Consider the following 42,053-nt stretch of genomic DNA (forward strand, 5'->3'; position numbering starts at 1 on the left):
CGGTGACTGACACTCCGCATTCGCGAGCAAGCCCGCTCCCACATTAGATTTGTTTTTGATTGAGGATTTTCTGTGCGTTCATTGTTCTGGCGTATTCTCGCGAGTTTCTGGCTGGCCATCGCTCTGGTTGCAGGGCTTTCCATTCTGCTGGGGCACATGCTCAACCAGGACGCGTGGATCCTCAGCCGCCATCCGGGTCTGAACACCCTGGCTGCCGACTGGACGCAGACCTACGAAGCCCAAGGCGAGGACGCCGCCCAGAACATCCTCGAACAACGCAAACGCCAATACCACATCGACGTGCAAGTGCTGAACGAGAGCGGCGACCCGGTGGTGCGTGGCACCTTCCCCCGTCGCGCGGCAGCCTTTGAAGCACGACAGAACAACGACGACCGGCGCCTGCCATGGCGGCGGTTGACCGATGAGTTCACCAGCGAAAAAAGCGGTGACACCTACCTGTTCATCTACCGCATCCCACACCCGGAACTCGATGCCTGGCACCGCGAAAGCCTGCTCTGGCCATTGAGTGCGCTGGGGATCGCATTGGTGGTGCTGACCCTGTTCAGCCTGCTGGTGACCTTCTCCATCACCCGCCCGCTCAGCCGTTTGCGCGGTGCGGTGCACGATCTGGGACAAACTACCTATCAGCAGAACAGTCTGGCGAAACTGGCCAACCGCCGCGATGAGTTCGGCGTACTGGCCAACGACTTCAACCGCATGGGCGCACGCCTGCAAAGCCTGATCGGCAGTCAGCGGCAGTTGCTGCGCGACGTATCCCACGAATTGCGCTCACCGCTGGCACGGCTGCGCATCGCGCTGGCACTGGCCGAACGGGCGAGCCCGGAAGAACGGGAAAAACTCTGGCCACGCCTGACCCGCGAGTGCGACCGACTGGAAGCGTTGATCAGTGAAATCCTGGTACTGGCACGGGTCGACGCCGACAACGCCAGCGCCGAAGCCGTGGATCTGAATGCGTTGCTGGGCTCTCTGCAAAAGGACGCACAACTCGGCTCGCCGGAACAGACCGTCCGCCTGGAGGCCGAGCCGCAACTCAACATGACGGGGTGGCCGACCATGATCGAGCGCGCCGTGGACAACCTGTTGCGCAATGCCCAGCGCTTCAATCCAGCGGGGCAGCCGATCGAAATGCAGGCTTCACGTCAGGGTGAGCGAATCGTGGTCAGCGTGCGCGACCATGGGCCGGGCGTGCAGGCCGAGCACTTGAGCCAGTTGGGCGAGCCGTTTTATCGGGCGCCGGGGCAGACCGCCGCGGGTCATGGCCTGGGACTGGCGATTGCCCGGCGAGCGGCGGAGCGGCATGGCGGGACATTGGTGCTGGCCAATCATCCGCAGGGTGGGTTTGTGGCGAGTCTTGAGTTGCCGCTGGAGCCTGGGATTGTGGTTCAACCGTAAGAGCCCTCATCGGAACGCCGCCCGCCCAGCCCTCTCCCGGAGGGAGAGGGAGCCGACCGAGTAGTCTTACGTCAGACATCGACCTGAAAAATCGAGTCGATTATGGTTCTGTAAAAGCACTCGAACCGAGTCAATTCGGATTCGGCCAGGTTCTTTCAGGTCGGTGGACCTCGGGAGCATCCCCCAATCAGTCCCCTCTCCCTCCGGGAGAGGGCTAGGGTGAGGGGTTGCTTTTGACGCCCTTTAAGCCTTACCCGGCCAAGCGCTGACAAACTCCACCAGATCAACCTTCTCCGCCACCCGCGGCTCCTTCTGCGGCGTCCCAAGGTACAGAAACGCAATCACCTCTTCGCCATCCGTCAGCCCCAACCCCTTGGCAACATGTTTCGAATAAGCCAGATCACCGGTACGCCACACCGCACCAATCCCCTGCGCGTAAGCCGCCAGCAGAATCCCGTGGGCTGCACAACCCGCCGCCAGCAATTGCTCGGCCTTCGGGTATTTGACGTGATCCTGCAATTTGGCAATGACCACGACCACCAGCGGCGCCCGCAATGGGCCATTGCGCGCCTTGTCGATCATCGCTTCGGTGACTTCGCCTTCCTGCATCTGCGCCGCTTCGGCCAGCAACTCGCCCATCTGCTCACGCGCCGCGCCTTCGACGGTCAGGAAGCGATACGGCTGCAAATGGCCGTGATCCGGAGCTCGGGTCGCGGCGGCGAACAGCACTTCGCGCTGTTCGGCGGTGGGGGCCGGATCGATCAGTCGTGGAACGGAAACACGGTTGAGCAAAGCGTCGAGAGCCTGCATCGGCCACCTCCTGAAAAAAATGTCCGGCTATTCTAGCTGCAAGTGATCCGGCCGCGTCGGTTTACATGCCTTGCCCCGCAGGTAGAATGGCGCCCTTCCCACATCAGCCCGAGCGGACTTCATGGCGTTGCCGACCTTACGGATCATTGGTTTCATCATCGGCATCTTCCTGATCACCCTGGCCGTCGCCATGGTCGTGCCCATGGCCACCCTGGTGATTTTCGAGCGCACAGGCGATCTGCCGTCGTTCCTCTGGGCGAGCATGATCACCTTCGTCGCCGGCCTCGCACTGGTGATTCCCGGACGCCCGGAACACATTCACCTGCGGCCTCGCGACATGTACCTGCTGACCGTCACCAGTTGGCTGGTGGTGTGCATTTTCGCCGCGCTGCCGTTTTTGCTGACCCAGCACATCAGCTACACCGACTCGTTCTTCGAAAGCATGTCCGGCATCACGGCCACCGGGTCGACCGTACTCAGCGGGCTGGACACCATGTCCCCGGGCATCCTGATGTGGCGTTCACTGCTGCACTGGCTCGGCGGCATCGGCTTCATCGGCATGGCGGTGGCGATTCTGCCGTTGCTGCGAATCGGCGGCATGCGCCTGTTCCAGACCGAGTCCTCGGACCGCTCGGAAAAGGTCATGCCCCGCTCGCACATGGTGGCGCGACTGATCGTGGCGGCATACGTGGGCATTACCATTCTCGGCAGCCTGGCGTTCTGGTGGGCGGGCATGAGCCCGTTCGATGCGATCAACCACGCGATGTCGGCGATCTCCACCGGCGGTTTCTCGACCTCCGACCAGTCCCTTGCCAAGTGGACGCAACCGGCAGTGCACTGGGTGGCGGTGGTGGTGATGATCCTCGGCAGCCTGCCGTTCACCCTGTACGTGGCGACGCTGCGCGGCAATCGCCGGGCGCTGATCAAGGACCAACAGGTGCAGGGTTTGCTCGGCATGTTGCTGGTGACCTGGCTGGTGCTCGGCACCTGGTACTGGTGGACCACCAACCTGCACTGGCTGGACGCGTTGCGCCACGTGGCACTGAACGTGACTTCGGTGGTCACGACCACCGGATTTGCGTTGGGGGATTACAGCCTGTGGGGCAATTTCTCGCTGATGCTGTTCTTCTATCTGGGCTTCGTCGGCGGCTGCTCCGGCTCGACGGCGGGCGGGATCAAGATCTTCCGTTTCCAGGTCGCCTACATCCTGCTCAAGGCCAACCTTAACCAGCTGATTCACCCACGAGCGGTGATCAAGCAGAAGTACAACGGCCATCGCCTCGACGAAGAAATCGTCCGTTCGATCCTGACCTTTTCGTTCTTCTTCGCCATCACCATCTGCGTGATCGCCCTGCTGCTGTCGCTGCTCGGCGTTGACTGGATGACGGCGCTGACCGGCGCCGCCAGCACCGTATCCGGCGTCGGCCCGGGGCTGGGCGAAACCATTGGCCCGGCCGGCAACTTCGCCAGCCTGCCGGATGCGGCCAAGTGGATTCTGTCGTTCGGCATGCTGCTCGGCCGACTGGAGATCATTACGGTGTTTGTGCTGTGTATTCCGGCGTTCTGGCGTCACTGATCACGTTCGGCGCCTCCAGCAACCGCGCCCGGTAATCGCCGGGCGTGGTGTCGAACCAGCGGCGGAAGGCACGGAAGAAATTGCTCGGATCGGCAAACCCCAGCAGATAGGCGATCTCCAGCAAGGTCATGCTCGGCTGCGCCAGGTATTGCTCGGCGAGTTCTCGGCGGGTGTCATCGAGCAATTGCTGAAAACTGGTGCCCTCCTCCTGCAAACGCCGTTGCAAGGTGCGCTGCGACAGGTGCAGCGTCTGCGCCACCGTATCGCGCTTGGGCTCGCCCTGCGGCAGCAAGCGGCACAACACCTGGCGCGCCTTGTGGGTCACGCGGCTTTCGGAAAACCTTGCCAGATATTCCCCGGCAAAGCGGTCGTGCAGCAGCGCCATCGCCTCGTTGGCGGTGGGCAGCGGCGCTTCCATGTCGGCCCGTTCGAAGATCAGCGCGTCATACGGCGCGTTGAACACCAGCGGTGCATGGAAGGCCTGTCTGTAGGGTTCAAGATCATCCGGCTCGTCGCCCTGCACCAACACTTTGCGTGGGTGCAACGTCCGCCCGGTCAGCCAGCCGCACAGCGCCAGCGCGCAGGCCAGCGAGGCTTCGGCACTTTGCCGGGTCGGCGGCAGGTGATCGCCGTGTACCGTCAGAATCAGCGCATAACCTTCGTCGAGCAGGCGAAAACTCAAGTCGGCACTCTCGGCAATGATCCGCTGATAACGCACCAACCGCTGAAAGCCTTCGGCCAGGGTGTTGCTGGACATCAGCGCATAGCCCGCCACATGGAACGAGGCCGGTCGCACCACTTTGCCCATGTTCAGACCAATGGCGGGATTACCGGACAACTCGACCGCCCGTTGCCAGAGTCGGGTCATGGAGTCCTGCGGGAAGCGAGCGTCCGGATCCTCCAGCGCCGCGTAGTCGAGCCCCAGCTGTTTGAACAGAACCCGGCAATCCAGGCCGTCCATTTCCAGTGCTTTGACAATCCCCATCGCCCAGCTTGCAGATGTCGTTCGTTCGCTCATGGCGTTTTTTTCTTGGATGACATGGTGAGCCGCATACTACGGCCAATTTCCCAAGGATAGTAAAGTGGCGCCGATTGTCACTGGCCGACGCCAATGATCACTCTAGACTCAAATAGGCTACCCGCCGAACAACTTGCAATCAGAACAATAACCACAGAGATCGCGGTCGTGGAAACCATCAAGCCTTTCAACAGCTTCGCCGAGTTCTATCCGTATTACCTCAGCGAACACAGCAACAGCACTTGCCGCCGCCTGCATTTCATCGGGACGACACTGGTGATCTTCATTCTCGCGATGACCATCGCCAAGGGCGCCTGGCTGCTGTTGCTGGCTCTGCCGCTGGCCGGTTACAGCTTCGCGTGGGTCGGGCATTTCTTTTTCGAGAAGAACCGGCCGGCAACTTTCCAGCATCCGCTCTACAGCCTGCTGGGCGACTTCGTCATGTACCGCGACATGATCCTGGGCCGCGTGGCGTTCTAGAAACCCTGACCAAGAGAATTGCCGATGAATGCCAATGCCCGTTTCACTCATATGAAGGACGGTACGCAGGAAGACTGGGCGATCATCGCGGCAGATTTCAGCGCCTACGCCCGTCAATTGCCGGGCCGGATCATGGCGCACCTGAAACTGCTCGAAGGCGATTTCGGCGGTTTCCCGGTGGATCGTCTGACCCACTCGCTGCAAACCGCGACCCGCGCCTTTCGCGACGGGCGCGACGAGGAATACGTGGTCTGCGCCCTGCTCCACGACATCGGTGACACGCTGGGTTCCTACAATCACCCGGACATCGCTGCCGCCATTCTCAAGCCGTTCGTCAACGCCGAGAATCTGTGGATGGTGGAAAAGCACGGGATCTTCCAGGGCTATTACTTCTTCCATCACCTGGGCATGGATCGGCATCTGCGCGAGCAGTTCAGCGGCCATCCGCAGTATCAGGCGACCGCGGAGTTCTGCGCGAAATACGACGCGGCGGCGTTCGACCCGGATTACGACACCCTGCCGCTGAGCTTCTTCGAACCGATGATGGAACGCCTGTTCGCCCAACCAAAAAACTCGATCTACAAAGCGGCGATGGAAGAACACACCCCGGCCTGAATGTGATGTCGGCTGTACCGGCCTCTTCGCGGGCAAGCCCGCTCCCACAGTGACCGCGTCTCTCATAGATTCTGTGTACGGCGCGAAACCTGTGGGAGCGGGCTTGCTCCGGGCGGCGATCCGACGAAGAGGCCTTCGAAAACACCAGAGATCCTAAGCCAGCTCGGCAACCTTCGCCGCTTTCAGTTCGGCCTCTCGCGCCTGCGCATCCGCCAGGCGATACAGCTCGATCGTGCCGTCCCAGTGCTCGATCAGCGCCGTGCACGACTCCACCCAGTCGCCGCAATTGAGGTAATCCACCTCGCCGACCTTGCGGATCTCGGCGTGGTGAATGTGCCCGCAGACCACGCCGTGCAGTTCACGCTTCACGCATTCATGGGCGATGGCCTCTTCGAAGTCGCTGATGAAGCTCACTGCGGTCTTCACCTTGTGCTTGAGATAGGCCGAAAGCGACCAATAACCGTAACCGTATTTCGCCCGCCAGTGATTGAGCCAGCGATTGAGGGTCAGGGTGAATTCGTAGGCCGAATCGCCGAGGAACGCCAGCCAGCGGTGATAACGAGTGATCACGTCGAACTGGTCACCGTGAATCACCAGCAAATGCCGGCCATCAGCCGTGACATGCACCGCTTCGTCGACCAACTGGATGTTGCCCAGGATCAGCTTCGAATAGCGGCGCAGGAATTCGTCATGGTTGCCGGTGACGTAAATCACCTCGGTGCCGCGCTTGCTCATGGTCAGCAAACGGCGGATCACGTTGGTGTGCGCCTGGGGCCAGTACATGCCGCCGCGCAGTTTCCAGCCGTCGATGATGTCGCCGACCAGGTAGATCTTGTCGGCGTGATAACCCTTGAGAAATTGCGACAGATGCTCGGCCTGGCAATCCCGCGTGCCCAGGTGCACGTCGGAGATCCACAAGGTGCGAACCCTTTGTTTACGGCTGGGTCTGGCGAGCTCGGCGCTGGTCATGGGCAACCCTCTGCAATGTTTTCGCCACTGTGCGCGCGCCCGGTTAATCGACCATGACAGGTGTGCGTCAGTCTTGTGACAAACGCGTCGCCCCTGCGCCGGTGTAGACTGGCGGCTCGCCCGGAGACCGCCATGCCACCGATCCTGACCCTGCGCCATTACACACACGACCTGATCGTCCACAGCCACGACCACGCGCAACTGGTGTTCGGCCTGTCCGGCGCGCTGGATTTCGAAGTCGAAGGGCACGGCAGTCAGGTATTGCAGCAGAGCTTCGTAGTGATCCCCGCCGGCGCGCATCACGCGTGCGGCAGCCCCAAGGGCAGCCGTTGTCTGGTACTGGACGTGCCGGACGAGCAATGGCTGATGCACTCGCTGGGCGATCACGCCGAGGCCAGCCGTCGTCTGCTCGATAACACCGCGCGCCTGTCACTGGATGCCGGGCAAGGTCAACTGGTCAATTGGCTGGCGAACAGTCCGGTGGACGATCCGTTGATTGCGCAACAGGGCGCGGTGTTGTTGCTGGCCAGCCTGAACCACGCACAACCTGCCGAGGTTTGCGCGCGGCGCCTGCCCTACGCGGCACTGGATGCGCACATCGAGCAATACGCGGCCTATCCGCTGCAAGTGGCAGACCTGGCTCGTGTCGCCGGTTTATCCAGCGCCCGGCTGCATGCGCGGTTCGTCGCCGAATGCGGGCAGACACCGATGGATTACATCCGCAGTCGACGCCTGCATAAAGCCCTCATGCTGTTGCGGGAAACCACGCTCCCCATCGGTGAAGTGGCCAGCTGTGTCGGCTACGGGTCGCAAAGTGCGTTCTCGGCCGCCGTCCTGCGTGAATTTGGTACCTCTCCTACACAATTACGACGCGAGGCTGACGACAAAAGTCGATAGTCTGCCGACAGACTTTTCGGCCGCTACACGCTTCAATGTGTGCCTGAAATGGTGTTTGGAAAAAGGACTGCAATGACTCCCCGTACCGCCCTCGGCGCCCTGCATATCGGCGCATTGATGTTCGGCCTGACCGGCGTCTTCGGCAAACTCGCCGCCGCAACGCCGGCGGTCATCGTCTTTGGACGAGCCGCATTTGCCGTGTTGGCCCTGGCGTTCTTTGCCCGCTTCGCCAGCCAGCACGGCTGGCAAAAACTGCAGGCGGTGGATTGGCGTCGACTCGCCCTGAGCGGCGTGCTGCTGGCCGGTCACTGGGTGAGTTTCTTCATTGCCGTGAAGGTCGCCGGTGTCGCGGTGGCCACCCTGGGTTTCGCCAGTTTCCCGGCCTTCACGGTGATCCTCGAAGGGCTGATCTTCCGCGAACGCATCCGCGCCAATGAAATCATTCTGGTGGCGCTGGTCAGTGTCGGTCTGGTGCTGGTGACCCCGGTGTTCGACCTGGCCAGTGGCGCCACCACCGGCCTGCTTTGGGCGATCCTCTCCGGCCTGCTGTTTTCCCTGCTGTCGCTGACCAACCGCGCCAGTTCCGGGCGCATCCCTGCGGTTCAGGCCGCACTGTGTCAGAACGTGGTGGTGGCGTTGTGTCTACTGCCGGTGGCGGCACCGCAACTGAGCGAAGTGCGCGCCATCGACTGGTTGTGGATCGCCCTGCTCGGTGTGTTCTGTACTGGCGTCGCCCACAGCCTGTTCGTCGCCAGTCTCGCCGTGATCAAGGCGCGAACTGCGGCGGTGGTGTTCGCCATGGAGCCGGTTTACGGCATAACCGTCGCTTGGCTGCTGTTCGATGAAAACCCGACCCTGCGGATGCTGGCCGGCGGCGCGCTGATCATCGTCGCCATCGTGGTGTCGAGCCGGATGTCAGGCAGCTCCAGCAAAAAAACCGTGGCGGCCGAGGCGGCGTCTCACTGAGTGCGGTCGTTGTGGCCGAGGTCGCGCTCAGGGTCGATCTGGTCCCGGACTCGCTGCTTGAGCACCTTGGCTTCGGGGAAGCCGCCATCGGTCTTGCGCTCCCAGATCTGTAGGCCGTCGCAGCTGATGTGGAATACCCCACCGGTACCCGGCACCAGTGAGACTTTGCCAAGGTCATCGCCAAAGGTGCTGAGCAACTCCTGCGCAAGCCATGCGGCGCGCAGCAGCCACTGACATTGCGTGCAATAGGTGATGACGATTTCCGGTTTTGTGGCGGTCATGATCGCTGAAACTCCTGAGCCAGAGGGCGCCGCTATAATAGCCGGCTTTAACGCTTGCCCCGAGACTCACAATGCGTCGTCTGCTGATCTGCCTTTTGCTTGGTTTCCTTCCGCTGTTCGTGCATGCCAGTGACGCGCCGCGGCCGAAAGTCGGCCTCGTGCTGTCTGGTGGCGCGGCCCGTGGACTGGCACACATCGGCGTGCTCAAGGCGCTGGAAGAGCAAGGCATCAAGATCGATGCGATTGCCGGTACCAGCATGGGCGCGGTGGTCGGTGGCCTGTACGCCTCGGGCTACCAGATCGACGAACTGGAAAAACTCGCCCTGACCATCGACTGGCAGCAGGCCCTGTCCGATACTCCGCCCCGGGAAGACGTGCCGTTTCGGCGCAAGCAGGACGACCGCGACTTTCTGGTGAAGCAGAAACTGAGTTTTCGCGACGACGGCAGCCTCGGCCTGCCGCTGGGGGTGATTCAGGGACAGAACCTGGCGCTGCTGCTGGAAAGCCTGCTGGCGCACACCAGCGACACCCGAGACTTCGACAAGCTGCCGATCCCGTTCCGCGCCGTGGCCACTGACATCGCCAATGGCGAAAAAGTGGTGTTTCGCAAAGGCCACCTGCCCCAGGTGATTCGCGCCAGCATGTCGATCCCGGCGGTGTTCGCCCCGGTCGAACTCGATGGCCGGCTACTGGTGGACGGCGGCATGACCGACAACATCCCCCTCGATGTGGCCCGGGAAATGGGCGTCGACGTGGCCATCGTGGTCGACATCGGCACCCCGCTGCGTAACCGCAAGCAACTGACCACCGTGGTCGATGTGCTGAACCAGTCGATCACCCTGATGACCCGGCGCAATTCCGAAGAACAACTGGCGGCGCTGCACCCGGATGACGTATTGATTCAACCGCCGCTGGCCAGTTTCGGCGCCACCGATTTCGGTCGTGCCGAGGAAATGATCGACGCCGGTTACCGCGCCGCCAAAGCCCTCGACACCCGCCTCGCCCGATTGAAACCCGCCGTGTCTCAGGACGCCGAGCTCAACGCCGCACGCGCACCGGGCCAGCGCACGCCGATCATCACCGCGATCAGGGTCGAGAATGACTCGAAAGTCGGCGACGATGTGATCCGTTACTACATCCGGCAGCCCATCGGCGAGCCGCTGGACCTCGGGCGTCTGCACTCGGACATGGGCACCCTGTACGGTCTGGATTACTTCGAACAGGTGCAATACCGCGTGGTGCACAAGGGTCAGGAGCACACACTGGTGATCACCGCCCGGGGCAAGCGCAGCGGCACCGATTACTTGCGGGTTGGCTTGAACCTGTCGGACGACATGCGCGGCGACAGCGCCTTCAACCTCGGCGCCAGCTACCGAATGAACGGCATTAACCGCCTCGGCGCCGAATGGCTGACCCGAGCACAGATCGGCGACAAGCAGGAGCTCTACACCGAGTTCTATCAGCCTCTGGACGTTGGCTCACGCTACTTCGTCGCACCGTATGCGGCGTTCGAAGCCCAAAACGTCGACTCAGTGCTCGACAACGACCCGATCGCCCAATATCGGGTCGAACGTTACGGTTTCGGCCTCAATGTCGGCCGCCAGATCGGCAACAACGGCGAAATCCGTTTTGGTGTCGGCGAGGCCTGGGGCAAAGCGGATGTGCGAATCGGCGATCAGAATCTGCCGAGCGAACACTTCAACGAAGGATTCTATGCGCTGAAGTACTCGTTCGATTCGCTGGATAACGTGTACTTCCCCCACGACGGCAAGGACATCAGCCTGACCCTGATGCAATTCGAACCGAGCCTGGGATCCGACACGCGCTACCGGCAATGGGAATTCAAACTGGACAAGGCCATGAGCAGCGGCCCGAACACGCTGATTCTGGGCGGTCGTTACGGCCGCACGCTGGACGATGCCAATGTGGTGACTTCAAGCTTCCTGCTCGGCGGCGCCCGACAGCTGTCCGGTTTCCGCGAAGACGCCATCTCCGGGCAGAACGTCAGCCTGATGCGGGCCGTGTACTACCGCCGACTGACACCCCGCGCTTACCTGCCGCTGGATTTCCCGCTGTATGCCGGTGGCTCGCTGGAGCGCGGCCGGGCCTGGAACAATGACAACGAGTTCGACAGCGGCTACATCAATGCGGCCAGCGTGTTCATCGGTTTCGACACACCGCTGGGGCCGCTGAATTTCAGCTATGGCCTGAACGATGCCAACGAACAGGCGGTTTACCTGAATCTGGGGCAGACCTTCTGACCCGGATCAGCGAATCCCGGCCAACAAGGTACGGGCCGTTTGCCTGAGAGGCTCATCGCCCTCCTTCAGCAGTTCATTGAGCAAGGCGATCGCACTGTCGAGGTCGCCGTCGTCGATGCAGGTCTGGGCCTGTTCGAGTTTTCCCGCGTTGGCTGCCTCGGTCGGGCTCGGCTCGGGTTCCGGTAATTGCAGATTCAGTGGCTCCAGTTTCAACGACTGACCGGGATCGCCAAATTCGTTGAGGAAGTCATCGTCTATCGGCTGCACCTGCGGTTCGGCGATCCACTCCAGTTCCGTCGCTTCGGCGTCATCGTTGGCGGTTTGCGGCAGCTCGAAATCCTGCGGCAGCACTTGCAGACTGGAGCCGAGTGCCGATGGGGCCGGTGACGACATGTCCGTTTTCGGGCGGCTGTCTTCCAGATCCCAACTGGAGTCCATCGACAGTTGCTCCAGATTCAACTCGAAATCATCTTCGGCCAGTGGTGTTGCAGGTGTGGCTTGCTCAACGGGTAACGCGGCAATAACCGGAGCCGCCGCAGCCAACGATTCAGTCCTGCCCAGTTTCGGATATCGGGCACGGACGTCGAGCAACCGCTGTTCCTCGACACCGAGCTGACGCAAGTGATTTTCCTGTTCGTCGTAGGCTGACAGGTCGCCTTGTCGACCCAGCACCTCAAGCATCTGCACACCCAGATCGATGCGCTCCGGCTCCTTTTGCAATGCGGCGCGCAGCAGACCGAGCGCTTCGCCGAGCCGCCCATAGGCCAGGTAAATGCCGACAGCCTCAAGCACATCGCCCGCTGCCTGTTCGTCACGGTGCTCGACGGCCTCCTGAACCACGTTATGACGAATACCCTCGGGCTCATTGAGCGCGGGCTCGCTTCGCTGGGGTGCCACCACCACAGGCCCGACAAGACTCGCTTCAGCCTGGCGTCGGCGGCGCATATACAGTCCCGCCCCCAACAAGCCCAACACCACCAGCAAACCGCCAAGCAGCGGCCAACTGACGGAGTCTTCCTGCGCCTCTACCGGCGCGGCGATCGGAGCCGGGGCTGGTACGGGTGCTACCGGAGTCGGCGGAACCTGTTGCATCTCCGCCAGACGGGCCTGCAAATCACCCAACTGCTTCTTGCCATCGGCGATCTGGATCTCTTGCGCCTGCAGCTTCACGTGAAGCTCATCGATGGTTTTTTGCAGTTGCTGGTTCTGCAGCACACTGGCTGCCAATTGCTCGGCTTGCGCGTCGTTGGCCGGAGCCGTTTGCGGCACTGGCGCAGCGGGAGGTGCAACAGGCTTGCCCTGGGTGCTGGCAGCAGGTGCCTCAGGCGTTGGAAACTCCGACGATTGCGCACGGGTGTCGGGCTCGTCGGTGGCCGGCACGATGCCCGGCGAACCCGGCGGATCGATTAGCACCGTGTATTCGCGCAGCAAGTGGCCGTTAGGCTGATTGAGCTGCACAAGAAAATTCAGGAAGGGTTCGTTGACCGGTTTGCTGGAAGTCACCCGGATCATATTGCGATTGCCACGCAGGATCGGAGTGAACTTGAGGTCGTTGAGGAAAAACACCCGCTCGACCCCGGCACGGCTGAACTCGTCCGCCGTGGCCAGACGGACCGAGAGCTCGCTTTCGCTGAGCCCGGCGACATCCACCAGCGCGATGTCGGCCTTGAGCGGCTGATTGAGGGCCGAGTGCACGGTAATGTCACCGAGCCCCAGCGCCAGTGACGCCGTGGACCAGGTGAGAACACCGGCCACCAGCAGCGAGTTGGCGCAACGCAGTACCACGTGCCGACTGTCGAGCATGAGCATCCCTTAAATAAGCAAAACCGACTTCTATGGGTTCGCACATCCGGTACGAACACGATATTGCCCAGTAGTTCTTATAGTCTGCTCAGCGCGATCTCTCAAAAAAACGGCACGCGGTTGTGCCTCAAGATTTTTCCAGGTTGGCCAGAATGTGCCCGTGAACCCGCATGCACACCTTCATGTCGGCCTCATCGATGCCCTCGAACAGCTCCGTGCGCAGTTGCGCGGCGATGGTTTCGATCTGTTCGATCAACGGGCGGGCCGGGGCGCAAAGCACGATTTTTTTCGCCCGGCGATCTTCCATCACGGACTGGCGTTGCACCAGACCCTGACTTTCCAGGCTGTCGAGCAAACGGGCAAGGGTCGGCCCTTCGACGCCGACGCTTTGCGCCAGCTCCCGTTGGGTCGGGGCTTCTTCGAAACGAGCCAGATGCAGCAGCACCAGCCAGCGCGCCTGGGACAAACCCAGACCGGCCAGCCGGCGATCCAGTTCGGCACGCCAGCCACGGGACATCTGGGCCAGTTGCATGCCAAAGCGGTGTTGATCGGTTAACGGCATAAAACACTCATGGTTAGACTGAAGAAATAGAGAAAAACTAATTATTAGTCAGCTAAGCATGACATTTGGCTATAGGCAAGGGGGGACTTGTACTGAATCGTTACATCTGAAAAGCCCCCCTCACCCTAACCCTCTCCCGGGGGAGAGGGAACCGATTGGGGAATATTCAGGAAATACGCCGACCTGAATGCTCTCAGCGGAATCCACAATCGACCAGTATTTGAGGCCGATGCATGACGCAAGACAGCTCGGTCAGCCCTCTCTCCTGAGGGAAGGGAGCGGATTGGGGAAATACTCAAGGAATACGCCGACCTGAATGCTCTGAACTGAATCCACAATCGACCCGGTATTTCAGGTCGATATAAAGCGTAAGACAACTCGGTCGGCTCCCTCTCCTGGGGGAGAGGGCTGGGGTGAGGGGAAAGGGCCGAATTACATCTCGAATTCAGATTGCAACGCAGCCCTTACGCAATACAGCACGCCTTCCGGTACGCGACCAGCAAACAGCTCCGCCACTTCAGCGACCGACGGCAACTCGCCCTCGCCGTCGAGGAATGCATCCTGGACTTCGCCCATCAGGTCTTCCGGCAAGTCCAGCGCCTGTTCCAGCGACAGCTGCTGCTTGCCGATGGCTTCGGCGAGCATGGTGTAAACGTTCTTTTCCGAGCACTGCAACTGACCGGAAATCTGCAACGGCGTCATGCCGGCACGGGCCAGGGTGATGAGTTCGTGGCGCACGTCGGCCACCACTTTCGGTGTCTCGGCTTCGCCGCCGAGCACTTCGAGGAAAGCCTCGCCGTAGCGCTCCAGCTTACGTGCACCGACGCCGCTGACCTGGGCCATTTCCGCCAGCGAAGTCGGCTGGCTGCGGAGCATTTCCAGAAGGGTCGAATCGGGGAAGATGACGTACGGCGGCACGCCGTGCTCTTCCGCCAGTTTGCGCCGCAGAGCGCGCAAGGCTTCCCACTGTTCGCGTTCTTCACCACGCACCAGTTGACTGGCCGGGCTCTTGCTGCCGCTCTTGGCAGTGACTTGCGGCTTGAGGTCGCGGCGCAGCTCCAGGCTCACTTCGCCCTTGAGCAGAGGCCGGCAAGTGTCGCTCAGACGCAACCCGCCGTAGCCTTCGTGATCGACATCCGCCAGGCCGCGAGCAACCAACTGACGGAACAGCGAGCGCCATTCGCTCTCGCCCAGCGCCTTGCCGACGCCGTACACCGACAGATGCTGATGGCCGAAACTGCGGACTTTTTCGTTGTCCTTGCCCAGCAGTACGTCCACCAGATGGCCTACGCCGTAACGCTGGCCGGTGCGATAGATCGCCGACAGCGCCTGACGCGCAGGCTCGGTGGCGTCCCAGGTCTGCACGCCGTCGGTGCAGTTGTCGCAGTGCCCGCAGGGTTCGGGCATGTCTTCGTCGAAATACGCCAGCAACGCCTGACGGCGGCAGCGGGTCTCTTCGCAGAGCGAGAGCATGGCGTCGAGCTTGTGCTGTTCCAGACGCTTGTGGCGCTCGTCGCCTTCAGAGTTCTGCAGCATCTGCTTGAGCATCACCACGTCTTGCAGACCGTAGGCCATCCACGCGTCCGCCGGAAGGCCGTCACGGCCGCCACGTCCGGTTTCCTGGTAATAGGCTTCAAGGGACTTCGGCAGGTCGAGGTGAGCCACGAAGCGCACGTTGGGTTTGTCGATGCCCATGCCGAACGCCACGGTGGCCACCATGATCAGGCCTTCCTCGTTGAGGAAGCGTTTCTGGTGATAGGCGCGCAAATCGTTGGGCAAACCGGCGTGGTACGGCAGCGCCGGGAAGCCCTGCTCGGTGAGAAACGCGGCCACCTCCTCCACCTTCTTGCGCGACAGGCAGTAAACGATGCCGGCATCGCTGCGCCGCTCGGCGAGGAACGCCAGCAACTGCTTGCGCGGCTGCTCCTTGGGCACGATGCGGTAGAAAATGTTCGGCCGATCGAAGCTCGACAGGAAGCGCTCGGCGTTCTGCAAATGCAGGCGGGTGACGATTTCTTCGCGGGTGCGCTTGTCGGCGGTGGCGGTCAGGGCGATGCGCGGCACGTCGGGGAACATTTCCGCCAACTGCCCCAGTTGCAGGTATTCCGGGCGGAAGTCATGGCCCCATTGCGACACGCAGTGCGCTTCGTCGATGGCGAACAGCGCGATGTTCAAGCCTTGCAGGAACGACAGCATGCGCGGCTGCACCAGACGCTCGGGCGCCAGATAGAGCATTTTCACTTCGCCGCGCTTGATCCGGTTGGCGAGGTCGCGCTGCTGTTCGGCGCTCAACGTGGAGTTCAATGCAGCGGCGGCCACGCCCAGCTCTTCGAGGGTGGCGACCTGATCGTCCATCAGCGCGATCAGCGGCGACACCACAACCGCCAGGCCGTCGCGCAACAGCGCCGGCACCTGGAAACACAGGGACTTGCCGCCGCCGGTCGGCATCAGGACAAGGGCATCACCGCCACTGGCCACGCGCTCAATGATTGCACCCTGACGGCCACGGAAACTGTCGTAGCCGAAGATGTCCTTGAGGACGCGTTGAGCCTGTTCGAGCATAAAAACTCCAAAAATCCACCGAAACATCCCTGCACAGGCTGGTTCAAGACAGCCGAGGCTGCTTTAAACAAAACGTAAGGGCGCATTGCATGACGCCGTACAAAATCAGCCGCGACACCGGCAGGGATCGCAAAGCGCGGCAGTATACCCGAGCCCTCCCCGGCAAAGGGCACCGCCGATAAGAAGCTTGTAGGGGCAAATCTGCCGTGCGGCTGGCTTGAGGGCTCAAGAAGGCCTAGAATTCCCGCATTGTTTATTCCCCCAAGGTAGCCCTTTAATGTCCTTCGCCGAGCAACTAACCCGCCTGCAAGTCTTCCTCGACGCCGACGAGCTGCATGAAGAGGCGCTGGACTACGTGGCCGCTCACGGTTACCTGACTGCGCTGTCGATCTGCGCCGACGTGGTCCCGGATCGTGAGTGGATCGACGCCCTGTTCGCCGAAGAGCCGCACTACAGCAGCGAAGCCCAGCGCGAAGAAATCGAAGCCACGCTGATCGGCCTCAAGGCCCACATCGCCCGCCAACTGGCCTCCGATGAAGAATTCGAGCTGCCATGCGAGCTGGACCTGGGCGATGAGCCGGACGATTCCGAACTGCGCGGCTGGTGCATCGGCTTCATGGAAGGCGTGTTCCTGCGCGAAGCGGCCTGGTTCGAAACCGCCGAAGAAGAAGTCAGCGAAATGCTCCTGCCGATCATGGTCGGTTCGGGCCTGTTCGACGAACAGCCTGAATTCGAAGACATCGCCAGGGACGCCAACCTGATGGACGACATGATCGTGCAGATCCCGGAAGCCCTGACCGCGCTGTACCTGCTGTGCCAGGCACCCGACGAAAAACCGGCGATCCTCAAGCCACGTCATCACTAAGATCCGGCCTATGGACAACCCCATAGGCAACCGCCCCCTGATGTTGCGCTACATCCTGCTGGCCATCGGCTGGCTGAGCGTGGCATTGGGGGTGATCGGGATTTTCCTGCCTGTTCTCCCCACCACCCCCTTCCTGTTGCTGGCAGCCGCGTGCTTTGCCCGCAGCTCTCCGCGTTTCTACCAATGGCTGGTCGAGCACCCACGGCTCGGGCCATGGATCCGCGATTACCTCGACGGCAATGGCATTCCGCTCAAGGGCAAGGTCTACGCGATCGGACTGATGTGGGCGAGCATTCTGTTTTCCTGCTACCTGGTGCCGCTGCCGTGGGCGCGGGGGTTCATGTTGACCAGTGCAGTACTGGTGACGGTCTACATTCTGCGACAGAAAACCCTGCCCAAACGCTGAACGCTCAGCAACCGTTGGTCGTAGAACCCTACGCACCTGTCAGATCTGACAGTAGTCAAATCATCGATTCCAACCCTTAAATCACTCCGTCGCCCATCCCACGACAGGAGTGTCCGCCATGTTGAAAAAACCTGCGAAAAGAGTTCCCGCCCTGACGCTTGTCGAGCTGGAAATCCCCGACAAGCAACCAAAGCAACTGCCTTCCGGTGAGTGGGGAATCAATCTGGCGGCTGCGATGGGGGTACATCCCGAAAAAGGCCTGCGAATTCATATCCCCCCATGGACCGTGATGTGCGTCGGCGACAAGGCCGAACTATTGCTCAATGGTAATTCCGTTGATCAGATCACCATCAAGGAAGACGCCGAGGTGGGGCAGCGTGTAACGCTGTTCGTCGCCCCCCCGACACGCACAGACAGGCTCGCATACCCTGTCTTACCGCATCACCCGCCACCTTCAAACGCCGGAAACCCAGACGCCTCCGACCAGAATATACGTAAAAATCGAGATTCCGGGTGGGCAGGATACGGATCCGGATCCGGGTCATTCCGAACTGTTCATGTATATCGATCCGGAAATCGTCAACGGCGTGGTGGACAAGGAAATAGCAGAAGACGGTGTCTTGATTGTTATCCGTCCCGCGTCTGGAACCGGCTTGCCTTACCCCAATGCAGCGATAGGTGATGTGATCATTGTGACCTGGGGGGGTCTATTCGTGGAGTCCGAACCTCTGACTCGCGAACAAATCAATGACCCAGACAACAACCCGATCGAAATCCTGATAGAAAAAGAAATCATCGAAAAGGCCGGCGATACCGACGACTCAGGTCTGGCTGTGAGCTTCATTCCAAAGGACAAAGTAAATAATTTCGCAGAAGACTGGTGCAAGGAAACCCGGATCAGAGTCTCTTTGGGCGTCGACCTGCTGCTCGCCCCAATTGTCGAACGGGCCATCAACAACGTACTTGATCTTGAGAAGCTGGGTGATGCCAAGGTCATCGTCCAAGTGGTGGCCAGGAGTCCAGAATTCAAACATGGCGACAAAATCGAACTGAAGATGCGCGGCACCACAGCAGATGGCGATCTGATCGAAGCCACGGCTCCCAGGGTAGAAATTGACAACCTGCCACACACCTACGAGTTGACTATCCAGAACTCGGATGCACGCAAACTGGCAAAAACCCAAGCGACTTTCTCTTATCGCCTCATTCGTGCTGGCAGTTTCGACCCACTGCAATCCAAAGGCCAGTTCGTACAAATCGAAGGTGAAGCCGATCAACTGGCCGCCCCGATTTTCGACGATGAGAAAGATGGCGCCATTCCCCACGACCTCCCAAGGACCGCTTTGCGGATTCCACACAATCCGATCATTGAAGTCGGCATGGCAATCGAACTTGTATGGTTCGGCCAGCGCCCCGATGGCACCATCTATAACCCAGGCTTCGAAGATGATTGGTATTTCCCGGACAAGTCCGAAGTGGAGAATCCAGAAGGTTTTGTCATTTTTATCGACGGCGAACACATTCACATCCTCAACGGCGGAAATGTGGTCGCGTCCTACATACTGCTGATGGACAAAGACGGCGAAATCGTCAAACGCCGCTCTCGACCAGCGGCCTCCATCAACATCGGCGAGCCGCAGTTCGAACTGGTCAAACCCATCGTTCTGGGAGAGCAGAATGGTGGACTGGAGCCCGGCGACCTGCCCGCCGGCACCAGCAAACTGACGGCGCCAAGACCCACCGGCACGCCAAGCAAGTCTGGCGACAGAGTGACCTATTTGTGGGATGCCGAGCTCACAGGCAAGAAGGAAGACTTCGTCGTCCTGAACGCCCTCTCGGCCGACAAGGACGTTAACTTCACACTGGATGCCAAATTCGTAGCCGAGCACATTGAGCCCAACCGCGGAAAAAAAGTGACGGCCACTTACCGGATCTTGCGCAACGAAACCGACATCACCAGCTATTCCAATCCCCTGACCTTCGTCGTCGGCAAGGCAGACCAACCACTGCTGGATCCAGCCAAGGTACTGCAAGCCACTGACGGCATACTGGACCCATCCAAAGTCCCGAACGGGGCTACCGTCGAAATTGCCGCCAACCGGCCAGAGAACGCCGGCGATCATTTCTATATGCAGTGGGCCACGACGGACGGCGTGACAGTGCACAAGGACGACAAAACCATCAGCGGAAACAACAAGGGCAAACCCGTTGAGTTCACGGTTGACCAAGCCATCGTGCTGGCCTGCCTGAACAAGAATGTGGTGATCAGTTATTACGTGGCACTGTTCGAGGGTGGCCAAACCCCGGGGGAGGATTATCCGCTGAGAGTGGAGGCGACGGAGTTCACACTGCCAGACGCCACTTTCAGAGAAGCGACCGGAGCGCAAAAGGATCAGTTGAATCCCGATGATGTTCACCCGAACGGCGCAACGGTGGTGATACCGGCATCTGCCCTTCTAAAGACAGACGACGAAATCACGGTAACGGTGGAGGGGCAAACCACTACCACGTATCCGCACACTGTGCTGGCCGGGCAAGCCGACAAAGAGCTGTCAGTGATCAAGGTGCCGCATAGCGTGATCAACGCCAACGAAGGCAGGGACATCGCCTTGAGCTACGAAATCGAGCGCAAGGCCGGCGGAACCGATGGTCCCTCCAACCCGACGGTTTACGATGTGCGCAAGGTGATTGGCAGTGGCAAGTTGCGGGTCATGGGGGCTCGCTACAACAAGGGGATTTATCGGGAGACCAGTTCCAGCAGGCTCATATCAGCCTTCAATGCAGACACCCTGCAACGCGTACAGGCCGAGTGGAAATACGCTGACGACAGCACCTGGAAAAAAGCGGAGATCTGGGCCGATACCAACCCGTACGCCCCCTTGCAAGTTCGCACCAGCGACGACCAGGTCACCTTGAACAGAGTGAATGTATTTGGCACCGGTGGCCCGGGCACTCCCGCCAATGACGGGGCATTCGTGGCGTTGCGGGACAAGAACAATCTGGCAGCCTGGGGTAACTCATCGAATGGCCAGAATATCCCGCCAACCATTCTGACGTTCACCGACAACGCCTGGGTTGCTTGTTCTGGCAGCTCTTACGCGGTGATTCGCACCAACAACTTCACTGTGGCCTGGCCCGGGACAGCAGGTCAGGGTGGAGAAATGGGCGCGGTTGTTCCTACGGACTTCAAACTGCTCGCTGGCAACAGCGTTGCTATTGCGGGCATCAAAACCAATGGAACAGTCCATGCCTGGGGCACCGCTGCCAGAGGCGGAACCCCATCTGCCGAGATACTGGCCTTGAGAAATGCAGTCGAACTGGCCCCGGCCGGAGATGCTTTCGCCGTCCTCACGGCAACCGGTCAGGTGATGGCGTGGGGGGGTGGAGCGGGGTTTGGCGGTGTTGTTCCTCCAGAGATCGCCAGCCTCACCGATATCAAACACGTTATCGGCAATGGCTTCGCTTTCGCTGCACTTCGGGAAAACGGCAGTGTGGTCGCCTGGGGTGATCTCCTGAAAGGCGGCACGGTACCCGACGATGTCGCCGGCCTGACCAACATCCAGGCACTCGCCTGCGCGAATGCTCAGGCCTTTGTCGTCATACTCACAAACCGACAGATCATGGGCTGGGGCCCCTCTGCTTATGGCGGGACAATACCGGCGGAAATCCGCTCCCTGACGGATATCATCTCGGTCGTCGCCAGTTCGAATGCGTTTGCAGCGCTTCGAGACAGCGGTCACGTCGTCGGATGGCCCGAGGCTAATTCGGGTGGCCTGATACCTGACCCGATCGCTGGCAGAGACGATCTTGTTCAATTGGCCGCCACCGCTGGAGCGTTCGCCGCAGTGTGCAGAGATGGAACCGTGGTGGCCTGGGGAGACCCATTGCTCGGCGCAGATACCACGCCCGTAGCCGCCAAACTGGTCAATGTCACCGCGATCTACGCCAACCGTCATGCCTTTACGGCACTCACGTCCGACGGCGAGGTAGTGACCTGGGGCGCGGCTCTCGCCGGCGGCGACAGCAGCGCCGCTCAAGACCGGTTGAAAGGCCAGGTGTCGTACTACGCCAATGCGGCCACCCGCGGTCTGGCGCTCAAGGCCAGTCGTTTGGCCAAACTCAATACTCCCTGACACCTTCGATGATGCCTTGCTGTGCGGCGCTCACCCGAGTGCCGCCATTCTGACTTCAGGAGAAGGTGACATGAACCAGACCAAAGACAATCTGCGGGCGCCCACCGTAGACGAAGCGCCCGACAAAATCCTGGATCCGCAAACGCTTCCACCCGAGGGAGCGACCGTCAGGATAAAACCCTGGACGCCCATGACGTTCCGCGATCACGTTTACCTGTTCGTCGGCGATACCTACACCGATGACCTGCCGATCAGCGCCGGCGCTGTCGACAAGGATGTCTTGTTCAAAGTTGAGGCCAGGGAGTTTGTTGCCGATGAGCATGACACCGTGCCGATTCGCTACGACGTGCAGCTGTATCAGAGCACACGTGAACCATCGGACACTCTCGATCTGAAGCTGTCAGCGGCTTTCGAAGCGGATGCGATGCTGAATCTGAACGGCGAAAACTATATCGCCTCCGTCGAAAAGCCTCCATTGACGATACCTTCTGCCGCCCGAATGACCCGACTTGCCAGCTGGGGTGTCGGTCCCTACAAGTACCTTTGCAGCGACTCCTCGATTGCCCTTGTCGGCGAACAATCCGGCGAAGTCACCGCGCGGCGCAATGGGCAATGCACCATCAGCGCAACCGACAGCCGGGACCAGACACGTGCATTCGCGCTGACCGTCAAAGGTATCCAGGAAGTGCACTTCCTGAGCCCCGGCGCGGATTGGCAAGGCATGGCCAGAATCTGCGCCACGGCGAACCTGAAAGCGATCACGCTGGTCCAGGCCAAACGCCTGTGGACGCGGTACTTCCCCGACACCGGCCCCGTCGCGGACTTTCTGGAATGGCTGAATTACCCGGTGTGGACCGCCGACGCCCTGGGCGCCGGCACCGCGTGGACATATGACCTCAATGGTTCTTCGGTGAACGACAACGCCAGTGGCCAGGACACAACCTCGTTCTGGCAGGTTCTGGGTGTCTCCCAGAATTGAGCACGGTGACCGAAGACCCGCGGAGAACTCCATGCAAAACACGTTGCGAATCAAGATTCTGCTGCTCGCCTTGTTGCTGTTCAGCAGTGTCGGCCAGGCTGCAACCGGTCCGGAAACCGCTCAACTGCTTAACCAACGCTACCAGAACACCCCCAGCCAATGTCCGGGTGACAATCCGGCGTATTTTTGCAGCGGCGTGCTGGTGTTTGGGAGCGATGGGCCAGCAGAGTTCTGGAAACACAGTGCGACCGCCACCCAGCTCGGTGCAGAGGGTTTCAACTATCTGCGGGCCGATCTCGGCACCCGCACGCTGCCGCAGACATACGGCGCCGTGTTCAGTGATCAGTTCACCGCGATAGGTCTTGGCAAATCGCTGGATGTCCTGTGCGCCTACCCGTTCGAATTTCCGATACCCGCAACCAGACCGGACATGGGCTGCGGCTGGGCTGCCGCGGCACTGGAGCGCGCGCAGGACGTCAGCTCATGCACGGCGCTGGGCGTGACTGACGCACAAGGCTGGCTCGCGCACTTCGCACAACAAGGCAACCAGGCCGTCGCGCAATGTTCACTCAGCAGCCAGAGCCCCACACAGTTCAAGGCCAGCCTGATTGCGCACCAAGGACTCGATGCCACATGGTCGGCACTGCCAATGCGAGTGCAAATCCGCAACTGGGACGAACCGGCACCTGCAAGGCTGTCGCTGCAAGCGCTGTTTTATGACATGAAACAGGCAGGCTCACTACTGGGAGCGCAAAAAAATCAGCGCGATTACTTCAAGGCTACAGGGGAGTGGTTGCCGATCCTGCGCCTGGACCTGAGCCTGGCACCGAACGGGGTATTCGGTTTCAACAAGGAAGAGCAGTTGTACACCGGATATGAGGTGGCTGCGCGATTGAATGCGCGCGCTGTCGACAAGACCGAAAACTGCAAGGGCAACACCGCGTCCTACCACTGCGCCGGTGTCATGATCCGCGCAACCAGTGTCTCCACTGGATATCACTCCTGGAATCCCAGCGACCAATCCATAAAGGGCAACGGCGTTTCGTTTACCTTCGTCACGCACGGCGCGAAGATTACCCAGGCCTACAGACCCCAGGGATTTATTGTTCGCGAGTCTTTCGCCCCATCCGGCAAGCCACTGACGGTTCGCTGCATTTATCCCTTTGACGCCGCAACCGGCAATTCACCGGACATCTGCCGAACCCACGGCGATACTTGCGATGCGCTTGACGTCACAACCAGCGATTTATGGACTGCACGTTATGCATCCACGCCGACCCGATCCTGCGCCTTCAATACCGATGCGCAGAACTTTCAATTAGCAACCACGGTTCGGCCATTCGCCGTCGACCCTTTCGGCTGGAATGAATTAGTCATCGAGCCCTGGACCGAGGAACATCCAGAGCGGCTTCCAATGGAAGCTATCGCGATTTTCAGCCCCTCTTACAACGCAGGAGATGGCCTGGCAGGCGCTCGATTCATTCAACGCGATTATTTTCAGGTTACAGGCCGCTTCCTTCCGATCGTACGGGTGCTGTTTACGGCAGCACCGGGGTCGACTTTCAGCTATGACGTCGAAGATCAGGCACTCGGCGATTCGAGTACGCAGACACTGAAAAACGCCATCCCGTTCCAGCCTGAATCCATGCGGGATGATTAGAGCCTCCAAGTATCTGCATTTCCAGACGACTGCGCCACGAGGCATCGGGGAGTGCGTTATGCCAAACACGTTGCGGATCAAAAAACTGTTGCTTGCCTTGTTGATGGTCTGCGGCATCGGACAGGCTGCCACCGGCCCGGAAACCGCTCAGCTGCTCAACCAGCGCTACCAGAATATCTCCAGCCAGTGCCCGGGCGACAACCCCGCGTATTTTTGCGCCGGCATTTTGCTGCTCGGCAGTCAGGGCGCAGAAGCTTTCTGGAAACACTCGACGCAAGACGTCCAGCTGGGTGCGAAAGGTTTCAATTATCTGCGTGCCGATCTCGACATCCGGTCACTGACGCAAAAATACGGTGCAGTGTTCAATGATCAATTTACCGCCATCGGTCAGGGCAAGGCACTGGGTGTGCTATGTGCCTATCCGTTTGAGTTTGCGGTTCAGAGCATACGCCCCGATTTCGGCTGTGGGTGGACGGCGACGGTAAGGGGACAGGATGTCAGCTCCTGCACGGCCCAAGGTGCGACCGATGTGCAGGGCTGGCTTGCGCACTTTGCGCAACAGGGCAATCAGCCTGCCAGGCAATGTTCGCTCAGCACTCAAGATCCGGTGCAGTTCAGTGCCAGTCTTGTCGCGCACCAGCGCATCGACGCCACATGGTCCGCCAGACCCACGCAGCTGCAAATCAGGAACTGGGACGACCAGACGCCAAAGCAACTGCCACTGCAAGGTCTGTTCTATGACGTGACGCAGACTGGCTCATTGTCGGGCGCGCAAAAGGATCAACGTGATTATTTCAACGCCACGGGTGACTGGCTTCCCATTCTGCGCATGGACCTGAGTCAGGCACCGAATGCCGTGTTCGGTTTCAATCAGCAGGATCAGTTGTACATCGGTTATCAGGTCGCGGCGAGATTGAATGCGCGGTATGCCGATACAAGAATGGCCTGTCCCGGCAATGGAGCGGCGTATAGGTGTAACGGTGTTCTGGTGCGTACAACCAGTGCGACGCCGGAGTACCGCGCATGGAACCCAAGCCCGGGCTCCATTGAACGGGACGGGGTCTCTTTTTCTTATCTGCGAGCCGATGTTCATCTGCCGATTCTGCCGTGGTCAAAGCCCCAGGGTTTGATCATGAAGGAACTGGCAGCGCCAACCGCCTATCCCCTGACATTGCGATGCGCCTGGCCTTTCGACGGTGCCACTTTTTATCGAAGCAACAGCTGCAACGCGCATTCTGAGTCTCCAACCGCAAGCCGACCTTGTGATGAACAGGGCATCACCACCGTAGATGCCTACATCGAGCACATCTACAAGCAGCCAAGTCGCTATCACGGTTGCAGCCTGAAAGGCGACCAGGCCTCCTTTGCGGTAAGCATCGAAGCACGCTCCAGGCTGACGGCAGCCGATCAGCGGGTTCACAACGAAGTCATCATCGCCAATTGGCCCCAGGACATACCGGCGCAGCTGCCCCTCGAGGCTTTTTTCTATGTCGCTGTCACGGGAAAGTCCAGTGCGCGTTATTTCCAGCTCGATTACTTTCAGCGAACCGGCCACTTCCTTCCGGTCGTGCACCTGACCTCCAGTGTGGCGAAAAATGCCTACGTGTTTGAATTCGATCCGCAGGATCAGATCGTTGCAGGCGAAATCCCATAAGCGTTGAACCGTTGGTCGCAATACCCTGCGCACCTGTCAGATCTGACAGTACCCATCCTCCCTCCCCTCAGGTTCAATAAAAAACCGCCTGCAAGTCCCACTGCGCAATCGTTAGGGGTTTTTGTCATGCACTCCCACAGTCTCTTTCTGTTTCCCGATCTCGACCAACCCGGCACTCTGGCGCTTCGGCCCATGCAGATCAGCGGTGCGGTCAGGCCCATCGAGGATGCCGATGGCGGGATCAATATCTGGGTGGTCGAGGAAAACGCCAGTGGTGTGATGTGCGTGATTTCGGCGTACCTCGACATGCTGGAGGGTGATCAGAACGATATTTACTGGAACGGCATTCTGGTGTTCACCCGAATGGTTGAACCGGGGGAAAAAGACAAACATCTGTTCTTTTACCTGCCCAAGGCGCTGTTCACGCCCGGTCTGCATGAGTGCTTTTATGAGTTGAAACGGTTCGGCGCAACCAAACCGGACGATCCCTCTGTGTTGTCACAGTTTTTCGTCAAACTGATCCGCCCGGGTGGGAACAAAGACGGGAACGCTCACAGACCCGAACTTGGGCACTCCGAACTGCGTTCTGCGGTATTGCCACAAGAGATCATCGACCAAGGGGTTATCGACGCGGACTGGGCAAAAAAAAGCGTTCCCCTGACCGTTCCTTCATACCCGGAAATCAGGGTGCGAGACACGATTCTGGTGTACTGGGGCAGCCATACCCTGGCGCCGCACCTCGTCACACAAGATCAGGCGGAAGGCAAGGATCCCATGGTGATCGTGGCGACACAGGCAGACATTCTGGCCGGTGGCGACAGCGCGGCACTGGTGATCAGGTACGACGCTATTGATGAAGTCCGGAACTGGCCGCTCCAAAAATCCCAATTCACACGGATAGCCGTCGACGCCGGCGCCGGGCGTCTCTGCGCACCGATCATCAAGGAGTCGGTCAACGGCGTTATAAAGATCCTCGACTTGAACCAACAGGACGTCACGGTCCAGGTCCATATCCAGGGCTCGGACTTCGCACTGAACGACTCGGTAACCATGACCTGGATCGGCACCCCCTTTACCGGCAAGCCGTTGATTCACACTGAATCCAAAACGGTGGCGAACATCCCGAGTGTCATGGAATTCAAGGTGTCGTACGCGCAAGTCCGCGCCATCGCCATGGGCCGGGCCGATGCCTCCTACGTGCTGACGAAAGCAGACGGAACCTCGCCGATGTCCTCCAAACGTGAGTTCGCCGACGTAGTGGGTGACGTTTTGATACTGGACGCTCCGAGAATTGCCGAGTTGGTGGGTGACATACTCGAGCCGGACCTGCTCTACGCCACGGTACGAATCAGCTATACGGGAATTGCCAATGGCGATTGGGTCGCCATCCGCTGGATAGGTGAAAAGTCCAACGGCCAGCCCTACGTCCATGAAGACAGTCACACTGTCAGTGACAATGAGGCGAAAGAAGGCTTTTTCACTGTTTACGTCGACAAAGAGCACATCATCGTTCTCGACAAGGGCAGCCTCGATCTTTGGTATACCGTCTCCAATGACAAGCCGAAGCTCTACGGCGTCAGCGATTCAGAACATCTGTTGGTCAAGGTGCAAGCCGTTGCCGCGACATTGCCGGCTCCCGGAGTGGAAGAAGAGAATCCGCCCGGAATTCTGGACCCCTCCAATATCTCCGATAAAGCCACTGTTCTCATTGACTACACAGGAACCGTCCGAGAAGACATTCTGACCTATTACTGGATGGCCCCTAACCCCGTCGACAGTGTCAGCGACTGGATTCCCATCACCACCCTGATCGCTGGAAAACCCGTACGTTTCCGTGTGGATGCGCGATTTGTAACAAGCAACATCGGGCAGCTAGTAAAAGTACGTTATTCATTGTGGCGTGCTGCTACCCGGCAATACGAATACTCGGCCGATCTCAATCTCTTGGTGAGCGAGCCCATTGGGAAGTTAATCCCACCCGAGGTCAGACAGGCCCCGAATGGCACTCTGGACCCGATTCAAGGACGCGACGGTGTCGATGTCTTGGTTCGCTATCCGAGCATGAAACCTTATGTCGACAAGATCACGTTGAAATGGCTGGGAACACCAGGCGAAGGCTCTTCCGAGGATCAGGAGTTACCGGGCGACGCCAGCGGCGTAGTCGAGTTTCATCTGAACAGTTCAGTGGTCGGCCCGAACGTCGGCAAACAGGTCCAGATCAGCTATGTCGTTGACCGCTATGGAAAGACAACCGACTCACAGGTATTGGATTTGCTAGTTGATCAATTCAAGGACCCTGAAAAGGAATTGCCTCGCCCCGATGTTCCTCAGGCATTGAACGATGTGCTGGATTTGATTTTCTTTAGCGGCAATGCGCAAGTGCTGGTCAGACCTTGGCCATTTATAGCCCTCAAACAGCGGCTATGGTTGCGACTGCAAGGCAAGACAGACTCGGGCGTCGATTACGAGATCAAATTGCTGGACGGCATGGAAATATCAGATGCACAAGTGCGCAATGGTTTGAATGAAACACTGCTCCGAAGCGAACTGATGAAACTGGACCATTCCACACCGGCGACAGTGATCTGTAAGGTAACCCTCAATGGCAGCACTCTGGAAAGCGGCGCCATCGAGTTTCCGCACCGACGACTGACCATCAGAACCCGTTACGACTATCTGACACCTGAAATTACTCTGGTCACCGATTCCAAAGGCGCCGTTGTGCAGGGGGGCATCACTTTTGACAAGTCAGTGACGGTCACGGGCAAAGCAACGGTGAATGAGCGAATCCGCTTGCGCGATGGCGCCAGCTCAGTGGGTGAAGCCCTCACTGATGACGCTGGCGAGTGGAGAGTTCCCCTCACCGGGTTGGCCGAAAAAAGTTACAGCCTCACAGCCCTTGCACTGTACGGCGACGGCGCGATCTCTGCACCACCTCGTACCTTCCGGGTTGCGGCGGCCGTCCAGCCGACTATCACCAGCGTGACGGATAAGGCAGGCAACAACATCGTTGACGACGGATCTACAACCCAGCCCACTGTTGCGATCAACGGTCGCGCACCCGAAAACGCCACGATCGATCTCTATGACGGAACCGCACTGTTGCGATCGTTACCGGTGACCAACGACGTCTGGAGCTTGCCTCAAACAGGTTTCGCACCGGGAGGGCATACCATTACGGCCCGAAGTACAAACGGCACAGGGCTCACATCAACCGTGCGCAGATTCACCAGTGTTGCGGGGCTGACAAGAGACTTCACCGATTTTGCCAATCAGAACTGGAACAACTGGGTCGGAGGGCCAGGAGTTGACCCAAGGGATCTGCGACTGCGCAACGTGAGTGGCAACTGGAGATTCCACAACTACACCTACACCAATAGATCCAACGGAGTCATCATTCAAAAGACGCTGAACAATCTGCTGGTGGGTCGTCAATATCGATTTTCTATCAAAGCCATCCGTTTCCAGGGGGCCTATGAGGTTCCATCATTGTCGATTAGAGCGGCTGGCAACAGTATTGCTGGCCCCACCCGAATTACTTCGCTGACCAACTGGGTGACTTTGTCAGGTACCTTTATCGCCACTGCCACCAACATCATTGTGGACGTTTACAGCAATGTCTCCACAGGAATTGGGAACGACTATGAAATCGATGACATTGAGATCGCTATCATTTGATCGACAGAACTGTTCCTTATCCAACTAGAGGGAATGGTTGAACGATATGTCCCAATGAGTACAGTCAAACTGTGCCAGGCACAAAAAAGCCGCTACTCCCTGAAGGAGTAGCGGCTTTCTGATACTCGGGACTGTCGCTTACCAGCTAAACCTTACCCCCACATTCCCACCCAAACGCTGCTCAATGTATTCGCCATTGGCGTAATCCAGATCGACATGCACCTGCCACTGCTCGGACATGGCCACCGCTACACCGGTACCGAATTCTGCACGGCTGCCCGAAAGGTCGTTGTTGAACACATTGTTGTTGACCTTGACCTCGTTGTTTTTCGCAAATTCATGAGCAATGGCTGCACGTACATAAGGTTGCGCGACGGCGCCGTTGCCTATGTCGAAGTTACGCCCGAACGTGGCGCCGGCCTTGCCCAGAAGCGAGCTGGCATGATCGCCATCGGCCTCCATGTCGTTGTCCAGGCTGAAGCGTTTGCCCTGGATCCGCGCTACCGAAATCAGGGCGAACGGTTCGATGAAGTATTGGTTGGCCAACTTGATGTGACGACCGACTTCCGCCGAAGCACTGACGCCCCAATTGTCGTAATCGCCCTTGGCACGGGTGCCGTCGCTCAAACCGACCTTGGCCTCATTCTGGAACCGGTTGAATTTAAGCACGCCATCAACGTAGTAGCCGCTGTCCGGATCCATCCACGTTGCATACGGCGCGACGTAGTAACTCTTGACCGTACCCGACGTGCCCTGCTCGACATTCAGATCGGACTCGCTGAAACCACCCATCAAACCCAACAGCACATTACTTTCACCCACCCGGGCATCGGCCCCGAGGGAAAAACCCTGCTGGTTCTGCTTGTACGCCACACCGGAACCTTCGGATACGTTGTACTGGTTGCCGTAGGTGCGCGCCCAGGCGCCCGACTGACCACCGTTGAACCGCAACTCACCCATGCGGCTGCGCAACGAGTTCGCTTCACCGTACAACAGGGTAATCGGCGCGTTGAACAAGGCCATCACCGCACTGGCACCCGGGCTGATCACCTGGGTGGCCGGATCGAGAAACCACTCAGTGCCACCCGTTCCTGCGGGCCGCTGGGCCAAGTCATAGGACCAGGCACCGAGATCCACTCGCCCGCCCGTCAAAGCAAACTGCGCATCACCAGCGGCGGTGTGCACCAGAGTCAGTTGCTGCGGGTTCACCGCATCCAGACCGGACGCCGCCACCAGTAAGCCGAACGACCCGGTCGCCACACCGGTGACATTGAGGAAGTCATGCTGGCCCGTGGCGAAGTTGCCCTTCATGGCGAAGGTACTGGAACCATCCGGCGAGCCGGCCAGCGTACCGACATTCAACTGGTAGAAGGTATTCGGTACATCCTGCGCACCAAAGCGAACCGTCGCGCCATTCATGGCGAGGGTTCCTACAGTGTCGTTGCCGGTCAGGGTCCAGATGGAGCCGCTGTTGACGGTCACGCCGTTGACCTTGTCGAGACGGCCGGTGAATTGCGAGCTGTTCTGCAGGGTGACGTTGGCAGCCGAACCGGTTTCGACCAGCACATCACCAGTCATTCGGCCTTGATCGAAGGTGAGATTGCCGGTGCTGTTGCCGGCGATGTTGATGTTGCCCTGCAACTCGCTGTTGGCGACGGTCATGGCAGCGGTGGAGGCGCCCTGGACGTCGAGCAGGAGGTTGTTGCCGGCGAGCAATTGAGTTTTGTTGAGCACTCGGATATCCGCGTCCACCCCGGAATCAGCGAGAATCGCGGCTCCGCTTTGGCCTTCCACTCGAACATTGTTCAGCGTCAGCTTGGCACCGTCGCCGACACCTTCGCTGTCAGCGCGCAGCCGCGCGCCATTGGTGCCACCGGTAAAACTGCCACCGGTGGCCGTAACATCGGCGCCGAAGGAGTTCAGACCGATCCCCCCCGCCCCGGTTGCAGTGACGTTGGTGTTGGTCAATACGCTCGTGCTGCCGCCACTGGTTTCGATCCCGGCCGTGACGCCGGTGATACGGGTGTTGCTGATCGTAGCGGTCGAGCCCGTGGTAGTGCCGCTGGCCCGGTTGATGAGCATGCCCATGCGGTTTCCGGTCACAGTGACGTCATCCAGGGTACCGCTGGCGTTGGTGATGTTCACCCCCGCGCTACTCAGACGTCCTGTATAGGTACCGCCCACGGCATTCAACGTCGCATTGTCTCGGACGAAGACCTCGAAAGTATTCGCGCCGTTGGCGTTCAACACACCGCCATCTCGCACCAGATAATTGTCGGTGGCAGTATTTTGATCGATGTCTGTGGTCTGCCCCGCTCCGATCGTGGTTAACGCAACCGCAATGGAGCTTGACAGCAGGGCAGGTGGGAATATCAGCCATACCAGTGATTTTCTGGTTTTCAAGGCGGGAAACAACTGTAGACAGGTTTTCATGGTAACTCCTTCCAAATTTTGAGCGGGGGGAAGCCCCTCATAGAAGGGCATCAGAAATTTGGGCGTACAGTACAAGGAGATAGCCGGTAGATATGTAGGATTAATCCTTAATTAGAGGAGGATTTATTCCGCGGCAGACAGAAGAAAAGAGGCGGAAAATACTCCCGCCTCTGATTGATCACTTTGATTTCAAGTGCCCGGGCAGAACGTCCCAGTGTTGTCGATCATTACGACCCTCTCCTTATGCCCAATGGAGCTGTGGGTTCGCCCTCCAATGTTTGTTGTATAAATGATTTCCCCTTCTCCGTCCCTGATGGGTTTGAGCGCAGCCGAAAACGGAAGGTAAACTTCAAAGCCATTTATATGTTCCTCGTCCCTCAAAGTCTTCTGGAATGTATAGTCAGGAATGGCAGGATCACCCGGCACCCCTGGCGTACCTATCCATTTGAAGTCGAGAACCATTCCATCCGCTAGAGACCCTCCTCCTGCCACTTTTACAATAACCGCCTTACCGACGACCGGTATATCCCTCAGTGAACTGCAGTTACAATATTTTTTCCCCGCCGGATTGGTAAACAGGTGTTGAATGACTGGATCAGGCAAGTCAACTGGAAAAATATAAACATCAACCGGGGTGGGCGGCGACGGATTGCTGTTGTTACCGTTACTGGTTGGATTGGTAATCTTGTATCTCGCTTCAAACTCACCGTTACCAGTCGCCTCGAAAATTTCCGACTTAAGTTTGAACGGAATTTTAAAAGCAGGATCTTCCGTCCCGAGCACTGCATAGTGCCCTTCCGGTGGCGGAACCAATACTTTATTCCAAAAAAGATTGACAAAGTCCCCAGCCTTGTAGCCGTCATAGATTGTCAAGTCAATATCGACAACAGTACCGACATCACCCTCAACCAGTTCGTCATCGGCTGTTGAACCTTTGACGACCAACTTGTCCAGATTCGGATTACCCAATTCCGGATCAGGTTCAGGATTGACGGGCCCGGCGATAGTCAAATTGACATCTACCACTTGTCCCACCGTTTCGGGGAATCGATCCGTGCCTCGAGCGATTTCATACGTCACATTGAATTGTTTCGGACCGTCGCCCCCTGCGGCTATATCCGCATGAGGCACATCGACAATCACCGCAGTGGTGCCATCTGTTGGAACGCCAGGCTGGACTATTCCGTTGATCGTTACTACAGCCAAATCGCCCGGCAAGCCGTCATTGAAGGTTGGAATGACTACTGCCACAGATGGCCAGGCGTCGTTTATATCGATTACGCCATCATCTGCCCATTCGGGAATTTCTGGTGGTTGTAAACCACTGGGAACCGGAGTCAATCTGATCGAAAACTTGACGGGATCTGAGGACGGACCAACATTTCCCACACGATCTTCAGCTTTTACATAAGCAATAAAGTCACCCGATCCTGCCTGGATAACGATATTTTTTGGTACTTTGAAATTCGGTATCCGAGTAAAATCTTCGGTAACAAAAAATGCATCAATCACAACGGCCGGATCACTTTTCCCATAATGGCACCTGTAGATATCACCCGCTTTCACATCACTCGGATTAACACTTGTCAGAGGGATACCGTCCAGTTCCTCCAGAATTTCGCGAGTCACCACGCCTCCGATAATTTTCGAATCCGGTACAGGCTCAGGAAAGGGTCTACCGTGATTAGGCGCAACATCATCGATAAAAAAAACAGACTCATCAGAGGTATTATCATTGCCGGCATAATGTGTTTGATAGCTCAATCTAAACACCCCAGGAGTTGCCGTTTCCGTTCCTGGTAAAATCACCCCGAAAGCAGGAAGTGGAGGGATACGAACCTCGACATAGGACGTAATCGGGATTAAATCTTTCATCAATCTGATAAAAGTATCTCCCGGTTGTGCACCAGGGGGAACTTGCACATTTTCAACCGTCACATTGCAGTCAGTGCCCTGACGATCCGAGTGTAGTTTCTTTATGTCATCGCCGGGAATGGCCGGCAATAAGTCATCTACCTCGGGTTCCTGTCCCGCACGTGCGCTAATGGCCCTTCGCAAGTCAGCCAGTTTATTCCGAGTAGCCTGTGCCAACGATAACTTTTGAGACTTTGTCATTGCTATTCTCCTTATCACTAGACGCGTCAGGTTATCTGCACTCTTTACCGATGATCAGACAGATTCCGGACATGCACTTCGGTTTAACTAAAAGTCAGTTCTCTTCACAAATATCATTGGTTGGCGAGCAAACTTCGCCGCTGGGCATTGTTCGATTGATCACTACAAACTCCGGACAGGAGCGGCCTCGGCCACCATTACTTTTTTCCAGCCGGTAATACACGAGTGCGGAGCCGTTATTCACCATCGGCTCAATCAGTTTTGGGTAGTCTGTGACAACGATGTCGATGTCTGCGCCGGGCAGCAGCGAAACGAGATCCTTAACGATTTCGTCATAAGCTCCCGCAATGGGGCTCGTACCGTTGGGCCCTGAACACCCCTGCCAGACAATCACAAGCCGGTCGCCTTGCTCGATTCGAGGGTCAGCCAACACTCGCACCCTCACCCCTTCCCAAAGTCGTGGCCGTGCACAACAGTTGAGTACGCCCTGTTTCCCCCCATCCGGAAACTCCGGCTCCTTGAGGTTCTCGATCTGGACAATATTGACCACGACAGAAGTCGGCAGCGACTGCTGCTCGTTGACGTCATTGCTGGTGATGTAGTGAACCGGCAATGCCGGATTCTGTTTGTCGGTATCGATGACAGGCCACGGCACCTGAACCTCAATCGTTTTACCCGAGAAATCACCTGCCTTTACGTCGTAACGAACGACGGCTCCCGGAAAAAGGCCCCAGAAGAAATCAATCCAGTCACCGGGCTCGGGATCATCGAACAGTACGAACCGGATAGTCGCCGGAAAACCGTGGTCTTCAGACAACAAGGTGTTTTTGGTCTGGGACTTTTCCCCGTACACCTCCACCAGAGCGAGCTTTTCGTTGAGACGTGCCGGTGCCTTGTCGTGATCCTGCCCAGCCAGCGACAAGTCGACCGGCACGGAAATGTCCGGCGAGGGCGGAGAATAAGTACTGCCCTGGCGGATCCGGTAACTCACCTTCGCACGCAACGGCCCATCGCCATTGGCATGCAACTTTGACCAGGGCACCGGTATTTCCAGCGGGAAATCGGAGGGGTCGACCGGGAACTCGTCGAGCGGCGTGCCATCCCAGTCAACCGCCGCCCAATGCTGGGAGTCGGCAAAATCGTATTCATCAATCAACACCCACAGCCGGTCACGGGCATGTTGACGATCCACCCGGCCTCTGGAGGACAACTGCACCCTTGGCGGAGGCAAGGCCCCCGGTGCCGGGGTCAGATCAACCATGATGTCCGCCAGATAGGAAATCGGTCCGGAATTCCCGGGCCAATCCCTCAAGTAGTAATAGAGGAAACGTTTACCCGAGCCCCAGGCACGGATTTCATCCGCGTACACCGTGATGCGCAGGCTTTTGGCAGCCACATCCTCAGCACTGAATTCCTGTTCGCGAATGGGCTTTTCGCTATCAGGCGGGTTTTCCTTGTCAGTCCAGAAATACGGTGCCCGATCCTTCGCCTCGGCGTCGTTGTACCAAGGCACCGTCACCCTGACCTCGCCTTCCTGCGCCAGAAAAGCTTCGGTGATCGTGCCATTCAACTCGTGCGGAAAAATGACGGCCGCGGGCTTGTTGCCAAAGTTGGGTTTACCGGTATCGATGGTCAGGGTTTTCCGGGCGCCCAGGTTCGGGTTGCTGCCGTAGATTGAAACCCGGAGCGCAACCTCATAGACACCGGCAGACAGCAGGTCTTTCGGCACCTTGAGGGTTTGCGGGAAGGATACGAGATCGCTGGTCGGGAACCAGCGTTCGTCGACCTTTCTGAACGAGGTGCCTATCGACATGAACCCCAACTCGACCAGATCGGATTCGCCCTGAACAGGACCGCGTCCGAAGTCTTCAAACAAAACAACCAGGTCATCCCCCAGTGCCGACAGAGGCAGAAGTCCACGTGGGTCATCGGGATCAAGGACGGCAGGGACATCCGGCTTATCGATGAGGGCACTGTCTGGCGCGGTTTCATCTGCGGATAGAGGGTCGGCAGGGGTATCGGGCGTCGCCATTTGAAGCCTCCCTCGATTGAGGTTCTGTCCCGCGCTGCAGGTACGCCGGACCAATGGCTTCATTTAATGCCCCTGCCCGACAGGCTGCTACTGTCAGAAATTACAGGTTTTGCTACCGCTCGTCGGAGATCGGGAGCCGGAAGCAACTCGACGGAGCGGCATAAACAGAAATGTTTAAGAAACCGGATCGGTGACTGACTCTGGCTACGCATCCTTGCGCCGATGCCTACGCATCAGCCAGAATCCGCCGGCTTGTGCGCCTTGGGGGCGGGTTCTATTGTTTGGCGGTCGCTGACTTTTCAGTGATCGGGTTTAGCAGCTCGGCAATTCTCAGGGCACGCGGGTCTCGCTATTAAGTTATGGCGGCTTTGCGTGGGGCACTTCGGTGCGCCGGGATCCTTGAGCCTGGTCTGCTAACCCGCGTACAGCCGCCACCTCTTCGTTTAGCAGCGATGGTTGACGGCTCCATTTCTCAAGGAGCTTTACGATGATCAAACCTACGCCAAACCCACCCGAAACCGACACCACCTCGCCCTACGAAACCCTCGACTCAAAGAAATTCCACGAAGCCGCCGAGCGCGCCCTCGACCATTACCTCAATCCCCTCCTCCCCAGAAAACCGCTGCTCAAACCCGGCACCCGCTACCTCATCGCCCCCAGCATCGACAGCGAAGAACTGCTGGCCGACGCCTGCGAAACCCTGACCTCGGCCAAGGTCATGGCCAACGACTTCGCCGGGCTGGTGGATGGCTCGCAGCGGCATGTGCTGCTGGGGATTGCGCAGTTGATCATGCTCGGTGAACTGGCGGTGAATCGGGTGCTGGATAATCTGGAGTTGAAAGCAGAAGCGCCGGAGTAGAGAAACTCGGTGAATCGCTGCCGGTGAAGTCTCCATCGATACCGTTCGTCCAGTTTCGTTGCACACCTGTCAGATCTGACAGGTGTGCAACTCGCCATTCCAGCGTTGAATAACTCCGAGTGACGGGAGCACCCTGCCAGTTCAACGCTAAGCATGCTGGGCTTGTTTGACTCCGACACTCTGAAGGCAGACAGATCTTCCGGAATGAAATGGGCCATCAACCCGCCGCATCGATCAACTTTCCTACTTGTTGTAGCCTGGAGACACAAAATGATTGAAGACTTTGATAAATATCCAGAGAGCACTATCGCTGAAGGCGAGTCACTCACACTGGACGGCATGAAGCTCATCCATTTATCCGGCGAAAGCCCCATGGGCATTGCTTCGCTTGAAAAAATCCCAGGCGACTTCCCACCAATCCCGGGCCGACGTGAAGGTAAGCTGCTGACGTTCTGCATCGGAAAAAATCTCGGCCCGCAAAGAGCGAGACTCGACTTTTTAAATGCCACTTACTCAAAGGTGAGCTTCTACCATTCATGGATCAATAACAACGGCGTCGTAGAGGTTCATTACTACAACAGTAACGGGACTTTATTGGGCTCTGTCCCGCTGGGGACCTCCCTCGGGGATGCCGTTCTGGTTGAACTCAGTGGCAAGGATATTGCTCGACTCGACATTAATATGAGTAGTCATGAATGGTTTGGAATTGACTTCGTAAAAGCGCAATAACGAAAGGAAACACCAAACAAACAAAACCCGCCATCGCACGCTGGCACGATGGCGGGTTTTGTCTTTTCAGCCCCGACTCACACCGTATCCACCTTCAACGAATGATCATTCAACATCCCGTTGATGATCGTCGCCGTGTCATGCCCGCCCGCAATCACCCCGCCCGCCCCCGGCGTCACCCCGTAATGGCTGGCCAGGTTGACGCCTGCAAGGTCGATGGTCTGGTTCGGCGTGGCGCCGGCCATGGCGCTGACGTCGATGGTCGTGACCACCGAGGCGCCGCTGCCGGTGACGGTGAAGTGCAGGTAGTCATCCAGTGACGCCGCCGTGCCGTTTTCACCTTGCAGCAGTTGCGACAGATCCAACTTGTCGGTGCCGGGGGTGAAGTCGGTGACGGTGTCGTGACCGCTGTTGCCTTTGAGCCACTGGAAGGTGTCGGCACCCGGCCCGCCGGTCAGGGTGTTGTTGCCCATCCCACCGATCAGCAGGTCATCGCCCCCCCCGCCGTTGAGAATGTCGTTGCCCAGGCCGCCGTTGATCACGTTGTTATTGTTGTCGCCGGTCAGGGTGTCGTTGAAGTTTGAGCCAACGAGGTTTTCGACGTTGCTGATGGTGTCGATGCCCGCGCCGATAGTGTTCTGCGCACCGAGCAGGCTCAGGTTGACCGTGACCCCGGCCGTCGCGTGGGCATAGCTGACCGTGTCGATCCCGGTGCCGCCATCGAGGATGTCATTGCCCGGCCCGCTGTAGAGCAAGTCGTTGCCGGCGCCTCCGTGCAGTTCGTTGTTGCCGGAGCCGGCGGTGAGCACGTCGTTGCCGTCGCCACCGTTGAGGATGTTGTCGCCGCTGCCCGCCACCAGCACGTCATCGCCGGAAGTCCCGGTGAGGGTGTGGCCGTCCTGATAGCTGATGGTCACGTTGGCGGTGTCGCTGCCGCCGTGGTTGTCGTTGGCGGTGTAGGTGCCATGGTAGTCCGGGGTGATGTCGTGAGCCCCGGCGTAGTTGACCGTCATGGTCAGTTGATAGTTTTCCGCGGCATTGGTGTTGCTGCCGCTGGTGTTGGTGATGTTGGTCACGTGGATCTGGTACGTGCCATCGGCGCCGGCGGTGATGGTGCCGCCATCGGCGATGCTGACGAACGCCCCGCCGTTCACCGAGTACTCCATGGTGATATGCCCGGCCGCCAGGTTGTGGTCGAGGTTGAGGGTCTCGCCCTGTTTCAGTTTGACGGTGATCAGGTCTTCGTCGTTGGCATTGGCGTTGGTCACCGCGCCGAGGTAGCCGCTGACCACCAGCACCGCCGTCATGGCCGCGGTGTTGGCCGCGAACGAATTGCGCACGTCCGCCAGGTTCTGGTTGGCAGCGGTGTTGCTGGTGCCGGTGAAGCTGATCGCCCCGCTGCCGGTGAAGTCCGCCCCTTTGGCGACCCAACCGGTGTTGAAGGTGGTTGGCGAGGCGTTGAGGGTGTCGTTGTCCGGATCGGTGTCGTTGGCCAGCAACAGTTCGCCGGGCACCACGACATTGCTCGACAGCACGTTGGTGATGACGTGGTCGTCCACCGCCACCGGTGGCGAGTTGGGGATCACTTTCACTGTCAGCGTGGAGCTGGCGAGGTCGCCGTCGTTGTCACTGAGGGTGAAGCCGATGTTCTCGGTGATCACCGTCGTGGTGGTTTTCTGCGAGGTGTAGCTGTATTCGCCGGTATCGAGGTTGATCACCAGAGTGCCGCTGTTGTTGGTGGCGATGCTCAGGCTGTTGTCCGCCGTATTGAACGTGCCGTGGTTGGTACCGCCGCTTGCGGTCAGCGAGCCCTGGCCGGCATTGCCTTTCGGGTCATAGGTGTAGGTGGTGCCGTCAACCACGATGGATTTGATGAAACCGCCATCAGCACCAAACGTCCCGCCATCCCCCAGCAACGAACCGGTGACCGGCGCGCCCATCACCGTGCCCGAAAGCACCGAATTGAGCTGGTTGAGGTCGGTGACCACCACCGCGTTGGTGTTGGTGTGGCTGATGCCATCGTAGGCGATCGGATCGAGGTTGGCGTTGCTCACACCACTGCCGAGACCGATTGCGTAGTTCTTGATGTTGTTGGCATCAAGGAAGGCTTTGAGCGCGGTTTCGTCGGCGGTGCCGATTTCCTGGCCGGTGGTGGGTTTGCCGTCGGAGAAGAAGTAGCCGACGTTCTGCGCCCCGGTGAGTTTGCCTGAGGTGTTGAACGCCGTTTCCATGGTCGCCACGGCAGCGTCGTAGTTGGTGCCGCCACCGGCGCTGAGGCCGGCAAGCAAGGTCTTGGCAGTGGCGACATCGACCCACACCGAGGTGCGGTCGGTGGCGTTGCTGCTGAACGTGACGAGCTGCACTTTCACATCGCCCAGATCATCGTACTTGTCGAGCAAGGCACTGATCGCCTGCTTGGCCAGGTCCAGCCGCGACAGACCCGGCACGCCCGAGGCGTCAGCCATGCTGCCGGAGATGTCGAGCACGATGAGGATGTTGGAGTCGATCTCCACCGCCGCCACCGACCGATCCGACGCCACGGCTTTGGGCACGTCATCGACGATGTTGACCACGATGGTGCTGGTGGTGCTGTTGCCCAGCGCATCGGTGGCTTTGTAAGTGAAACTTTCGCTCAGGGTGTTCGGCCCGTCGTTGGCGTTCGGCGTGGTTTTCGGTGCCGACGTCAGAGTGTAGGTGTACGTGCCGTCGAGGTTCAGCAGGATCTGTCCATAGGTGCCGGTGGCGCTGCCGACCAGGGTGTAGGTGATCGCGCCGCTGCCGCCAGTGACCGCGCCGACCAGGGTGCCGGTGGCGGTTTCGCCGGTGTTGGTCGGGTCACTGCCGGTGACCGTACCAGGGGCCAGGTCTTGCCCATCCTTGGTCAGGTCGAGGGCTTTTTCGTAGACGGTCACGTCCTGATCGACCGAGGCCACGAGTTTGCTGTCGGCGACGTTGACGGTGATGGTGGTGGTGCTTTCATCGCCGTCACTGTCACGGATGGTGTAGGTGAATGTGTCGGTGGCGCCCGGCGGGCTCACCGAGTTCGGGTTGCTGTGATAGACCGCGTTGCCCGCCGCATCCAGAGTCAGATAGCCGTAGGTGCCGTTGATGTTGCTGTTGAGGCCGCCGATGGCCGAGGTCGCGGTGTTGCTGCCGGCCCGCACGCCGACCACCGCACCGCCCGCCGCCGGGCCATCGGCACCGGTGACGTCGTTGCCCAGCACGCTGATATTGACGGTGCCGCCCTCCACCACCGAGCCGGTGTCGGCCTTGGCGGTCGGCAGGTCATCGATGATGTTGACGTTGATCTGTCCGGACGCGGTACTGCCGTCGCCGTCGGTGGCTACCACGTTGAAATTCTCGGTGATGCTGTTGGCGCCGTTGCCGCTCGGGTGTGCATCGTTGTGAACCAAGGTGTAGCTGTAGCTCACGACGCCGGTCGCGGCGTTGAAGCCGGTGACGGTCAGCGTGCTGCCCAATGGCGTGGTGACCGATTGCGGAAAGCCTGCGGCCACGCCGTTGGTGACCACCGCGATGCCGCCGACGGTGAGGGTTTGCAGACCGTCGAGGGCGGTGACGGTGAAGGTGCCGCTTTGGGTCAATGCCGTCGCATCCGGCGCAGTGCCGTTGCTGAGGTTTTTCTCGAAGACAGTGAGTTCGCCGCCGTTGACGTCGAGGCCGTTGAGAATCACCGGATCGTCGTTGTTGTGGATCTGCAGAACCAGGTTCGCAGTGCTGGTGTCGCCGTCCGAGTCAGTGATGGTGTAGGTGAAAGTTTCAGTGCCGTTGCCATTGCCGTGCAGGGCTTTGAAGTCGGCGTCGTTGGTGTTGAGGGTGTAGGTGTACGTGCCATTCGCGTTGAGCACTAACGTGCCGTAAGTCCCAGTGAAAGTACCCGCAGTGATCGGTCCGGCATTAGCGCCGGTTGGGACGCGGTCGGCGCCTTGAACGTCGTTGGTCAGGACGTTGCCTGTCAGGGTCAGGTTAGTTTCCGAAGCGGTGCCGGCATTGCTGTCGTTCACGCCTTTTGGCAGGTCGTCGACGATGTTCACGTCCAGGTTTGCGTTGGCGGTGGTGCCGTTGTCATCAACGACGGTGACGGCGAATTGCTCGCTCAGCGTATTGGCGCCGTTGGCAGTCGGATGCGCGTCGTTGTGGTCGAGGGTGTAGCTGTAGCTGACGACGCCGGTTGTGGCGTTGAACCCGGTGATGGTCAGCGTGCTGCCCAGCGGCGTGGTCACCGATTGCGGGAAGCCTGCGGCTACACCGTTAGTGACAACGGCGATGCCGCCCACGG

Annotated in this window: 27 protein-coding genes; 16 read left to right on the forward strand and 11 right to left on the reverse strand. The window is 59.0% G+C overall.

Features of this window, described 5'->3' with window-relative positions; translation table 11 throughout:
* Window positions 1-72 precede the first annotated feature (72 nt).
* Complete coding sequence (locus tag ACW9HX_RS23640) at window positions 73-1,413, forward strand: ATP-binding protein (RefSeq protein ID WP_457382455.1); 1,341 nt, start codon at window positions 73-75, stop codon at window positions 1,411-1,413.
* Between the two features lie 243 nt (window positions 1,414-1,656).
* On the opposite strand, the gene ACW9HX_RS23645 is transcribed toward ACW9HX_RS23640, so the two are convergent.
* A complete protein-coding gene (locus ACW9HX_RS23645; RefSeq protein ID WP_457382456.1) occupies window positions 1,657-2,223 on the reverse strand; it encodes a nitroreductase family protein in 567 nt (188 codons plus the stop codon).
* A 121-nt stretch (window positions 2,224-2,344) separates the two neighbouring features.
* Between ACW9HX_RS23645 and ACW9HX_RS23650 the strand changes: the two genes are divergently transcribed.
* Complete coding sequence (locus ACW9HX_RS23650) at window positions 2,345-3,799, forward strand: TrkH family potassium uptake protein (RefSeq protein WP_457382457.1); 1,455 nt, start codon at window positions 2,345-2,347, stop codon at window positions 3,797-3,799.
* Here the strand turns inward: ACW9HX_RS23650 and ACW9HX_RS23655 are convergent.
* Window positions 3,756-4,817, reverse strand: coding sequence for an AraC family transcriptional regulator (locus ACW9HX_RS23655; RefSeq protein ID WP_457382458.1), 1,062 nt, complete (start codon window positions 4,815-4,817; stop codon window positions 3,756-3,758). The two genes, ACW9HX_RS23650 and ACW9HX_RS23655, sit on opposite strands and share 44 nt — an antisense overlap.
* A 168-nt stretch (window positions 4,818-4,985) precedes the next feature.
* Between ACW9HX_RS23655 and ACW9HX_RS23660 the strand changes: the two genes are divergently transcribed.
* A complete protein-coding gene (locus ACW9HX_RS23660) occupies window positions 4,986-5,297 on the forward strand; it encodes a DUF962 domain-containing protein (protein WP_102620314.1) in 312 nt (103 codons plus the stop codon).
* Window positions 5,298-5,321: 24 nt separating this feature from the next.
* Window positions 5,322-5,912: an HD domain-containing protein gene (locus ACW9HX_RS23665; RefSeq protein ID WP_457382459.1), complete on the forward strand. Its 591-nt coding sequence runs from the start codon at window positions 5,322-5,324 to the stop codon at window positions 5,910-5,912.
* 153 nt (window positions 5,913-6,065) lie between these two features.
* On the opposite strand, the gene ACW9HX_RS23670 is transcribed toward ACW9HX_RS23665, so the two are convergent.
* A complete protein-coding gene (locus ACW9HX_RS23670; protein ID WP_007958385.1) occupies window positions 6,066-6,881 on the reverse strand; it encodes a UDP-2,3-diacylglucosamine diphosphatase in 816 nt (271 codons plus the stop codon).
* Window positions 6,882-7,013: 132 nt separating this feature from the next.
* Between ACW9HX_RS23670 and ACW9HX_RS23675 the strand changes: the two genes are divergently transcribed.
* On the forward strand, window positions 7,014-7,778 hold the full coding sequence (locus ACW9HX_RS23675; RefSeq protein WP_457382460.1) for an AraC family transcriptional regulator: 765 nt from the start codon (window positions 7,014-7,016) through the stop codon (window positions 7,776-7,778).
* Between the two features lie 72 nt (window positions 7,779-7,850).
* Window positions 7,851-8,744, forward strand: coding sequence for a DMT family transporter (locus tag ACW9HX_RS23680; RefSeq protein ID WP_457382461.1), 894 nt, complete (start codon window positions 7,851-7,853; stop codon window positions 8,742-8,744).
* Here ACW9HX_RS23680 and ACW9HX_RS23685 read toward each other — a convergent pair.
* Window positions 8,738-9,025: a SelT/SelW/SelH family protein gene (locus ACW9HX_RS23685; protein WP_457382462.1), complete on the reverse strand. Its 288-nt coding sequence runs from the start codon at window positions 9,023-9,025 to the stop codon at window positions 8,738-8,740. The genes ACW9HX_RS23680 and ACW9HX_RS23685 overlap by 7 nt on opposite strands.
* A 71-nt stretch (window positions 9,026-9,096) precedes the next feature.
* On the opposite strand from ACW9HX_RS23685, the gene ACW9HX_RS23690 reads away from it, so the two are divergent.
* Window positions 9,097-11,286, forward strand: a complete 2,190-nt coding sequence (locus ACW9HX_RS23690; protein ID WP_457382463.1) for a patatin-like phospholipase family protein — start codon at window positions 9,097-9,099, stop codon at window positions 11,284-11,286.
* 6 nt (window positions 11,287-11,292) lie between these two features.
* Here the strand turns inward: ACW9HX_RS23690 and ACW9HX_RS23695 are convergent, their stop codons facing one another.
* The 3 genes from ACW9HX_RS23695 to recQ form a co-directional block, all read right to left on the reverse strand.
* Complete coding sequence (locus tag ACW9HX_RS23695; protein WP_457382464.1) at window positions 11,293-13,089, reverse strand: FimV/HubP family polar landmark protein; 1,797 nt, start codon at window positions 13,087-13,089, stop codon at window positions 11,293-11,295.
* 127 nt (window positions 13,090-13,216) lie between these two features.
* Window positions 13,217-13,651 (reverse strand): MarR family transcriptional regulator, encoded by a 435-nt coding sequence (locus ACW9HX_RS23700; protein WP_457382465.1) that lies wholly within the window; start codon window positions 13,649-13,651, stop codon window positions 13,217-13,219.
* 432 nt (window positions 13,652-14,083) lie between these two features.
* Entirely contained in the window at window positions 14,084-16,213 is a 2,130-nt protein-coding gene (gene recQ / locus ACW9HX_RS23705; RefSeq protein WP_457382466.1) for a DNA helicase RecQ, read from the reverse strand.
* 277 nt (window positions 16,214-16,490) lie between these two features.
* On the opposite strand from recQ, the gene ACW9HX_RS23710 reads away from it, so the two are divergent.
* The 7 genes from ACW9HX_RS23710 to ACW9HX_RS23740 all read left to right on the forward strand — a co-directional run bounded on the left by ACW9HX_RS23710 (window position 16,491) and on the right by ACW9HX_RS23740 (window position 29,588).
* Window positions 16,491-17,078 (forward strand): UPF0149 family protein, encoded by a 588-nt coding sequence (locus tag ACW9HX_RS23710; RefSeq protein ID WP_085699577.1) that lies wholly within the window; start codon window positions 16,491-16,493, stop codon window positions 17,076-17,078.
* A 10-nt stretch (window positions 17,079-17,088) separates the two neighbouring features.
* Window positions 17,089-17,484 carry a YbaN family protein gene (locus tag ACW9HX_RS23715; RefSeq protein ID WP_457382467.1) on the forward strand — a complete coding sequence of 132 codons (396 nt, stop codon included), beginning with the start codon at window positions 17,089-17,091 and terminating at the stop codon, window positions 17,482-17,484.
* A 557-nt stretch (window positions 17,485-18,041) separates the two neighbouring features.
* Window positions 18,042-21,617 carry an RCC1 domain-containing protein gene (locus ACW9HX_RS23720; protein ID WP_457382468.1) on the forward strand — a complete coding sequence of 1,192 codons (3,576 nt, stop codon included), beginning with the start codon at window positions 18,042-18,044 and terminating at the stop codon, window positions 21,615-21,617.
* A 70-nt stretch (window positions 21,618-21,687) separates the two neighbouring features.
* Window positions 21,688-22,596: an Ig-like domain-containing protein gene (locus tag ACW9HX_RS23725; protein WP_457382469.1), complete on the forward strand. Its 909-nt coding sequence runs from the start codon at window positions 21,688-21,690 to the stop codon at window positions 22,594-22,596.
* Between the two features lie 31 nt (window positions 22,597-22,627).
* Window positions 22,628-24,256 (forward strand): hypothetical protein, encoded by a 1,629-nt coding sequence (locus ACW9HX_RS23730; RefSeq protein WP_457382470.1) that lies wholly within the window; start codon window positions 22,628-22,630, stop codon window positions 24,254-24,256.
* Window positions 24,257-24,314: 58 nt separating this feature from the next.
* Window positions 24,315-25,910, forward strand: coding sequence for a hypothetical protein (locus ACW9HX_RS23735; RefSeq protein WP_457382471.1), 1,596 nt, complete (start codon window positions 24,315-24,317; stop codon window positions 25,908-25,910).
* A 126-nt stretch (window positions 25,911-26,036) separates the two neighbouring features.
* The gene (locus ACW9HX_RS23740) at window positions 26,037-29,588 is read left to right on the forward strand and encodes an Ig-like domain repeat protein (protein ID WP_457382472.1); all 3,552 of its coding nucleotides are present in this window, start codon (window positions 26,037-26,039) and stop codon (window positions 29,586-29,588) included.
* A gap of 138 nt (window positions 29,589-29,726) precedes the next feature.
* Here the strand turns inward: ACW9HX_RS23740 and ACW9HX_RS23745 are convergent, their stop codons facing one another.
* The 3 genes from ACW9HX_RS23745 to ACW9HX_RS23755 form a co-directional block, all read right to left on the reverse strand.
* Entirely contained in the window at window positions 29,727-32,021 is a 2,295-nt protein-coding gene (locus ACW9HX_RS23745) for an autotransporter outer membrane beta-barrel domain-containing protein (RefSeq protein ID WP_457382473.1), read from the reverse strand.
* A gap of 189 nt (window positions 32,022-32,210) precedes the next feature.
* A complete protein-coding gene (locus ACW9HX_RS23750) occupies window positions 32,211-34,136 on the reverse strand; it encodes a hypothetical protein (protein WP_457382474.1) in 1,926 nt (641 codons plus the stop codon).
* Window positions 34,137-34,230: 94 nt separating this feature from the next.
* Window positions 34,231-36,168 (reverse strand): hypothetical protein, encoded by a 1,938-nt coding sequence (locus tag ACW9HX_RS23755; protein WP_457382475.1) that lies wholly within the window; start codon window positions 36,166-36,168, stop codon window positions 34,231-34,233.
* A gap of 487 nt (window positions 36,169-36,655) precedes the next feature.
* Between ACW9HX_RS23755 and ACW9HX_RS23760 the strand changes: the two genes are divergently transcribed.
* Together ACW9HX_RS23760 and ACW9HX_RS23765 are read left to right on the forward strand one after the other, a co-directional pair.
* Window positions 36,656-37,027 carry a DUF6124 family protein gene (locus ACW9HX_RS23760; RefSeq protein ID WP_457382476.1) on the forward strand — a complete coding sequence of 124 codons (372 nt, stop codon included), beginning with the start codon at window positions 36,656-36,658 and terminating at the stop codon, window positions 37,025-37,027.
* Between the two features lie 270 nt (window positions 37,028-37,297).
* Window positions 37,298-37,756, forward strand: coding sequence for a hypothetical protein (locus tag ACW9HX_RS23765; protein ID WP_457382477.1), 459 nt, complete (start codon window positions 37,298-37,300; stop codon window positions 37,754-37,756).
* A gap of 77 nt (window positions 37,757-37,833) precedes the next feature.
* On the opposite strand, the gene ACW9HX_RS23770 is transcribed toward ACW9HX_RS23765, so the two are convergent.
* Window positions 37,834-42,053, reverse strand: a 4,220-nt coding sequence (locus ACW9HX_RS23770) for a beta strand repeat-containing protein (RefSeq protein WP_457382478.1), incomplete at its 5' end; no start/stop codon positions are given.

This window comes from Pseudomonas sp. SDO52101_S400 (assembly GCF_054071635.1).

Coding starts and splice junctions, on each gene's coding strand:
- ACW9HX_RS23720 (WP_457382468.1), top strand. CDS start 18,042: ATGTATATCGATCCGGAAATCGTCAACGGCGTGGTGGACAAGGAAATA.
- ACW9HX_RS23655 (WP_457382458.1), bottom strand. CDS start 4,817: ATGAGCGAACGAACGACATCTGCAAGCTGGGCGATGGGGATTGTCAAA.
- ACW9HX_RS23760 (WP_457382476.1), top strand. CDS start 36,656: ATGATCAAACCTACGCCAAACCCACCCGAAACCGACACCACCTCGCCC.
- ACW9HX_RS23690 (WP_457382463.1), top strand. CDS start 9,097: ATGCGTCGTCTGCTGATCTGCCTTTTGCTTGGTTTCCTTCCGCTGTTC.
- ACW9HX_RS23670 (WP_007958385.1), bottom strand. CDS start 6,881: ATGACCAGCGCCGAGCTCGCCAGACCCAGCCGTAAACAAAGGGTTCGC.
- ACW9HX_RS23645 (WP_457382456.1), bottom strand. CDS start 2,223: ATGCAGGCTCTCGACGCTTTGCTCAACCGTGTTTCCGTTCCACGACTG.
- ACW9HX_RS23730 (WP_457382470.1), top strand. CDS start 22,628: ATGCAAAACACGTTGCGAATCAAGATTCTGCTGCTCGCCTTGTTGCTG.
- recQ (WP_457382466.1), bottom strand. CDS start 16,213: ATGCTCGAACAGGCTCAACGCGTCCTCAAGGACATCTTCGGCTACGAC.
- ACW9HX_RS23715 (WP_457382467.1), top strand. CDS start 17,089: ATGGACAACCCCATAGGCAACCGCCCCCTGATGTTGCGCTACATCCTG.
- ACW9HX_RS23695 (WP_457382464.1), bottom strand. CDS start 13,089: ATGCTCGACAGTCGGCACGTGGTACTGCGTTGCGCCAACTCGCTGCTG.
- ACW9HX_RS23680 (WP_457382461.1), top strand. CDS start 7,851: ATGACTCCCCGTACCGCCCTCGGCGCCCTGCATATCGGCGCATTGATG.
- ACW9HX_RS23710 (WP_085699577.1), top strand. CDS start 16,491: ATGTCCTTCGCCGAGCAACTAACCCGCCTGCAAGTCTTCCTCGACGCC.
- ACW9HX_RS23745 (WP_457382473.1), bottom strand. CDS start 32,021: ATGAAAACCTGTCTACAGTTGTTTCCCGCCTTGAAAACCAGAAAATCA.
- ACW9HX_RS23665 (WP_457382459.1), top strand. CDS start 5,322: ATGAATGCCAATGCCCGTTTCACTCATATGAAGGACGGTACGCAGGAA.
- ACW9HX_RS23750 (WP_457382474.1), bottom strand. CDS start 34,136: ATGACAAAGTCTCAAAAGTTATCGTTGGCACAGGCTACTCGGAATAAA.
- ACW9HX_RS23755 (WP_457382475.1), bottom strand. CDS start 36,168: ATGGCGACGCCCGATACCCCTGCCGACCCTCTATCCGCAGATGAAACC.
- ACW9HX_RS23740 (WP_457382472.1), top strand. CDS start 26,037: ATGCACTCCCACAGTCTCTTTCTGTTTCCCGATCTCGACCAACCCGGC.
- ACW9HX_RS23685 (WP_457382462.1), bottom strand. CDS start 9,025: ATGACCGCCACAAAACCGGAAATCGTCATCACCTATTGCACGCAATGT.
- ACW9HX_RS23675 (WP_457382460.1), top strand. CDS start 7,014: ATGCCACCGATCCTGACCCTGCGCCATTACACACACGACCTGATCGTC.
- ACW9HX_RS23725 (WP_457382469.1), top strand. CDS start 21,688: ATGAACCAGACCAAAGACAATCTGCGGGCGCCCACCGTAGACGAAGCG.
- ACW9HX_RS23700 (WP_457382465.1), bottom strand. CDS start 13,651: ATGCCGTTAACCGATCAACACCGCTTTGGCATGCAACTGGCCCAGATG.
- ACW9HX_RS23735 (WP_457382471.1), top strand. CDS start 24,315: ATGCCAAACACGTTGCGGATCAAAAAACTGTTGCTTGCCTTGTTGATG.
- ACW9HX_RS23765 (WP_457382477.1), top strand. CDS start 37,298: ATGATTGAAGACTTTGATAAATATCCAGAGAGCACTATCGCTGAAGGC.
- ACW9HX_RS23650 (WP_457382457.1), top strand. CDS start 2,345: ATGGCGTTGCCGACCTTACGGATCATTGGTTTCATCATCGGCATCTTC.